The sequence below is a fragment of the Sporosarcina sp. QA0331 genome (assembly GCF_055808055.1).
Genome location: NZ_CM147850.1, coordinates 2,957,672 through 3,015,342, shown reverse-complemented (window position 1 = coordinate 3,015,342; position 57,671 = coordinate 2,957,672). Strand labels below are relative to the sequence as shown.

The window sequence follows — 57,671 nt, the reverse complement described above, 5'->3', positions numbered from 1 at the left end:
CGGGAAGTCAACTTTTCTACGCACACTCAACCGGATGAATGATCTGATCGATGGAGTGAAAATTAACGGAGATATTGTCATTGATAACGAAGATATTTATAAATCAAGCGATGTCATTAAGCTTCGTACAAAAGTCGGCATGGTATTCCAAAAGCCGAATTTATTCCCAATGAGCATTTATGATAATGTAGCGTACGGACCTCGGGCGCAAGGCATTAAAAATAAGAAAGAATTGAACCAAATTGTTGAGGAAAGCCTACGTGGTGCTGCGATTTGGGATGAAGTGAAAGACCGTCTTAAGTCATCGGCACTCGGTCTATCAGGCGGCCAGCAGCAAAGGGTTTGTATTGCACGTGCGATTGCAATGAAGCCGGACGTTATCCTCATGGACGAGCCTACTTCGGCATTAGATCCAATATCGACGTTGAAAGTTGAAGAATTGATTGCACAATTGAAAAAAGAATATACAATTGTAATTGTAACCCATAACATGCAACAGGCTGCCAGGGTATCAGATAAAACAGCTTTCTTCTTAAATGGAGAAATCATTGAATATGATGTCACGAATACCGTCTTTTCAAATCCGAAAGACCAAAGAACAGAAGATTATGTAACGGGTCGGTTTGGTTAATAAAATCAAGGGGTGACTGTAATGATGAATGTTAGAAAAAACTTTGACAAGAATTTGCAAGAACTGCAAAACAAAATGTTGGAGATGAACAAACTTACCGTATCTGCATTTGAGAAAGCCTTCACTGCTTTTAAAACACAAGATGTTGAATTAGCATTGCGAGTCATTGATGAAGATACAGCCATTGATAATCTTGACCACGAAATCAACCAATTCGCTGTGTGGTTGATTGCAAAGGAACAACCATTTGCAACGGATCTCCGAAGAATCATTGCGTCATTAAAGATCACTTCAGATATCGAAAGGATCGCTGATTTTGCAGTTAACATCGCGAAGGCGACTGCTAAAATCGGAAAAACCGATTCGCTGATCAATATTACTAATCTTGAGCAAATGAATGAAACGTCCCTTAAGATGCTGAATATGGCCGTAACTGCATTTATCGATGGAAATATGGCATTTGCCAAAGAAGTTGCGGGCTTAGACGATCTAGTCGACAACAACTATGCAGAAAACTACAAAATCATCACTGAATATTTACGTACTCATCCAGAGCAGACTACACAGCTTGTCCAATTACTATTCATCAACCGTTATCTTGAACGAACAGCGGACCACATTACAAATATCGCTGAAAGCGCTGCTTATCTGATCAAAGGCCAGATTTATGATTTGAATCAATAATATCTCAAAAGAGGTGAAATCCATTCGACAGTGAATGATTTCACCTCATTTTTAAATCCTGAAACGCTTCTATTTGCACTCTATTTCCTATTTTGAGAAAATTAAATGGCGAAGGGGAGGAATTCATATGGTAGAAGGTAAAGTTTTATTTATAACAGGCGCTGCACAAGGGATTGGCTTTGAAATTGCCCAAGAATTTTCTGAAGCGGGCGCTAAAGTAGTGCTTTCGGATATTAATGAGGAAAAAGTGAAAGCTGCAGTCCGAAACCTAAGTGGGGACGCTATTGGAATTAAGTGCGATGTCACATCCGAAGCAGATTTAGAAAAGGCAATCAATGAAGCGATAACTCATTTTGGTAAAATTGATATTCTTATTAATAATGCAGGGATGCAGCATGTTGCGATGCTTGAAGATTTTCCAACAGAGCGTTTCGAATTGCTTATCAAAATTATGCTCACAGCACCATTCATTGCAACTAAATTCGTATTGCCTCACATGAAGAAAAATGGATTTGGACGGATCCTGAATATGGCTTCGATCAATGGCCTTGTAGGATTCGCGGGGAAAGCTGCGTATAATTCAGCTAAGCATGGTGTAATTGGGTTGACGAAAGTAGCGGCTTTAGAAACGGCTGCGGATGGAATAACGGTGAATGCAATTTGTCCTGGGTATGTTGACACGCCGTTAGTGCGGAATCAGCTGCAAGACTTAGCGACAACACGAGATGTTCCGCTCGAATCCGTATTGGAGGAAGTCATATATCCATTAGTTCCTCAGAAACGACTATTAGATGTTAAGGAAGTCGCCGATTTGGCACTGTTCCTTGCAAGTGATGGAGCGAAAGGCATGACCGGTCAAGCGGTAGTGCTTGATGGTGGATATACAGTACAGTAATGAAGTGCCGCTTGAATGGCTAAGAAAAAAGACGATAGGCAAACACCAAAATGTTTGGAGTTTGCCTACAGTCTGCTCCCGATTAACGGGGAGTTGAAATTTCTTCTACGGCAACACCGAGCCGATCAAGGATGAATGCATAGCATTCTGCGGCTTCTTTCAAGTGATTGAAACGGCCTGATTTGCCGAAGTGACCAGCACCCATATTCGTTTTCATTACAAGTGTGTTGTCATCGGTTTTCAACGCTCGAAGACGCGCAACCCACTTGGCAGGCTCCCAATAACCGACACGCGGATCGTTGATGCCGGTTGTAATATACAAATGCGGATAATCTTTCGCTTCCACATTATCATAAGGGCTATAGGACTTCATATAGAAATAGTCTTCTTTTTCTTGAGGATTGCCCCATTCATCCCACTCCAAAGTAGTCAAAGGAATTGTCGTGTCCAGCATCGTCGTGACGACATCGACGAATGGCACTGCTGGAACGATGACCTTGAACAGCTCGCCTGCCATATTGGCGACAGCTCCAACTAGTAACCCTCCTGCACTTCCTCCGCGGGCAGCCATTTGACTCGATGTAGTGTAACCTTCCTCAATTAGATGTTTCGCCGCTGCGATAAAGTCGGTAAATGTGTTTCGTTTGTGCTGCATCTTGCCATCCTCATACCAGCTCCGTCCCATTTCGGAACCGCCTCGTACTTGTGCAGTGACAAAGACAATCCCTTTTTCCAATAACGGCAAGCGATACGGATCAAAACGTGGATCGCTGTTCGCTCCATACGATCCATAGGCATATAAAATTAGCGGGGCAGGTCCATTGTCAAGAGCACCTTCCTGATAGACGACCGTCATCGGCACGTTAACGCCGTCCTCTGCAGTCGCCCATAATTGCTCTTGACGGAAGCGGGAACGGTCATATTCGCCGCTTACCAGTGCGACTTGTAAGCATTGATTCTCGCCAGTTGCAGGATTTAGTCCATACGTTGTTTTTGGTGTCAGAAGCGATTCGTATTGTAGTAATACTTCAGTAGCTTCGTAGCTTTGATTGGATAAAACCGCAACATTGTAAATCGGCTCTTCCCAGCTGATTTGCTCCAGCTCACCGTCGCGCAGCATCCAAATTTGCGTCAATCCATTCTCCCGGCCGGCAATTAGAAGGACGTCGCGAAACGGATACACTTCTTGTAGATAACGGTCCTCATTATACTCAATGACGTTTGTACGTGCTTCAAGATCATCTAGCGGACAACGGAGCAGCTGGAAATTCAACGCATTCTCGTTCGTCAAAATGAGCAAGTCATTGCCCCAATGCTCGACATCATATAGGATTCCATCACGCCGCGCATCCACTAGTTGCATAGGAGATAACGGAGCATCCGCATCCAGCATACGAATTTCGCTAGTCGTTTTCGATCCCGAATGTGCAAAGATAAATTTCCCGCTTTGCGATTTTGTTACGTAAAGCGTAAATGTCTCGTCCTTTTCTTCATAGACAAGCTCATCACTCTCCACGTCAGTTCCTAAACGATGTCTCCAGAGCTTGCAAGGGCGTTGATTGTCATCAACGGTAATGTAAAAAATATAGTCGCCGCAACGGCTCCATTCCATACTGCCATACAAAAACACATTCGGAATCCGATCCGGCAGTAATTCGCCTGTATCCATGTCCTTGACATGAATGGTGTACCGATCTGTGCCATCCCGGTTCTCCAAATAGGCAAGACGGTTATGATCAGTGCTCCTCCTCTGAACTGTCACACTTAAATAGTCGCCATCCTCGGCTAATTCATTCAGATCAAGCACTACTTCTTCTGATGCTTCCGAAAGAAGTTCGCGGCTTGCCGCCCGCTTGCGTGCATAAATTGGATATTGCTTGCTCTTATCCAATCGGGAATAGTAGAAATAAGGTCCATGCTGCACGGGAACGTTCACTTCCGAATCAGGAACACGGTCTACCATGCTTTGATAAATTTGCTCGGTTCGTTCCTCAAGCGGTCGCATAATGTCTTCGAAATACCGATTTTCTCCCTCTAAATAATGGATGACTTCCGGATTTTCACGATCCTTCAGCCAATAATAGTCATCTTCGCGCACATCGCCATGCAGTTCGTGTGGATGTGGAATACGTTTTGCTACAGGTGGCTTCATAAAAAGCCCCTCCTTTCCTTATATATAGAAGTTTCGAGACATGCGCCTTGAATTCCTCTTTTTATTTCAAAGTTCAAAAATTGCAGGGGGAAGGAGTATACTATGGAAAGAAGCTTGTTTGCAGATAAGCCGAGCGACAATACGTAAAAAAGGTGGAATTTACTATGACGACGGATAAAAATGAATTAACGACTGAACAACGTGACGACCTACTTCAAACATTGAAAACTCGCTTTGAGAACAACATGAACCGGCACGAGGGTCTTGAGTGGATTAAAATCGAGGATAAGCTAGAAGCTAATTCAGAAAAACTGTGGTCACTCCATGAAATGGAGAAGACCGAAGGCGAACCGGACGTTGTCGGTTATGATGTGGAGAAGGATGAATATGTTTTTTACGATTGTTCAGCGGAAAGTCCGAAAGGCCGCAGGAGTGTTTGTTATGACAGGGAAGCGCTGGAATCAAGAAAAAAACATAAACCAGAAAATAGTGCGATTGATATGGCAACTGACATGGGGATCGATTTATTATCAGAAGACGAATATCGGATGCTGCAGACACTTGGAAATTTTGATATGAAAACGTCGAGCTGGGTGAAAACGCCAGCTCCCATTCGAAAGCTTGGAGGGGCGATTTTTTGTGATCGGCGCTACGACACTGTATTCATGTACCATAATGGGGCGGATTCCTACTATGCTGCCAGAGGATTCCGCGGTTCACTGAAAGTCTGAATTTAGTATAACTAACCAAAAAGAAGAACATGTCCATTGAACGGACATCGTTCTTCCTTTTATTTTGCCTCACAAAGCATTAACCGCATTAAATCAGGCTTGTTGTCTATTGTGTACAATTGATTGTATAAAAATGATGTTGTGCAAAGTGAATAAACGATTGTCCAATAGGGCTGTGCTAGTGACAAATGTTATGCATTATACATAGCAATCTTTTGTGCATTTTGTTTAATCGACATAAAGACCTAACATGTAAATCTATGTATAATAATGATTGTTCACGACAAAGCTTTTTAGAAAGTCATTAGAAAGACGATCTAATGTTGTTCTACAGAAGAGGAAATCATTTGTGCTGTCGTAATAAATATAGCTTTAATTACAACGCCGAAAGGGGTATGGCAAATGTCTGCAGTTAATGAAAATTTTGATACACAAGCTGCTCAGATTCAACAAGCTTCGAAATTGGACGAATCACTTCATCCAAAAGCCGATAGCGAAAGAACCGTCAAGCCAAAGGACTATATTTTTATGTGGATTGGTGATGGGGTTAACTTAGGAAATATGACGCTAGGTGCCAGCGTAATTGTTGCGGGAATTGCAACATTGAACATCTGGCAGACACTTCTCGCAGCTCTAATTTCAATTGGGATCATTTCGACTGTTTTCGCGTTAAATGATCGCGCCGGCTATAGAGAAGGTATTCCATACGTTGTTCAGCTTAGAATGTCATTCGGAATTAAAGGAACAGTCATTTCGTCATTATTACGCGGAATACCTGCCATCGTCTGGTACGGGGTTCAAAGTTGGATTGGCGGAACTGCCTTGAATGAAATCGCGAAAATTGTTACGAATGGATCATTTGATAATATTGTTATATGCTTCATAGCACTTCAGTTAGTTCAGATTGTTCTTTCACTCTTCGGGTTCCATGCGGTTAAATGGGTAGAGACGGTTGCTTCTGTTGTGTTCATGATCGCGCTTGTTTATGTTTTCGGCCTTCTTATGACATCACATACAGCCGAGATTTCCCAAAACTGGGTACAAGCTAAAGGTTCATGGGGCTTACCGTTCTTCGGTCTTATCATGGTATTCTTAGGTAACTATGCAGGTATTTTCGTAAGTGCTGCGGATTATTCCAGAGAGCTTAAAACTGGTTTAAGCAATAAAAAGCGTGGAGCACTATACTTTGTTCCAATCACTATTTCATATGGCTTTGTTATTGTAATTGGAGCAATGCTTGCAGCTGCGACGGGCGTAACAAACCCGGCACAAGCGCTTCCAATCATTCTAGATAATGACTATGTTTCAGTCTTTGTTTCTATATTTATCGTCATTGCAGTAATTGCAACAAATATGGTGGCAAACATCATTCCTCCAGTATATGTCATTACAATGTTGACAAAATTAAAGTACAAAACTTCTGCAATCATTACAGGATTGCTTGCGCTATGCGCATTCCCTTGGTTGCTTGTACAAGAGTCTTCGGCAACTGGTTTGAATATGTTCATTCTCATTTATTCTGCATTTTTAGGACCGGTTATTTCAATACTAATCGTCGAGTATTACATCTTAAGAAAACAAAGAGTGAATACTGCAGAATTGTACAATGAGGAAGGATCTTTTAAAGGATATAACCCTGCAGGTTTGCTTGCTATGTTTATCGGTGCAGCTGCAGCGTTTATCGAGGTTGAGCTAGCTTGGATCATCGGAGTAGTAGTGGCAGGAACAGCTTACTATCTTCTATCGAAGTATGCGTTTAAAGGATCAAGTTTCAAAAAAGGAACTATCTTCGAGAAATAACAACTTTTTGAACTACCTCTTGGAGAACATATCTTCTAGGGGTAGTTTTGTTTGTTTAAAATGCACAACCGTTTATTTAAAGTGTATATAATACCAACATTCCTTATCCATTATACATAATATAAGTTACTTCTTTTGGTTAAGTAACCTAAAGAAGTACAGCTTTTTATTCTGTATAATGATGTTGTCCACTACTAATATTATAGTAATAAAATATATTGGGTTTACAACCTCTTGTTTAATCGAGTACGCAAAACATAGAAAAACTACTTCTTGGCGTATGGAGCAAAAGGTCTCAATAGTTTGTGGCAACAGTTAAGGAGGAGTTCTTTTGAGTCTTTTTGATAGAGAGAAAGCAATGTCAGCTGGATATAGTGCCGATGTTCTGCCGACAAAAGAAGAAGATCGTAAATGGGGCGTAGGGAATTTTTTCACTGTTTGGATGGGCTCCGTTCATAATATTCCAAACTATATCGCCATTGGCGGCCTTTTTGCTTTAGGAATGTCAGTCGGACAAGTTTTTGCTGCAATAATGGTTGCTTCTGTAGTCATCGCAGCGATGTTAGTTCTGAATGGACATGCGGGTTCAAAATATGGATTGCCGTTTGCGATGCTTCTTCGTTTATCCTACGGGCCGAAAGGGGCAATGATTCCAGGCGTTTTAAGGGGAGTCATTTCCGCAATTATGTGGTTCGGTTTCCAAACGTATGCAGGAAGCCAAGCGTTATCCATCTTAATCGGTAAGCTTTGGCCAGACTATTTAACATTAGGCGGAGATTGGAGCCTTTTAGGATTATCCTTGCCGGCTTTGATTTCGTTTTTAATCTTTTGGTTGTTTAATGTTGCTTTAATTTATGGAGGAATGGGCTTCTTAGGGAAGTTTACAAATATCCTATCACCACTTGTGTACATTGTTTTTGGAGGAATGGCTATTTGGGCCATTAACTTGGCAGGCGGAATCGGACCGATTTTAGCGTATACCGGTTCAGGAGTAGCAGGTAACAAAATCGTCATCTTTATCGCCGCAATCACAGCTGTTATTGCAGCGTGGGCAGCACCGATTGTAAACGTCTCAGATTTCACGAAGCTTGCGAAATCGACGAAGACGCAGGCGATTGGACAAACTGTCGGCCTTGTTGTGGCATATATATTGTTTGCAATTGCAAGTATCGCGATAATTGTTGGATCTGAAATAGCTTTCGGGACACCGATCTGGAACGTGCTTGATGTTGTAGCTCGATTTGATGGAACATTCGCGATCGCGATTTCTGTTCTTACACTGTGCTTAACAACTTTATCTGTTAACGTTACAGGAAATATTGTGCCTGCTGGTTATCAATTAGCATCTCTATTTCCAAAAAAACTTACTTTCAAATCAGGTGCAATCATTGCAGCGATCATCGGTATTCTCGTAATGCCATGGAAGTTGATGGAGAGCGCAACGAGTGTTTTCACTTTCTTAAATATTGTCGGCGGGATATTAGCTCCGGTTACCGGAATCATGTTAGCCCAATATTTCATCATATCTAAAAAGAATATTGATTTGAATGCATTATATGATGCGAAAAAGGGAAGATACCATTATAAAAAGGGTTTCAATGTCAATGCGATTTTAACGACAATCATTGCCGGTGTTATTTGTTTGATTGGCAATTTCGTTCCCTTTTTAAAACCGCTTTATGATATGTCCTGGTTTGTCGGAATCATCGTTGCTTTTATCCTTTACACATTGCTTGAATTGCCACATAGTAAAGGAACTTTATTTGCAAAATCGCCAACATTGAATGAAGAGAATAGTTAATGCGAAAGAGGCAAAACTAATATTTGGCGAAAAAATGGTACGTTAAAACATGATAGTTGGAAGGGGAATTCAAATGGCTTTTGATGTAGTTATTAAAGGTGGAAATGTTGTATTGCGTGATGGTGTTTACAAAGTTGATATTGGTATTAAAGATGAAAAGATTTCTTGCATAGCTGAAAACATTACAGATGATGCAAAAGAGGTCATCGATGCAACTGGTCAATACGTTATGCCAGGAATGATTGATACACATGTACACATAAGTGAACCCGGACGTACAGAGTGGGAAGGTTTCGAAACAGGATCGAAATCGTTAGCTGCTGGCGGGACAACGAGCTATGTTGAAATGCCGTTGAATGCCCTTCCTGCAACAACTAACAAAGCTGCGTTAGACCTGAAATTGGAAGCGGCTGTTGACCAAAACTACGTAGACTACGCATTTTACGGCGGACTTGTCCCTGGCAATGTAGATAAGCTAAAGGAAATGTCTGACGCTGGCGTTCTTGCTTTCAAATGTTTCTTGTCTGATATTACAAGTGATATACCGGATGACTTCGTAAATGTGGATGATTTCACATTGTACAAAGGTATGCAAAAGCTGGCTGAATTGGATCAAATCCTATGCATCCATGCTGAAAACTCAGCAATCCCATCTGGCCTTGCCAAAGAATTTGCAAGAGAAGGCAAAAACTCCGGGGTGGAATATGCGGAATCTCGTCCTATCTTCACAGAAGTGGAAGCTGTTCAACGTGCAATCCTTATCGCGAAAGAGACTGGCTGTAAATTGCATCTTGTTCATATTAGTACGTCGGAAGCAATCCAAGTGATCTTGCAAGCGCGCAGAGAAGGCGTAGATGTAACAGTTGAATCATGCCCACATTATTTTGCATTTACTGCTGAGCAAGTTGACGAAATCGGCCCTCGTGCAAAATGTCAGCCGCCGATCAGAAAAGCAGAAGACCAAGCAAGACTATGGGACGAACTTCTCGCTGGAAACATCGACTGGCTAACTTCCGACCATTCACCATGTACGGAAGATTTGAAGCAAGGAAATCTTTGGGAAGCTTGGGGTGGAATTAGTGGTGCTCAAAACAACGTAGACCTTATGTTTGATTTGGCAGTTAAACAACGCGGACTTCCGGTTCATAAATTTGTTGACTTGATTGCAACGCATCCTGCAGAACGTTTCAATATTTCCCATAAAGGTGAAATCGCAGTTACGAAAGATGCGGATATCATTTTGGTGGATCCTAATCAATCATATACAGTGAAAAGAGAAGACCTTTACTACAAAAACAAACATAGTGCGTATGAAGGCAGAAAAATTGACTGCCGCGTGACCAAAACAATCGTCCGCGGAAATGTTGTATTCGATTTAGAAAAAGGAATTGTCGGAGAACCAGTTGGAAAATTGATCTCTGCTAACCGTTAATTGAAAGTCGAATAAGATAGATGATCCCTTTGTCATTGTCTGAGACGACAATGGCAAAGGGAAAATTGTGATGGGGGAATGAAAAATGACTACATACGATTTGATCATTAGAAACGGAAAGATTGTCACAGCAGATTCCATTGTCCAAGGAGACATTGCGATTACAGATGGCAAAATTAAAGAAGTTGGCCAATCGTTACAAGGTTCAGCTAATCGAGAGATCGACGCAGAAGGGCTTCACGTATTGCCTGGATTAATTGATACGCATGTTCACTTCAATGAGCCAGGAAGAACAGAATGGGAAGGGATTGCTACAGGTAGCCGAAGCTTAGCTGCCGGAGGAGCAACTTCTTTCTTTGATATGCCATTGAACAGTACGCCTCCGACGATCAATAAAGAAAACCTTGATTTGAAAAAGGCATGCGCTGACGAAAAATCAGTTGTCAATCCGTATTTCTGGGGCGGCCTCGTACCGGAAAATATTGCGGATCTGAAAGAACTTCATGAAAATGGCGTTATCGGATTCAAAGCATTCATGTCGCCAAGCGGTATTGCTGATTTCAATCATGTTGATGATGAAACGATCTTCAAAGGCATGAAAGAAATCGCTTCTCTTGGATCTCTACTTGCAGTTCACGCTGAAAGCACAGTTATTTGTGATCAGCTTGCTGCAGATAAACAGAAACAAGGGAAAACAACTGCAAGAGATTTTGTTGAATCTAGACCGATCATTTCTGAAATTGAAGCTGTCAGAAGAATTATCTCTTATGCAGAAGCGACTGGCTGTAAAGTACATGTCGTACATGCGAGCAGTAAAAAAGTCGTTGACGTCATTCAAGCAGCGAAAGAAAGAGGGGTCGATATTACAGTTGAAACATGCGGGCATTATTTAGCGTTAACTGTAAAAGACCTTGAAGAAAAAGGCGGTTTGGCGAAGTGCTGCCCTCCATTGCGCGACGAAGACGAAGTCGAAGATCTATGGACTGCAGTCGCTAACGGTGAAATTAACGTTATCGCATCTGACCATTCACCAGCGCCGGCATCTATGAAAACAATTACAGATAACTATTTTGAAGGCTGGGGCGGCATCTCAGGTGCACAATCAACACTCAACATCATGTTGACTGAAGGATATTTCAAACGGAATCTTACTTTAGAGAAAATCGTTGCGCTAACTGCAACAAACCCAGCGAAATTATTCGGACTTGAAAACAAAGGAACAATTGCAGAAGGCTATGATGCTGATATCACAATCGTAAACTTGGACGAAAGCTTCGAACTGAAAAACGAAGATCTTTTCTATCGCCACCAGCACTCACCATATGTTGGCATGACGTTCAACGGAAAAGTGAAAACGACTATTGTCAATGGGGAAGTTGTCTTTGAAAACGGTGTTATCACTACTGAAAAAACAACAATTTCTCAATAAAATGAATAAAAACCAAAACCCGGCTCGCACCGGGTTTTGGTTTTTTTATTCTTTTTCTTTCAGAATAGATCCGATCAATAATGCAACGCGAATACGCAATGAATGGGCCGGGTCGCGGAATGAGCAATTTAGTATTTCTTCCGCTTTCTCGATACGGTATTTCACTGTGTTTCGGTGGATGTACAAGCGGCGAGATGTCTCAGAAATCTCACATTGCGAATCCAAATACACTTGAATTGTTTTGATCAATTCTTGATTTTCTTTTGTCTTCGGATAGGCGAGGGACTTTAATGTATTTTCATACAATGCTTTTAAATCTTTTTTCGGGATCGTATTTAATAAATCTTCAAGTTCCTTCATTTTATAGAAGTTGATGAACCCGAGCATGTTCATATCATACCCGCTCATAATTGCTTCACAAGCTTCGGAATAAGCGGTTGTAATATCTTTAATGGAATGAACTGTATTGCTGACGCCGAAAGAAATTGAATAATCGCCTTGCAAGCTCTCCTGGCATTTATTGACGAATTCGGTTACTTCATAGGGATCTGCTTCGTTGCCATCGGCATATTGCAATATCATAACGAAGTATTTTTCCTTCGTGAATAAAATCCCTTCCATATCGCTTTGAACGATTTCATCTTCAAGCTGATCATAAATACTATTGTACAATTCCCCTGCTTTTTTCTCGTACAATTGAAGATCCTCGTAATTCTGTCCTTTTTGATCGACCGTACAAACGATACAAATATTATTCAAATCCTCGTTCAAACCATAATAATTGGCACGGCTCAATATTTCTTCATCAGAGTGAATTCTATTTTCAATTAAATCATCAAAGAAATTGTTTTTTAACAGCCGAGAATTTTCCTCGATAGCCTGTTCTTTAATAATTGTAAACGTAATAACGTTGCCTGCCTGTTCAATCGCCATCTGTGAAGATGGGTAAGGCAAAGTCATAGAATCGACGATGACGAGCATGCTTGGATGCTGTCGTTTTGTTTGCACAGGAAAAGTGGAGATCGACTGATGCTCTCTAGACGGAATATTGAATGTTAAACCATCTCTCGCTGAAGGCAAATCTTCCTTCACTTTTGTAACGATTTCTTGTTCGACGATTTTCATGGAATCCATTCGAAAATCATGGCTATGGGCAATTTTTTCTCCGCGATGATTGAGTAAAAGAGTCGGACGCGATAGGAAATGGCCTAATTGCTCAATGAGCGCTGTTAAGCTATAGCCTTTAATCATCATATCAGAGAATTCTTTTTGAACGTGTAATGCATAGTAAAGCTGCTCAGATTCAGCATCATTCAAGTAATTCAAGATGTGGCGAGAAACTTCACCCAATGTATGTTTTGTCGGCAAGTCGATAATCGGAAATGCAAGATCGTCCGCTAATAATTTAACTTCTGGCGGCAATTCCTTAAAGAAACGATTAATTTTAATGACAAGGCCTGAACAATTTAATTCATGCATTTGTCTAATTAACTCACAGAACATTTCCGGGTCATCTTTAAACGCATAACCGGTTGAGAGAAGCAAGTGGTTTTCGGATAAAAAATTGATGACATCAGGCGTATCGGATATATTTACGAACTGTACGTTTCTTGTCAAACCGCGATGGCCTGCAAGTACGATGCTATCTTTCATACCTTCCAATATGAATAAATCGTTGATTGTTTTCATAAGAATAACCTCATTTATTAAATCCCTATAGGAAATTTCTATTCCTTCACTTCTTCATTTTACGTGAAAAGTATACAAAAATCAAGCTGTAATTTGTTCATAGTAAACAATGAAATTTCCGATTGATAGCTGTAAAATAGAGTAGATATGAGTAGAAAAGGGAATGCTATTTTTGTGGATATACTCTAGATTTGGGGTGAAAAAATGTTTTATTCAACGGATATGAATTCAGAGCGTCATAATGGAGCGTTTGTACTGAATGCTTTTTCAGCGAGCGATGAAGTTGCCCGTATCGTTAAAACAAACCCAAAAGGTCATGTCCATAGTGTTTTCAATACTAGTTTCAATTTAGCTTTTGGCGAACAGCTTGTCCACATTGGCGCATTGGATAATGGGCTCGCTCCATTCGGAATTGGCATGGAGCAAGCAAATGCGCATGTACTTACGAAGCTCCTTGCAAGCAATTTGGAAGTTTCTTGGGATGAAAAATCGATGTCCCTACTATTTCCGAAAGGGATCATTCTTTCATTAGGACAGGTAATTTGGAAGAATCACGAACTGCGGCCATATGAATATCAATTAGAAAGTCTTCAAGATAATTTTGAGTTTCTAGCAGACAAGCTTCTTCAACCTAATTGGCAAACTGGGTTAGCGGAGACGGAGGAAGAAAAAAAGCAAATCATTCATTATATACTAGATCCTTCATCGGCCACTAACAATATTCCCGTCTTAGAACGACTGGATAGTTTGAAGAATCTTGTCTATGAGCATGAGTCTAATTCGCAAACTGTCTTTGATTATTGGATTGGTAGAGGATTGGGGCTTACGCCTAGCGGAGACGATTGTATAACTGGTATTTGTGCGGTCCTTTCAGCTTTGGATGGAGCAGACCAAACTTTTCTGCAAAAGCTAGAACCTTATTTGGCTGAACACGGCCAAAAACGGACGACGCATATCGCTCTGGAATATCTTCTCTATGCAACCGAAAACAAATTCCATTCCCATCTTCTAAAGTTATGTTATGTTTTAGATAAACCGCGTGGGCCTGAATTTTTGAAGGCTGTCGAAGAGATGAAGGAAATTGGGCATACGTCTGGCACAGATACATTAGTAGGTGTCTTAATCGGTATGAAAGCTGCCGTTATGCATAAAAGGAAAGGTGATTGTTATTAACGGGTTATTAAAATCAAGTAACTGGATCTCGGGCTTACAATGGCTCTTTTTTATTTTCACGAATATCGTTGTCATCCCGATCACTATCGGAGCGGCTTTTCAACTTTCTCCGGAAACGATTGTCAATATGCTACAACTGTCATTTATCGTGACAGGCCTTGCATGTATTATTCAGGCGTTTTTAGGGCATAAGCGGGCCATTATGGAAGGGCAGTCCGGACTGTGGTGGGGAGTTATTTTAACGCTTTGCACAACAGCTGCGGCTCAAGGGATGCCTTTGCCTGTTCTAGGGGGCAGCTTGACAGTCGGCATTCTCATTACTGCGGTTATTACATTTTTAATTGGTGTAACTGGACTTGGGCCGCATCTCGCTAAGTTGTTCACCCCAGCGGTAATGGGTGTATTTATGTTCTTGTTCGGATGTCAATTGATCGGCATCTTTTTAAAAGGGATGCTCGGTATTCCTTTTGGCAACCAGACTGAAGGTGCGCATATCGATCTATCCATTTCATTATTGTCGATCATTATTGCAATTCTTGTCATCGTCATTAGCGTAAAGGCGCCTTCAAGCGTCCGCCGCTACGGCTTGCTAATCGGGATCATCGTCGGTTGGATCGTGTACGCACTCATCTTTAAACCGGAAAGCCCAATTAGCGAAAATACAAAGTTTGCTCTTGAATTATTCCCATTAGGAAAGCCTGCATGGGATATGGGAATTATCATTACGACTATTTTAGCTGGATTGTTAAACACAGCGAACACGTTTGGCGCATTAAAAGGAACGGAAAGTATGTACGAGGTGGAAACGACAAAGTCTGAGTACAGAGCATCGTTTACGATTACAGGTGTTTTCACGTTGATCGCAGGTATTTTTGGCCTCGTTCCAAACTCACCTTACGTTTCGTCGATCGGTTTCTTAAGTCAAACAGGTATTATTAAAAGACTACCGTTTATTCTTGGTGGATTCATGTTCCTCATCATGGGACTTATTCCGCCGCTTGGCCACTTTTTCTCACAGCTGCCGTTAAGCATCGGTAGCGCAGCGTTATTTGTTTCTTATTTGCTACTATTAAATTCTTCGTTGAATTTCCTTAAGCAAGTTCGATTCAATACGGTCAATGTGTATCGTTCTGCAGTTCCATTGTTCGTCGGAATTATCATCATGACCCTTCCCGCTTCTTATTTCATTACGATTCCAAGTGTTATCCGTCCGTTGCTTAGCAGTGGATTGCTAGTAGGGATCATTTTAGCCCTACTACTTGAAAACCTATTCAATTGGGATAAATACGGAGTAGAGGATAACGCTGAGCAAAAGAAAAAAGAAAGTGCGCTTTCAGACGAGACTGTTATGAAAACAAAATGATTGGAACAAAAGCGCAGAGCGCCTGCCTAGTAAAGGTTCGCAGTCTAAGAACGCCGCGTCCTGAGGCAACGACTGCATGACCGGCATCCTGCCGGCCTCTGGCATAAGGCGAAGATGCGGCGTGGCGCTTTTTGCCACAGAGCAGATTTGACTTATGACCCGAGCCAATCGAACTGCGAAGGGTTCGATTTGCCGTATTTCTGCGTTCTTGGCAGAAATTAAGGCATCTTTTTGGCGCTCGGAGTCTAGACGTAAAGAAAAAAAGGGCTTGAGAATTTTCTCTAAGCCCTTTTGACGTACTATAAGTTGTTCGTTAAGAAGGCGATGACTTCTTTAAAAGCATCTTGGACGATCGGACTTTCCCAATCTTCATCGAATTGATGCTTGCCTTCTGGGATTGTTATGAGTTTATTGGCAACGCCGTTTTCCGTTAACTTCTCTGCCATTAAGACGGATTGCTCGTACGGAACGTCATCATCTTTCGTACCGTGAAGGAGAAGTGTAGGCGGATAATCCGCTTCGACATGGAATAGTGGGCAGTATTTCGAAATTTCGTCTTTCCATACAACGGGAATCAGTCCAGTCAATTCTTCAATCCAGACGCCGCTTTGTCTTGCATACATGTAAAGGGCATACCGCTTTTCAATCGGGCCGACTGAAATGATATCATTCGTGACAAGCGATTTGGCAAGTTCCCTTGGTACATTTGTCATATTTGAATAATGAGGGCTAGGCTTTATTGCCCAATCGCCTGTAATATCGCCATACCCGTAGAAAGAGACGATCGCTTTCGGCTTATTCGTGAATGTTCCGGTTAACAATGCTAGGTATCCGCCTGCGGAGCTTCCGATAACAGCCACTTTTTCTGGATCATAATCAAACTGTTTTGTGCCTTCATTTTCAACCCAATGAAGGGCGTCGATAAGATCCTGTTGAATGGCTGGAAGTTTAGTTTCCGGCGCTAAACGATAATCAATCGAAAAGACGTTGAAGCCGGCTTGCGTAAATAAATCAATCTGTTCAGTTTTCATATCTTCACGCGATCCCCATAGAAGGCCGCCGCCATGGATAAAGACAATTAATGGACGAGACTTGTCTGAGGCAGGGTAATAATCCCCTTTCAGCTCGAAATTAGGTTCCTGTTTATAGATGATTGTTGTTTTAGACAATGATGTCACACTTCTTTCTTCTTTTAGATATGCTTTATTTTTATATTGTATAATAAGATGAATATGATTTCGAGAAATGGACTTTTTAGTTACACGGAAAGGACTGGGCAAATGGAGTTTAAAGTTAAAGACTTACTAGCGATGGAGCCCATGAAGAATGCTGAAGTTTTAGGCGGACAAAACTATATTCATAATGTAATTGAAGGCGTAACCATTATGGAAGGACCTGATATTGCAAAATGGCTTAAAGGTGGGGAAGTAATCTTAACAAGCCTTTATTCGATTCGTAACTTTAATGACAATGAAATAAAAGAGTTTATTTCAAAATTAGCCGAAAAGAGAGTTAGCGCCCTTGTTATTAAGAAGCATAGCGAGACAATTTCCGATCGATTGCTTGAAGTGGGCAAAGTGTTTAAAATGCCGATCATCCAGCTTCCGCAAGAGGTTCCATTTGTCGATGTCATGTATCCGATCATGGGTGAGCTTTTCAATAATCAAGTTACAAAGTTGCAATACTATAAAGAGATTCATGACCGGTTTACAGCACTATCTCTTGCCGATAAAGGCCTTGAGAAAATTATTCATACGCTTGAAGAGCTTATTGGAAATCCAGTTGCCTTGTTTGATAGGAAATTTACTTGCATCGTTTCGACATATCCTGAGCTGGAAAACTTCGAAATGGTCGAGAAAGTTCACTTTTACGAACAAACATCAGGGATAAAATTTCCGCATTACCGGCAAATAGTAAAATATCCTGAATTGGATAATATAAAAGGGCATCAAATTGTTGTTCCAATTGAGACGTTAAACCATAACAAAATGTATTTGTTAATCGGTGAAATTAATAAATCACTAGGAGAGCTTGACTTAATAGCTGTTGAAAATGCGGCGACTTCATTATCTCTTGAATTAGTGAAACAGTTTGCGGTTGCTGAGGTTGAAAAGAAATATAAAAATGATTTAATTGAAGAGCTCATTAGCGGGAAAATCCAATCTATCGATGCCGTGTACGAAAAGGCGAACGTGATCGGATGGGATTTCACCGGGTCTTTTGCGGCGGTACTCTTCAAAATCAATCGTTATCCAGAAAATATACCAAATCAAAAGAGCGGCTTTTCGGATCGTAGCCATTTCCTGGTGCACGAGGCAATTCATCATTATTTGCCAAACGGCATTATTTCAAATAAGAGCAATCTGTTCATCGTCCTTTGGAAAGTCGAGAAGTCTAGCAAAACCGAGTCTTCGTGGATGAACGAGATCAAGAAAACTTCTTGTGCGATTCAAACGGTCATTAACGAACAAGTGAAAGATATTGGCGTTCAAGTTGGGATCGGTAGTGCAGTAAGTGATATTACTGAAATTCCGAAAAGTTATAGAGAAGCACATGATGCGCTAGACTTAGGCGAAACGTTGAACGGCTTAGCATCGATTACCGCTTTTTCGGAATTAGGGATTTTTAGACTACTCCGCTATGTTAAAGATTCCACTGCATTAACTCAATTCATTCCACATTCTTTGAAGGAATTGCTTGATTACCAGCAAGCGAATCAAGCAGATCTATTGGAGACATTACAGACCTTTTTGGAATGCAATCAAAACGCAGCCCAAACGGCTAAGCATCTTTTCGTTCACTATAAGACTGTTGTTTATCGTTTAGAAAGAATCAAAGAAATAACAGGAATGGATTTTGATGATTCAGAAGAAATGCTGTCTGTGAGAGTCGGACTTAAGATTTACGAACTTCTTCAACGTGAAAACCAAGAATATTAAAAGAGGCGGCCAAATGTGTAACGGGTTCGGTTGATGGGGAGAAAATACGAAAACGTAACCCAGTTAACAACCCATTTAGCGTGCAATTTGAAACCGAATTAACAGTAGAAAAAGTAAGAAAAAATGCTCAAGCATAGAAGCCTGAGCATTTTTTTATTCAACAATCACACCCGTTAACGGAATAGTATATGACACGTTGATTTCCGCTTCAGGCGGACGCGTTCCGGGGGGCGGACGGTGAGCCTCCTCGGTCCGCTTCGCTCCCCTGCGGGGTCTCACCTGTCCCGCTTATTCCCCCAGGAGTCGCCGCCTTCCGCTCCAATCAACTAAGAATCTACTTTTTAATTTTGAACCTTAAACAGCGCTCCTTTATACAGGAAAAGCGTCCGATACAGTATTGAATTAGGCTCCCCTTTAAGGAAGACAAGGATATTCAACTGAATATCTGTAGTATGTCGATTCACCATTCTACATTTTTTTGCATTGCTTACTGCTACAATGGAATATGAAGGTTTACCTATCAGTACGGACAGCACTGACGAATGGCGAGATATTGGAATTAGATTTATTTTATTACCGGCAGACTCACTTGGCTTACCCAATCTTGAATGAATGGCTCTTGGATTGGAAGCAAATGTGGTAAGTTATTACGTGAAAAGAATCGGTGTTCTTGACTTTCATCATTGTTATGAATTAACTCTCCTGAAAAACTAATTGAATGGAAAATAACTTGGACGCTGAATATTTTATCTCCATTTGGATATTCTGAAAATCCTTCTTCACCTGAATAGAGTCCAAACAATTGTAATCGTTCAGCTATCAATCCAGTTTCCTCGAATGTTTCACGCACAGCAGTTTCAAGAAATGTTTCCCCAGGCTCCATGACTCCCCCTGGTATTCCCCAGATATCCCTATCTTTCCTATGTTGAAGTAAAATCTGGTTCTCTTTTTCAATAATAATCCCACAACCCACAGTCATTAGCATTTCATTTCCAATTAATTTACGCATTGTTTGAATATAACTCATGACTTCCCCCTTATCAGGTCTCTTACTTCATTCTTTCTTATTTAACAATCTGGATAGTTTGTTGAACAAGCCTACTTCTTATATCTCTATTTTACCATATATAACTTGTTACCTTCAGTGTTTTCAGTTATTTCCAAAACAATCTCCCTCTTCCAACTCACATGCTTATTAGCAGTACAATTAGCACGGTCATTCGTAACGGCACATAATTTTATGTGATGTTGCGAATTGCTACGCTAATAGCTATGTCAATTCATCCGAATTATAAGACATAACGATGATATATCGACAAAAACAGGGACACCAATTCATATGAGAATTGCCCCCAATCGGTGTGTTATTTACTATTTTCTCCCCTTGTTCCGAACCCGTTACCAAATGGACTGCCTCTTTTCATTGTTCATTATCCAATTTAGATAATTATAAGATGAATCTTTATCTAACTATGCTAAAGACTATTTTGTTTAGAACGTTTACAATGAGTGATGGAGCTAAAAGGCCATCAGTAGATGAAAAATAATTCATTGCATACTATCCGCATGAATTACAAACAATAATTAGCGTTTATAAAGAAATTTACATAGCTCGGAAAAGGGTGGTGAAATAGGTGAACGATATTAAAACTACTATACAAAAGCTTGAACGTCTTGACGAAGAAACAGCTGGCAAGCTCGAATGGCTAGCTGAATTCGGAAAAGATCCTGAAGGTGGAGTTTCTCGTTTACTCTATACAAAAGAGTGGGTTGAAGGTCAACACGCGTTGAAAGAATGGATGGAGAACGAAGGCCTGGAAGCTCGATTTGATGAAATCGGTAACTTATTCGGAACATTAAAAGGGACAAAGACAGATGAAACAATCTTGACTGGTTCCCATGTCGATACTGTGAAGAACGGCGGCCGTTTCGACGGAGCATATGGAATTGTAGCCGGAATCATAGCGTTGAAATATTTGAAAAAACATTTCGGCCAACCTTTACGCAACATTGAAGTCGTTTCGATGGCTGAAGAAGAAGGAAGCCGTTTCCCATACTCGTTCTGGGGATCGAAAAACATTGTTGGATTAGCGAAACGTGAAGACGTTGAAACAATAAAAGATTTTGAAGGTGTCCCGTTTGTAGAAGCAATGACAAAGGCTGGTTTTGCCTTCGGAGACGCTTCAAAAGGTCCACGTGAAGATTTAAAAGCGTTTGTTGAAGTTCACGTTGAACAAGGAAGCGTTTTAGAAATTGAAAAAACGGATATTGGTGTAGTGAACAATATTGTTGGGCAAAGACGGTATACGGTTGAAATAACAGGTCAAGCTAACCATGCTGGAACAACACCAATGGGTTATCGGAAAGATGCTGTATTTGCAGCGAGTCATATGATTCATGAAATCATTTCGATGGCTAGAAAAATCGGTGATCCGCTCGTAACGACAGTCGGAAAAATCGAAGCTTATCCAAACATCGTAAACGTTGTACCTGGAAAAGCGATTTTCACAATTGATGTCCGTCACACTAATAAAGAAGCAATTGTTTCATTTACAGAGCAAATGACGGCTAGAATGCAGGAAATTTCAACTGAACACGAAGTTGAAATGAATATCGATCTATGGATGGATGAAGATCCAGTTCCGATGGATGAAAGAATCGTTGAACTTATTGAGAAACAATGTAAAGAAAACGGTTTGAACTACAAAGTAATGCACAGCGGCGCAGGACATGATTCACAAATCTTTGCTCCTGTCGTACCGACAGCTATGCTGTTTGTGCCTAGCTTAAAAGGGATTAGCCATAATCCTGCTGAATTTACAGAGCCTGCCGATTTGGCAGAAGGCGTCAAAGCACTTATCGGTGCTCTTTACGAATTAGGTTATAAAGAATAACAAGTTTTTCGATAGTCAGGTGTACACCTGAAATTATATACAAATAGAGGAGAATGTAACGATGGGTTATCCAAAAGATTTACTTTCAAGCAGATCTATTATTAAGCCTGGTCAATATGCTCTAATCGCACCAGAGGGATTAGTAAATAATGTGATTCCAGGATTTGAAAATTGCAGAATCTCCATCTTAGGTTCACCAAAACTTGGTGCAAGCTTTGTCGACTATATCGTCACTATGCACGAAGGCGGAAAGAACACAAAAGGTTACTGCGGTGAAGAAGATGTACAAAGCTTTGTTTACGTTATTAGCGGTAAAGTGAAAGCGAAAGCGGACGATGAAGAATTCATTCTTGAAGAAAGCGGCTACCTATATTGCCCTCCAGGCGTAACAATGTATTTGGAGAACTTGGAAGCTGGTGATTCACGTCTATTCCTTTACAAGCAAAAGCACAACCCGCTAGAAGGGAAAAAACCTTGGGTTGTTTCCGGTCATGCAAACGACATCGAGTACATGGACTACGATGATATGACAAACGTTCATCTTAAAGATCTATTGCCATTAGATCTTGCATTTGATATGAACTTCCATATTCTTTCATTTGACCCTGCAGCAAGCCATCCATTCGTTGAAACACATTACCAAGGCCATGGTGCATACTTACTATCAGGTGAGGGTATGTACAATCTAGACAATGAATGGATTCCAGTTAAAAAAGGCGATTACATTTTCATGGCGCCATATGTGCATCAAGCAGCTTATGCAGTTGGTAGAGAGCCATTGACATACGTTTATTCTAAAGATTGTAATCGGGATGCATCACTATAATAATCCCTAAAAAGAGGTGTCATGATGAGAGTAAGTAGAGAAGACTTAAAAGGTCTAATCAAGACGAAGCTTCATAAAGCGGGTCTTAAAGAAGAACATGCTGACGTCGCGGCGGATGTACTAACGTTTGCCGACGAAAGAGGCATCCACTCCCACGGCGCAATGCGTGTGGAATATTATGCTGAACGTATCGCGAAGGGCGGCATGAATACAAACCCGGACTTTAAGTTTGAAAAAACTGGCCCAGCGACAGGCGTATTCCACGGAGATGGCGGAAATGGCCATACAGCAGCGAAATTAGCTATGGACGAGGCCATTAAAATGGCTAAAGAAAGTGGAGTTGCCATTGTTGGCGTTCGAGATATCTCTCACAGCGGAGCAATTTCTTACTTTACAAACCAAGCAGCAAGTGCTGATCTAATCGGTTTCTCCGTTTGCCAATCTGACCCGATGGTCGTACCATTTGGCGGTGCTGAACCTTATTATGGTACAAATCCAATCGCTTTTGCTGCACCAAGCAGCGATGGCAGAATGATTACATTGGATATGGCGACGACTGTACAAGCTTGGGGTAAAATTCTTCATGCTCGTTCTAAGAATGAATCAATCCCTAATACATGGGCAGTTGATGCCAACGGTGAACCAACGACTGATCCGATGAATGTAAATGCATTATTGCCGATTTCAGGACCAAAAGGTTACGGACTAGCAATGATGGTTGATGTTCTATCAGGGATTCTTCTTGGACTTCCGTTCGGTAACAAAGTTTCCTCAATGTATGAAGACTTATCTGAGTACCGTAAATTAGGTCAACTTCATATTGTCATCAACCCAGCGTTCTTTACAGGATTAGTTGATTTCAAAAATGATATTACTCAAACAATGAGTGATCTAAACGGAATCAAGCCTGCACCTGGCTTCTCGAAAGTCCTTTATCCTGGACAAAACAACGACGTTGTTATCGAGGAGTATAAGGAAAACGGCATCGAGATTGTTGACGACATTTACGAGTATTTAAAATCAGATGTCATCCATAATAATCAATATGATCATAAGAACCCGTTCGCTGAGTAATATTCTTTATTCGAATATAGATATACCGGTTGAAAAACTTAATAGGGGTGTGTGGAATGAGATTAAGTAGTGAGCAATTGAATGAGTTAATTACAACAAAACTGCATAAAGCAGGATTAACTGAAGATCATGCACGTGGCGTTGCAGACGTTCTTGTTCATGCGGATGCCAGGGGAGTTCACTCTCATGGAGCAATGAGAGTAGAATATTATGCAGAACGAATCGCTAAAGGCGGACTTAATGCAAATCCTAATTTCACATTTGAAAAGACAGGTCCAGCTACAGCTGTTTTTGACGGTGACAACGGAGTAGGACATGTCGCTGCAAAGTTAGCGATGGACGAAGCGATTCAAATGGCTAAAGAAAATGGAGTAGCAGTTGTCGGCGTAAAAAGAATCGGACATAGCGGTGCCCTTTCTTACTTCGTACAACAAGCCGCAAATGAAAACTTGGTTGGCATTTCAGTATGTCAATCGGACCCTATGGTTGTTCCGTTCGGCGGGTCAGAGCCTTATTATGGAACAAATCCAATTGCTTTTGCAGCACCAGGCAAAGACGGCAAACATATTACATTTGATATGGCAACAACTGTTCAAGCTTGGGGCAAAATACTTCATGCTCGATCAAAAAATGAAACCATTCCTGATACATGGGCGGTTGATAGCGAAGGACATCCTACAACCGATCCATTCAAAGTAAATGCTCTCGTTCCGATTGCAGGTCCTAAAGGATATGGACTTATGATGATGGTTGACGTTCTATCTGGAATTTTGCTAGGACTTCCATTTGGAAACAAAGTTTCTTCCATGTACCATGATTTAACCGAATATCGAAATCTTGGACAGCTTCATATCGTAATTAATCCAGAATTCTTCGCAGGGTTGACTACATTCCAAGAAAGCATTGCGACGACTATGCAAGATCTCAATAACATTAAACCGGCTCCTGGTTTTGACCATGTTTCTTATCCTGGACAACGAAGTGCTGAAAGGGAGAAACAGTACGAGGAGAACGGAATTGAAATTGTAGACCATATTTATGAATATTTAATTTCAGACGTAGTGCATAACAATTCGTATGATAATAAAAGCCCTTTTGCTAAGTAAACCTTTATAAAGGGTGGTCAATTTGCGGCCACCCCCTTTTCTATGCCGATTTTCCGTTGGCGTCTTTGATATTACGTAAAGAATGTAGTGAAAAAATAACATTAAGAGGTGCGTGAAAACATGCTTTATACGATCGTAAAACAGAACTCCTACCAGGATTCAGTTAACCTAATGCTTCTCACAAACAAAATTTCTACAATGGAAGGCATCATCAAAGTTCAAATCATGATGGGAACACCTGCCAACAAGGATATCCTCAAGGCTGCAGGCCTTTTCACTGAAGAACTTGAAAGTGCTGCGTCCAACGATATGTGTATCGTTGTCGATACAGAACAAGAAGAGAAAATTCAAGAAGTACTCGATGAAGTGGATAACTATCTAAGCAACCAAGCAATTAGTGCTGGTAAAGAAGCTTTCGAAACAGTTAACTCATGGGATAAAGCTGTAAATGCACTTCCAGATGCGAATATTGCGATCATCTCTACACCAGGCCAATATGCTGCAGAAGAAGCAGAAAAAGCGCTTGACCGAGATATGCACGTTATGATCTTCAGTGACAACGTAACAACTGAAGATGAGCGCCGCATTAAAGAAAAAGCACATGAAAAAGGTCTTCTTGTTATGGGACCAGATGCTGGTACAGTAATCGTTTCCGGTGTTCCTCTTGCATTCGCAAACGTTGTAAAAACAGGGAAAATTGGCGTTATCGGTGCTTCCGGAACAGGTATCCAAGAAGTTACGACTGAAATTGACCGTCTAGGCGCAGGTGTGAGCCATGCAATCGGTACTGGTGGACGCGACCTTTCTGACAAGATCGGTGCAATCACAATGTTGGATGGCCTTAAAGCATTGGCGCAACATAATCAAACAGAAGTGATCACACTTGTTTCTAAGCCACCTGCAAAAGAAGTTCGTGATGAAGTTGTACAATTGCTACACAGCATTTCTAAACCGGTTGTTGCGATTTTCCTTGGAGAAGAGCCACATAACCATGAAGGAAATGTGTACTATGCAAACACACTTGAAGAAACAGCAGCAATTGCTGTCGATCTTGTAAAAGGCAATCCAATTAAACCAAATTACAACACGCTACATTCAGATGTACCTGCAGTTGACTTGAAGCCAGAACAAAAAACGATCAAAGGTCTATATTCAGGCGGTACGCTTGGGTATGAAGCAGCTACGTTGATCAGCAGAGGCTTGAACCTTGGAGAAACTGACCATGGCCAAGCTGGTTACCTTCTAAATGCGGACGGTTTTGAAGTAATTGACCTTGGTGATGATATTTACACACAAGGAAAACCACATCCAATGATTGATCCGGATACGAGAATCCAATTCTTCCAAAAAGCTGCTCAAGACGAATCAACAGCAGTCATCCTATTTGACCTTGTTCTTGGCTATGGCGCACACGAAGATATGGCTGGCGCATTGCTTCCAGGCATCGAAAAAATTCAACAAGAAACAAAAGCAAATGGCAAAAACATTTACTTCGTTGCAACTGTTTGCGGTACGGATCAAGACCCACAAGGCATCGATGAGCAAAAGGCGAAACTAGAAAAAGCTGGAGTTATCATTCGTGATAGCAACAACCAAGCTACTCTTACTGCTTTAGCAATGCTAGGCATTCAAGTTGAAGAAGGAACAAAAGAAGTAGTTCCTGCAACAGTAGAAGCTGGAAATGTTGACTTTACAGTTTCAGAAGCAATCCAGAAACTATTGTCTGAAAAACCGAGCGTTGTTAACGTTGGTTTGAAGAGCTTCACTAATTCGGTTACTGCAAACGGTGGCAGAGTTGTTCAATATGACTGGCGTCCAGTTGCTGGCGGAAACCCAAGACTTCGCAAAATCTTGAGCCTTCTAAAATAAGCATAAGCAGAAGCTTTAAATAGGTAATCTTTATAGAAATATTGATTTTTCAGGAGGAAACCACAATGTACGGACAATTTAAAACAATTGATGAAGCAAACCGAGCGGTTATCGATAAAATTGTATCAAGCGCACCATTTTTAAATGATGTAGTTCCAGCGAAATCAGTTATTGAAGAATTAAACGGGAAAGTATTACTTCATGCTGGACCGCCTATCAAATGGGAAAACATGACAAGCCCAATGCAAGGATCATGTATTGGTGCTACATTATTTGAAGGCTGGGCAACGAATGCTGATGATGCACGTACTATGCTTGAAAACGGTGAAATCGAATTTATTCCATGTCACCACGTAAACGCAGTAGGTCCAATGGGAGGAATTACATCCGGAAGCATGCCTGTTCTCGTTGCGGAAAATCGTGACGGCGGAAACCGTGCATACTGCACAATGAATGAAGGAATTGGTGCAGTACTTCGTTTCGGTGCTTACTCAGAGGAAGTAATTAACCGTCTAAACTGGTTCAGAGATGTTCTTGGACCAACACTATCTAAAGCTCTTCAAATTAAAGGTGACGGCCTAAACGTCAACGTTATGATGGCGAAAGCAATTACAATGGGTGACGAATTCCACCAACGTAACATTGCAGGATCACTTATCTTCTTAAAAGAAATCGTTCCATACATCCTACAAACAGATGTAGATGAAAAAGACCAGCAAGACGTTATTCAATTCCTTGCTGACACAGATCAATACTTCTTGAACATTGCTATGGCTTCTACAAAAGCTGTAATGGATTCAGCAAGACAAATCCAACATGGTACAGTAGTAACAGCAATGTGCCGTAACGGATATGAGTTCGGAATCCGTATCGCAGGTATGGGTGACCAATGGTTTACGGCACCAGTTAACACGCCACAAGGTCTATTCTTCACAGGATATGATCAAGATATGGCTTGTAAAGACATGGGTGACAGTGCAATCACTGAAACATTTGGTGTTGGTGGATTTGCAATGATCGCTGCTCCTGGTGTTACACGTTTCGTAGGTGCTGGTGGTATGGACGACGCAGTAACTACAAGTAATGACATGATGGATATTTGTATCGATCACAACCCGAACTTCTCTATTCCTACTTGGGACTTCAAAGGTTCTTGCCTAGGAATCGACGCTAGAAAAGTTGTCGAAACAGGAATCGAACCGATTATCAACACGGGTATCGCTCACAAAGAAGCTGGCGTTGGGCAAATCGGTGCGGGTACTGTTCGTGCTCCATTGGCTGCCTTTGAAAAAGCGATCGATGCTTACGCAGTGAAGCTTGGTCTAATCGAAGCGGAATAATGGATTTAAGTGGAGAGGGATGGATGTAGGCTTGTTCCTCTCCTCTTTTCTCTTGAAAATGAAGTTTATTTTTTCTTACTTAAAGGAGAGTTAGCGATGAGCAAAAAAATCGTTCTTGCCATTGGCGGAAATGCAATTATTAAAGAAGGTCAAAAAGGAACACTTGAAGAGCAACTTCAAAACATCAATGAAAGCAGCGGCCCAGTACTTGATTTGATCGAACAAGGAAACACAGTTGTTATCACGCATGGTAACGGTCCGCAAGTCGGCAATACATTAATTAAAAACCAAATGGCTGAATCAGTAGTTCCAGCGTACCCATTAGATGTATTGGACGCTGAAACACAAGGGAACTTAGGTTATCTGATTCAACAAACATTCAGAAACAAAATGATCGAGCGCAATATTAACAGACCTATTGCGACAATCGTTACACAATCAGTCGTTTCCCAAGATGATCCAGCTTTTGCAAATCCGACGAAACCAATCGGACCTTTCTACACGCAAGAAGAATTGGACAAAATCCTCGAAACGGAAAAAATCTCTTACATCGAGGATAGCGGACGTGGATATCGTCGTGTTGTAGCTTCTCCAAAACCGGTAACAATCGTTGAAAAAGACGCAATTCAAGCGCTACTTGACAAAGAAATCACTGTCATTACTGCTGGTGGTGGCGGGATCCCTGTCACTGAGGAAAACGGCGTGCTGAAAGGTACAGACGCAGTTATCGATAAAGACTTCGCAAGTGCATTGCTTGCTGCGGAAGTAAATGCAGATTACCTATTCATCTTAACAGGCGTTGAGCAAGTGGCAATCCACTTTGGTACTCCACAACAACAAAACCTGCTTGAAATGACAGTTGAAGAAGCACTTCGTTATATGGAAGAAGGCCACTTCCCGAAAGGAAGTATGGGTCCAAAAATCGAAGCAGCAATCATGTTCTTGGAAAAAGGCGGCAAAAACGTTGTCATCACATCGATCGACAAACTCCAAGACGCACTCGAAGGAAAAACAGGTACTCGTGTAACTCTATAATATAAACAGAATGGCAGCTCTAGTAGCTGTCTTTTTGTGCATATTAATATGACATGGACATTCAAAAAGGGGGTGTTTTCGATGTCAGGCAATATTGATGATTATATTCAACAAGGAATGTATGGCACTAGACAAACAAAGCCAGACGAACGTCGGAAATTCCTTGGAACAATTCGCGAGCGGATCGTCATTGCGCTTACACAAGAACAAGTGAAAGAACAAGGCATTTATAAACAAGTCGAAGATGCCATAAAAGAAAATAAAAAAGCTCGTCTATATTTAAACGGAAATATTAATTATGGCGTGCTATCAAAATATACGAAAATCGCATCCAAATATGATGTGAATTACACTTTTGTCACTAACCAAAAACACAATTCCGAAATAGGACTTCTCCTCGCATATGACAATGCCATTAACAAAGAGGAGATTTACGTTAAAAAGGAAATTCCTGCTCCAAATCCACAAAATAGCAAAAGTGAAAAGAAAGGGCTCTTCTCCGCACTCTCAAAACTTTTCAAGCAGCAAAGTTAGACTCAGCGGTGCCTCTTATTCGGTGCCTGTGCAAGGCGCATTAATGACAATTCAAACTTTCGTATAAAAATTAGTGAGTAAACCAATTGATCATTGAATCGATTGGTTTTCTTTTGTTATGCAATGGTATTGAGTAAACTCAATAGTTAGCTACACAGGTACCTGAAATAAGGGAGTATAATATCCTCTTCGAATGACAAATTAATAATGAGTGGGTTGACGTTATGAATTCCTGAGAAGAGGTAAAGTTGATGACAAAAAAAAGTGCTAAAGAAGTCAGGAAGGGAATAGGCTTAGGGGCCACTTCCGCTATTGCATGGGGTGTCGATACAGTAATCATTGGCATTATTATAGCGAGCACGCCATTTAAAGAGGCCGTAATGCTTGCTCCGATTATAGCCGCATTCATGCATGACTTTTTCTCTTCAATTTGGATTTCGTTATTTATGATAATTAAGGGTGAATTTATTAATGTCTTAAAGGTTTTTCCGACGAAGAGCGGTGCTATTTTAGTATTAGGTGCATTGTCGGGGGGACCACTGGCAATGAGTTTTTATTTTCTTGGAATCCAAAATGCCGGAGTAACGTACGCAGCAAGTATTGCATCTATATTTCCTGGCATAGGAGCCGTGCTCGCATACTTCTTTTTAAAGGAAAAAATGAACAAAAAAACGTGGTCCGGTGTTGTTCTGAGTATTATCGGGGTCATTATACTAGCATATGTGCCTACAAAGTTTGATGCCGAAAGCAATTTCTTCATAGGAATTTTGTTTTCTTTAGGAGCAGCCATCTTTTGGGGACTTGAAGGTGTCATTGGTGCATGGGGAATGAGAGGCAAAGAAGTCATCCCTCTATATGCAATTAATATTAGACAAATTACTTCAGCTCTCAGTTATGGAATCATACTCGTACCATTGCTGCATGGCTATCCTTTAGTATTCGAGGCGGCGACCTCCAGTATTGTATGGGTCATCATTATCGCGGGGCTATTAGGAACCGCCAACTATTCCTTATACTACTCTTCAATTGATTTGATCGGAGCTGCAAGGGGACAATCATTAAACAATACGTATGTATTTTGGGCGATCGCAACTGAAATTGTATTTATCGGTACGCCCGTCAATTTACAATTTATCGTAGGAGCCATCATCGTAATTTTAGGATCCATCCTCGTATCTGGCAGCGTCAAAAGGTAAAGGCTTTGATATTGACTTAACGGGTTCAATTAGCAACTGAATTAGCGTATGATTCGCATCCAAATTAACAGTATAAAAAGCAAGAAAAAATGCTCAGGTTATTATGCCTGTGCATTTTTTCTTGTCCTATCCTTTATTCCGCAAACGCGCCCGATTGTTGGGGGAGGATTACACTAAACATTACCCTTTCCCAGCCACTAATGCTGACTGTCTTCTAAAACCCGAAGATTATCTCCTTTTTTTGAATACATGGCGAAGGAAGTTGATACCCCTCACAAGAGGCAAGTATTAATGTGAAAAGGATAATGAATAACCCAAAAGTTTTTTCATAAATATAAAAAACACCTCCACAAAAAACTTATTCAATATGCTCTAAGATTTGCAGCAAATACAGTTCAATCCTATTTGCATGGCGAACAGAACCTAATTCGTTCAGGATGTGAATGGCCTGTTGAATTTTGGCAACTCCATTCTCTTTATTGCCTACTTTTAAATCGAACGCTCCATGTAAATGAAGTAAATTCACCCGCTCGAATAAATGATTTTCAGACAGGGTAATGGTTTCTAGATAAGAGAAAAATTCATTTATTTCTGCTTGGAATTTTATTTGTTTATCATAATGGTTAACAGGTCCCAATAAATAACTAATAGTATTCATCAAGATTGAAATAATGACGTCGTTCGCCTTTTTATAGTTATGGTAACGGAAGCTTTTTTCATATGCTGTTCGAGAAAGCTGCACGACCAATTCAGACGGAAGAAGTAGCATCGTTGAATTATAAAGCATGAATTCATAATGGCCCCACACTTCAATGTGAAACAAATAATCGGATAAGAGAGCAATATCCTTTTGATTCACATCCTCATCAATGGCCCTCTTCTCAACGATCTTTTCATAAACTTGAATCAACAAGACGTTATAGTAATACGTTTTCACCTCTACTTGCTGCCATTTTTTCATTTCCCGATCTTTTAATGACTTTAATGTGTCGGAATCTCGATCATAGTAAGCTGTACGTACATTTATAAAAAACTGTTCGAGTCTGTCAAGTTGATAATCATTATGTATGTATAAAAACTCATCGGCACTTACCATTAATTTATCCAAAATCCCAGTGAAAAGATTGAGGGTGATGTCCGAATCGCCACGTTCAAATTTTGATAGAAATGAAACTGAGCAAACTCCTTCAGCGAGCTCCTTTAAAGTTAACCCCTTTTGCTTTCGAATTCGTCGCATTGTTTCACCATAATTTTCCATATAATCTACCCCAGTCTCCACTAATTCCACTATATGATAATTAATAAAAGGCTTTTCAATATTCACTATACAATAAAGGCAGTTAAAGTAAAACGCACTGAGGGGGATAAAGTTATGGTTGATGCAACCAATTATATCATTGCAAACGGAACAATTATCGATGTCGAAAATGGGACGTCATTTATGGGTTCAATTGAAATTAATAAAAGCATTATTAGTAGAATTTTCAAGTCGAATGAAGCTTGGTCGAAAGATATTCCTGTAATTGACGCGAAAGGAAAATATATTATCCCAGGGTTATTAGATATGCATTGTCATATTCAGGAGAAGTATGCACCACATTTTTTGGCGTCGGGAGTTACGACGGTACGGAATACAGCAGGGAACATATATATGATTGAAAACTTGGTAAATGCACCAATCGATGCCCCAACGCCTACTGTATATTCTGCAGATCGAATGATTGACGGAAAACCGGGACAATGGGGGCCGACAAGCTTTGGAAATCTTGTAACCGATGATCCGGAGGAAGCAAGAAAGGAAGTTAGAAGACAGATTAACGTTGGAGCAAAATTCATTAAAGTTTATGGGTGGGCGAGCAGGGAAGTGATGCAAGCGGCAGTTGACGAGGCAAAAAAATTCGGAGTGGAAGTCAGCTGCGATTTGATCCATTCAAAAGACGTGAATGCATTAGATGCTGCCCAGATGGGCGTCACTTGGTTTGAACACGCATCTGGATTTGCACAGACTCTATATCCGGGATGGTATCCAGCGGTCGATCAAACGGAATGGAGCCACATTAATTGGGATAGACCTGATGAGAAGAAGATTAAAGAGCTTTGTGAACAAATGCTTCACTATAATGTGAAGCTGTGTCCAACACTCATTATCAATGATCAAGTGGATCTATACCCTGATTTTTGGGATCCGAAAAACAGGATAACGGAATCCCTTGAAAAGAATAATGGCCTCTTGGATCAATGGAAGAATATATCCGAGCTTTCAGAAGATCTTAAGCAGCAATTTGGCAAGCTTAACAAGTTTGCAAAAATGGTGGCTAAAACGTATTTGGATCTGGGGGGAACCGTAGTGACAGGAACGGATTCACCGGCGCTTATTTGGACCTTCCCTGGTATGGCGCTGCATAGGGAACTGGAATTGTTCGTAGAAATGGGATTGTCCGAAATGGAAACATTGCAGGCGGCAACAATAAATGCTGCGCGATCGATTGACATGAAGGAGATCGGTGCAATAAAAGAGGAAAATACCGCCGACCTTGTCATCTTAAATAAGAACCCACTCGAGGATATTAAACATACAAAAGAAATTCATCGTATTATCAAAGGTGGCAAAATATATCGGCAAGAGGAAATTCTGCAGCATGTGCCGAGTGAGGAATATATGGAACGACTACTGCGTGAATTTCAAGAGAAATGGGATTCGGTGAAGTGAGTCGGTACAAGACATACCCATGACGATTCAGGAAGTCTACTCATAAAAACAATTGATCTTAAAGAAAAGTTAACACAAGTGGCAAGTCTGAATAATTGGCTGTATATACACCTGTTTGCTATCATTACATTGTATCGCACGAATATTTTCTTAAGAGGTGAATCGGTTATGTACCGTAAAGTAGAGGATTTTATAGAAGAATGGACGATTGCATCCGAAGGGACCGCCAATGTGATCAAAGCAATTACGGATGAGAAGCTTAATCAATCCATCATAGCAGGTCATAGCACGCTTGGCTGGTTAGCGTGGCATTTAGTCGGAGCGGCAGGTGCATTTGGCCACTTTGCAGGATTTAACGTTCAGGGACCTGGCCCGAATGATCGGCAGCCAACAATTGCAAAAGAAATTTCTGATGCGTACGAGGCAATTGCAGAAGCTATTAAGGAAGAAGCAGCGAAGCTTACCGACGAAGACTTGCTTGGTGATGTAACGAGCTTTACAGGGCAAACGCAACGTGGAAAGCTATTGCGTGGATTAATTGATCACCAAACGCACCACCGCGGACAAATGACGGTTCTTCTTCGTCAAGCAGGCTTGACTGTCCCTCCGGTCATGGGTCCAACAAAGGAAATGAGCATGTAAGATGAAAGAAACAAACGAAACCGATTCTCTAATAATAGGGAATCGGTTTTTGGTAATATGGGGGATACACATACTCATTAGTCTTTCGAAAGTAAATAATTGCTTCCTACTAATTGCTTGCATTGTTTTTTTACTTTACTGCCTTCCTTCGCTAACTCATATGTAGATTGAAAATACTGATTAAAAATCACGGCGATTGAAACTGTCAATAATGGAAACAATTCATCTTTACCATGTCTATTTTTAGAAGCAATCCACCCAGTCTTTACATCATTCTCCGTGTAAAAATGAGTTATCGATGCATCGAACCGATCAATAATTTGTTCACTATATGTAACACATTTTTCTGACGCTGCGACTACTATAAAATCATCGCCGCCAATATGTCCAATAAAATCATTCGGAGACACGACTTCTTTTAAAATATGGGCAAGCTGCAGAAGCACTTGATCACCTTTTTCAAAACCTATACATCATTATAAGGCTTGAAATTATCAAGATCTAAATAGAGAATCCCGTAACTTTCCGTTGAATCGATACAATGCTGCAGCTGTTGTTCAATTAATACATTCCCAGGCAACTCGGTTAACGGGTTCATATGTTTCGCAACATTTATCTCGATTTCCATCGTCTTTTCCAATAATTCCTTAACCGTCACTATTCCATAATACTGTCCATCCTTCGTAATCGTAATGAAATCATATAAGCGGTTTGGATCCCTCATCATAGCAAGTTTAGCAACCATATGAATCGGTGTATTCATATCCACTTGCAAGAAATTTGTATCCATGATTTCATGTATTTTTCTTTCACTATATAAACTGTATCCATAAGGACCGCTAATTTTAAAATGCAATTGATTTCGGGTAATGACACCAACCAATCGATTCTGTTCAACAATACAACGGCCAGGTAAGGAATTATCCTGATCCATCATTGACTTCACGTCACCTATTAACGCAGAAACATCAAGAGTAGGCAAGGGTGTAGAAATATTCCCGACAAATGTATCAGTTGTTCGATTCAATGAGTTATTACGTTTACGCATGTTTTCAATCATAATTAATTCAATTACATCGCCTCTTATTGGCAATAGAGTAGGTTTAGGCTTTTGAATAAAATAACCTTGCCCATAACGAACTCCTAACTCAATAAGCTTACATAATTCCTCTTTCGTTTCGATTCCCTCTGCAATAATACTTATTTGGGAAAGAGCCGCAAATTCACATAAGCTTTTCACGAGAGACTGCTTCGTTGTGTCGCTGTCAATTTCTCTTATTAGCTTCATATCAAGCTTCAGAAAGTGAGGATGAATATCGGTTACAATATTCAAGCCGGAATATCCTGATCCTACATCGTCAATTGCAATTTGATAAAGTTGCTCTTTATAATGATTCACTGTCTTTTTAAAATGCGATAACTTTGAAATCGCTTCTCTTTCAGTGATTTCGAAAACAATTTTTTCAGAATCGATCTTGAACCTGCTTAAATACTCTTTTGTAAACCCATGTCTGAAAAGCGGGTCATTCATTATATTTGGGTTTACGTTTAAAAAAAGTTTTCCTTCCGATTGAAGTATATGAGCAGATTCTAATGCTTTTGTACGGCATAGATACTCTAGTTCCCAAAGTTGGTCATGTTCCATCGCGTAGGAAAATAGTTTCTCCGGATTTTGTAGAGGTGTATTCGACGGCCCTCGACTAAGCGCTTCATATCCTAGAAGATCCCCATCTTGCAAAGAAATAATTGGTTGGAATACTGTTTGAATCTCTTCGTTTTTTATAGTGCGGTAAAATAATTCTCTCAAATGAACTTCCTTTAGCTTAATCAACAGCCCTCTCTCCATTCGATAGGTCATTACTATCATTATAGTGGAAGTGAATAGGCCTATTGTCAGAGGGAGGTAAATTATCCGTAAAGAGTTTGTAAATTAATTAAGACGTCTAGTAGATTTCAACTAGACAATACTGTTTTCAATTCGATCAAATTATTTATTACAACATCAGCATGGGCAAGTTCCTCTTCTTGGGCAAAATCAAAATTACATCCAATCGCTAGGAAACCGTTGTCTTTCGCGGCATTTATGTCGGATAGTCGATCGCCTACAACCGCGCCCTTTTGAATATTATATTTCTTTTTTATTGTTTTGACTAAATCACTCTTATTAAGCGTATTAATTTGCTGGATACTAAACGTTTCAGTAACCCAATGATCCAAATGATAGTGGTCTACAATCGCTTGTAAATATGCTGTTAGCCCATTACTCGCTATGTAAATCGAATAATCATTTGCGGTAAGATACTCGAAAGTCTCTTTTACATTTGGATATAATGCTCCTTTTCCCAATTTGATGTTGTGAATCAATCTCTCCAAGAAGTAGGCGTCTGTTTGTTCTCTCACTTCCATAGAGTGCTCTGGCAATAAAGCCTCCCACACTTTTGGCAAAGGGACTCCCATAATTTCACGGTATGCATCAATAGGTGTCGCCTCGGTCCACTGATTCATAGCGCGCAAATTTTCGAAAGCATCATCAAGAGAAAGCTCTAAAATGTTATCTGTCTGAAATAATGTCCCATCCATATCAAAAATAATTGATTCCACACTATTCTCTCCTTTCATAACACCATCCACGTTTATTATACAGACAAGATAGGCGTGAGAGGATGAGGAAGTGGAAATAGATGAATACTAAGCGTGAATAGAATTGGAGGGGTAATGATGATCGTCACAATTGAATGGACGTACAAAACACCTAAAGGCCTGGAAACCGTCTTCCGTTCCGAGGAAATGAATGCGGCAGAGGCTGTCCTCGTTGCGGGTGATTTGGATAGGACCGGACGTGCGAAAAACGTGAAGTTCCTTGATAGATTCGACAGCTATTGGACCATTAAGGAAATGAAGGGCTACTTGAAAGGGATTGAAACAGAACCGCATAATATTACCGTTTATTTTGACGGGGGATTCGATTTGGCAACGAATGCGGCAGGTTTAGGCTGTGTCATTTATTATGATCAGAATGGAAAGTCATATCGCCTAAGAAGAAACGCATCTGTTGAAGAACTTATCTCGAATAACGAGGCGGAGTATGCAGCGTTACATTTTAGCTTGCAAGAATTGGAGCTATTAAATGTCCACGATTTATCAGTTCGGTTTGTTGGGGATTCGCGTGTCGTCATTAATCATTTGTGCGAGGAATGGCCGGTCATTGAAGAGAACTTGTTCAGTTGGGCAGATCGAATCGAAGCGAAAATGAAACAGCTTGGAATTCGCCCGGAATATGAGCTGGTGTCACGAAAAGCGAATGCCGAGGCGGATCGGCTTGCTGGCCAGGCATTGAATGGCGTTGAAATTACAGCGACGATTGAAAAAGAGTAGGAATAAAAAAAGTCCCCAATAGGGAACGAAGGCATTTCATATTCATCTATGCCAAACGGTCAATTACATTTTTTGCAATTTTTACATTTAGAATTATCCGCACCACATTTTTTGCATTTCGCCACTCCATCACTCCTTTGCAAGCATATATTCAAACTTATTCTATTGCATTCGAAGTTATGCATGAATTCATTTGGATAAGTAAATAAAGAGCTGGATACTTCTAAACAGCCGTAAAATCATAGTTAGTATACAATGAATTCGAAGCATATAAGATTGTTCGAATAGGAGGAAATATAATGGAAATCGGTGTAACAACTTTCGTGGAAACGACGCCCGATGTGGAAACAGGTCAAGTCGTCAGCCATGCACAACGAATAAGAGAAGTCGTGGAAGAAATCGTATTAGCAGATAAAGTCGGGTTGGACGTTTTTGGCGTAGGAGAACACCATCGGAAGGACTATGCGTGCTCGTCGCCTACAGTCCTGCTTGCAGCCGCAGCCGCTCGGACAAGCCGAATTAAACTGACGAGCGCCGTTTCCGTTTTATCTTCAGATGATCCGGTACGCCTTTATCAGCAGTTCGCAACGGTAGACGCTATTTCAAACGGCCGCGCGGAGATTATGGCGGGACGGGGATCGTTCATTGAGTCGTTTCCTTTATTCGGTTACGACTTGCAAGATTATAATGAGTTATTCGATGAAAAGCTTGAGCTATTAATGAAAATTAATGAGTCTGAGAAGGTTACATGGAATGGGAAACACCGACCGTCGATTCCTAATTTAGGTGTTTATCCAAGACCTGAGCAGGTCAAATTACCGATTTGGATTGCAAGTGGCGGTACTCCGCAATCAGCGGTGCGCGCAGGCGTTCTCGGGTTGCCACTCGTTCTTGCGATCATTGGAGGCAGTCCGTTGCAATTTGCGCCGATTGTCGATCTGTATAAGCGGGCGGCAAAGCAAGCGGGGCATGACGTTTCGAAGCTGAAGATCGCTTCCCACTCTCATGGGTTTGTAGGGGAAACGACTGCTGAGGCGAAAGATAAATTCTTCCCTTCAACTTCGCAGGCGATGAATGTGTTAGGGAAGGAACGTGGATGGGGACCGTATACGCGGGAGACATTTGAGGCGGCAAGCAGTTTGGAAGGTGCTTTGTATGTTGGAGACGCTGAAACAGTTGCGGAAAAGATCATCTTCCTCCGTAAAAATGTCGGAGTTGAACGGTTCATGCTCCACGTACCTGTCGGCTCCATGCCGCATGAAGATGTTATGAGGGCGATTGAATTATTGGGAACTGAAGTGGCGCCACTCGTCAGAGCTGAGATTGATCGATGGGAGAAAGAAACGCAGCAATAAGAGATATATCGATGTAGTAAGGAGAAGGAAAATGCAAAAGTTAACGAAAGTATCAGAACGCGTCTATTATTTGCCGCCTGTCCAAGAAACGGACCGACCGATATTAGGGGCGGTTGTTGGAGAAGAAAAGACGATCCTTATTGATGCAGGAAACTCATCAAACAACGCCAAGCTGTTTTTACAGCAGCTTAAGGAAATTGGGGTGGAAGCAGATCTGCTCGTCCTTACCCATTGGCATTGGGACCATGTCTTTGGCATGCGTGACATTACCATTCCAAGCATTTCATATAAAGAAACGTACGGAAAAATAAAGGAAATGCAGTTGTTATCTTGGGAAGACGAAGATTTAGATGAGCGTGTTCGGGTAGGAACGGAAATCCCGTTTTGTGCGGATGCGATAAAGAAAGAGTTTGGAAATGAGCGGGATATCCAAGTCCAACTTCCTACGATTGTCTTCGAAAATCGAATGACTGTTCATTTAGGTGGAGTGACTTGCGAAATTGAACACGTCGGCGGCGACCACTCAAGCGATTCATGCGTCATTTACATTCCTGAGGAAAAGGCATTATTCGTAGGGGATTGCCTCTACGCGAACTTGTACGCCGAAAAATGGAATTATACCGTTGAAAAAACGCTGAAGCTTATTGAGCGATTGGAAAAATATGAAGCGGACATTTATTTCCTCTCTCATCATCCAGCTCCTTTAACGAAAGAGGCATTCCATTCATTTTTACAACTTCTGAAAAACTGCGCATTGCTAACCAAGAAACACGCAGGGAACGAGGACGCAATCCGTCAAGAAATGGCTGAAAACCTAGAACACGAGCTGAACGAAGAAGAACTCGAAACAATTACCTTCTTCGTCAATGGCTACTAATTTTCACCTTCACCGGTGCCTGTGCAAGGTGATTTATGACAATTCGGTTTATAGTTTGCTACACAGGAACCGCTTTTAGGCACCGCCTTTACCGCATTTATCTATCTGTTTCTTCAAAATCGATTTTTTGGAGTTGGCCGGTTCTTGTTGTGAAGGTTATGGTGACGAAGACGCCGAATTCATGATCGTTGTCTTTTAACCATAGCTTGAACTTTTCGACTGTTGTATCGCCTTGGATTTCGCTCCCGATATGCAAGTAGTCAATGATATTTGCATCGGGATATTTTTGTTTTGTCTCTTTTACTGCAAGCAATCCCCATTTGGCATATATAGGGACTTCTTGTTGGACTAGAATGATGTCGGGTGAATGTGTCGTGGAAGTATAGACCGACATCAAAAGCCCAAGCGCTATAAGAAAATACTTCATTTGATTTCAACTCCTTTGCAAGCCTCGGTTCTTATAGGATGAGTCATTTATTCAGTTTCATTCTGAAGATATAGGAATGAGAAAGGGGCGTATAGTAAACTGATTCGTAGATTGTATGAATAGGAGCTGCACTCATGAAAAGGTTAGTCGTTATTACAGTTGGCAAGACGCATAGCGGAAAAACCACATTTGCACGGGCTTTAGAGCAAAAGCTCGAGAATTCCATTGTGATGGATCAAGACAACCACGGAGCATTCATCAACACATACTACAGTAACTTGCAGCCGAAGATAGGGCCAAATACGCTCAAGCACGCTATCTCCCAGCTCGTTGTCGATTATGCGAAGGAGCATAGTGATTGCCATCTAATTATTTGCAATTCAAATCGAAGTCGCCAAGGTCGAGCATATTTACTGGAGGAATTGTTTCCGAAAAATAAATTTATCCGCATCCTCGTACACTTTGATTTGCCGGATCATGTCCTTCATTCGCGCGTTACGAATAGTGATCGCGACACGAATATATTTAGGAGTGCCTCCAATTTTGTACAAGTGCTTGACCGGCAAAATGCGGACTCATTAAAGAAGGACGTTGTAGATCCTTCTGAAGGCGAAGCGGATCATTTATTCGTCATAAAAGGCAGCAGCGAAGTGGAAAGCGTTATTCATAGAATTATATTGATCGAGAAAGATTTGCATTTGAAGTTGACCCGTATAGTTCCTTAAAGAACGGGAATCTTAAAGCCAATATACTCTATCGGAGGACTGGCAGACATGAAAAATCTAGTGCTTATTGGCACGCTCATTCTAGCATTCGGAGGCTTTTTGATCCCAATTAATGCTATGGTCATTGATTCCAACGTGAAAAGCACCGTTAAAAACGAAGCGCTTTATGAGGAAATAAAATTCTACAGTAAGCAGCATGAAATTGAACCGGTAGACGCAAAAGTGGACAGGGTCTGGAAGGCTATACCTGGGTACAATGGATTGCGTGTCGATGTTCAAGCGAGTTATAAAAAAATGAAAACAGCAGGAAAATTTGATGAGACGAAGCTCGTATTCGAAGAAGTACCGCCTTCTGTACATTTGGACGACTTGGATCCCCAGCCAATCTTTAGAGGGAACCCGGAGAAGCCAATGATATCTTTAAACATTAATGTTGCTTGGGGAAATGAATTTATTCCTCCAATCCTTAAAACTCTCAATGATCATCAAGTGAAGGCAACATTTTTCTTCGACGGCAGTTGGACGACAAAGAATCCGGCTCTCGCACAGATGATCTACAATGAAGGTCATGAAATCGGCAACCATGCATACAGTCATCCCGATCTTCAGAAACGCTCCAGAGCCGACACGATGGAAGAAATCTCAAAAACGAATGCAGTCATCGAGGAAACAATCGGTTTCAAGCCGAAATGGTTTGCACCGCCAAGCGGAAGCTTCAATCAGCAAACTGTCGACGTCGCACACGAACTGAATATGAAAACAGTGTTATGGACGGTCGATACAGTTGATTGGAAAAAACCTGCACCATCCGAAATGGTGAGGCGTGTCGTGTCGCAAGTTGAAAACGGCACCATGATCCTCATGCATCCTACCGAGCCTGTGGCACAAGGATTGGGAAATATGATCGCTGACATCAAAGCGAAAGGTTATCAGCTCGGAACGGTCAGCGAATTGTTGAGTGAGAAACGGGTTGATTGAATAAACCGAAAGAAACGGAAATATTCGCTTCAAGCCATCACTTTGTAATGAACTTGCATACTATGTATCGAACGTTCTAATCGTGATGGAGGTATGCAATTGACGAACTTTTTATCTTTTACTGGCAGAGTGATGTGGATCGATGACTTTCCAATAGCGCCAAACGATCCGCAATTAGGTTGCTATAAGTTATTTTCGCTGTCTGACAGGGACGGTTCGATTGTGAATTTTGTTATCGAGCCTGCCACTTATTTTGTGGATCATGTCAAGGTAAAGGTTGGAGATGTTGTAACGGGGTTTTATGATGCAGATGCGCCGGTACCATTAATTTACCCTCCTCAATATCGGGCAGATGTAATGGCAAAGGATCAACCAAATACTTTTGTGAAAGTGAGTTTCTTCAACAACCAATTAATAAGCAGCGACGGCAATTTAAAATTGAATATATCGAGGCAAACAGAAATTGTACTCGAAAACGGGCAAGACTTTAATGGCAATCCCGCAAACAGAGATTTGATCGTCATCTACAGTACTACAACAAGAAGTATACCAGCCCAAACAACACCTCATAAAATTATCGTTCTTTGTTAAGGTCCCCCACGATGAAAGAGCCAAACGCTAGGCGATTGGTTCTTTTTATTATGCTAAAATTAAGCTACAACCGGCCTAAAGGTCCAATAACTACATCAAAACAAGAAATTGGAACCGTTTCGAAAACGCCATATAAATGGTAAAATAGAAGAGTTGTAAATTTTTTAAGGGAAGTGTTATACATGATTGGTCGTAATGATCCTTGTCCTTGTGGCAGTGGAAAGAAATATAAAAAATGTTGTCAGTCGAAAGAGACTGTTACCGTTGAGACGGTTCAAATGGAAGAATTGGAAGGGATACTGCAAACATTTTATGATGTGTATCCGGAGCGGAAAGACATCCCGGACTACTTGGAATTAGCGAATGAATGGAAACGTTCATTAGATACATATTTGCCCGAAGAAGAGATGATTGAAGCGATTGTGTTGGATGAATTCTTTTTCCATCATCGACTGGACATTTGGACTGGATACTTGGACAAACAGAAGAAAAAGCAGTTACGTCCTTCCGTTTTGCGGGTGATCGACACATGGCGGCAACCGCAAGCAATCATTGGGGAAGTGATCGATGTTGAAGATAGTTACATTTCCGTGAAATCGATCTTTACAGACGAAGTCATCCGGTTGCGTCGGGAAAGTGAGAAGCCGGTACCAGTCGGCGTCCACTTATTCTGCTTCATGCTGCCTGACGGTACAGGAGAAGAAGGACAATACTTGGCCGTATCGAGCTTAATCTTCTTCCCGACAGATCACGCGGATGTATTCAAGGAATTTGCGAAGCAATTTGCAGATTATGAAGTACAGGATGTCGGCGATTTCTTAAAAGAAAATGCGATGAATTTCTGGAAGTTGCTTGGTCAAAACGGATATCAAGGCGGCGAGTTCACTGAGTTCGAAGCAGGCGTATTGCTCGATGCAATGGATTTTCTCGAAAAACATGACCGCATGTCTAGAAAGTTTTTAGACGTAGTCGAAGACTTTTTAGTGGAACAACAACCGAACGCTCGTAAAGAAACAGCGATTGCGGCTGGGGCGATCCGATTCGGCCAAGAGCATTCGTTTTTCGAGCCGCTATCTATGACGTTGAAAGAAATCGCTGAGTGGTTCGATGTTTCCGCTTCTTCCATGAATAAATATTATAAGGAACTGGATGCCTATTATAGCTCCAAAGTTATGAATTAATACAATTAAGGTCCACCTATTGCCTTTAGAAGCGATAGGTGGATTTTTAGAATCTTTCATTATTAATAGAAGATTGATAGTATTGAGTAGTGAGATAATTTATCAGAGAAAAGGGGATGGGAAAAATGGCAATGCCAACGCATATTGTTGCTTGCGGTGCACTCGTCGAAGATGATAATGGGAATTTACTAATCGTAAAAACGCATCACGGCGGATGGGTGTTTCCAGGCGGACAAGTCGAAGTGGGGGAGAACTTGATGGATGGCGTCATCCGGGAAGTGAAAGAGGAAAGCGGCATTGATGTGGAAGTTTCCCATTTGATTGGCGTGTATACGAATTCTGCAATTTATAAATGGTATGACGGAGTGACGGACGTACCGACAAAAGTGATGTTCGACTTCGCTTGCAAGCCGGTCGGCGGGGAGCTTTGCACATCGGAGGAGACGTCTGATTGCAAGTGGGTTCCTAAGGATGAAGTGCTGGATTATATTACACAACCGGCGATACGAGCACGCATTGAAGAGTATTTCAAATTTGACGGAAATGTGGAGTACCAAGAATATGTTACACATCCGGAATTTGAAGTGAAATTGAGTAGAAAAGTGTAGCGTTTTCGGCTCCATTCTGGTGGAGTTATGCGTGAAAAAAATGCTTTATGCGTCTTTCTTGCGATTTATGCGCACTTAATTACGTTTATGCGCTATTTCAAGGGTTTATGCGCAAAATAGAGAGTTTATGCGTGAATTAACGAATTTATACGTATCTGCAAGAAAGATAAGTTACAATACAGACGAAAGTACGAGTTTGCTAGTTTTCATTTACAATAAATAAATCTTCGTCTATACTGATGGCAACATAACTAATAACTACATACCGTTTTCTGCACTAGGGGTGCCCAATACTGGCTGAGATGCGAGCAACAGCTCCGATCCCTTATAACCCGATCAGGATAATTCCTGCGTGGGGAAGTGTAGTGGCTTTCCGATGTTTTCATATTGGAGAAGTGCTACATCTTCCGGGATGTAGTTTTTTTTATGAAAATTTTTCAGGAGGTTGAAGGAAATGGAATGTGGATTAAGTCCCATCGTCGGATTTCGTTTTTCGTTATATCCGATGGCAGATGATTTTGTAAGTGTAATTAAAGGAGCACTGGAAAAGACAGATACGTCGAATGTATGGATGCATACGGATGATGTATCGACCGTCATTCGAGGAAAACAAATCCACGTCTTCAACGTTGCAAAGGCAATCGCGCTGCATGCTGCGAAAACGGGTAAGCATATCGCTTTATCTGGAACTTTTTCAGCAGGATGCCCAGGGGATACGTCAGGCGATGTGTATTTGGATAAAGGGGAGAAGATCGCGAATACGGATGAGACGAAGCAATATGTGTCTTCCCAATTTGCGCTTTATCCGATGAATAATCCAGAGTATATGGAGATTATTTATCGCGAAGTGGACCGAGCGAAGGAGCAAGGCGTGTTCAATGAATCAATGCATTATGCGAGCGGCATCCATGGGGATATCCATAATGTGTTTGCATTTTATGAAGAGGCTTTCAGCAATGCACGTTCTGAAGAATATAAGCATTTGGTCATGACGGTTTCGATGAGCATTAACAGTCCATCGCACGGAGGACTGTAACATGTTGAAGTCATGGAAGCTGAAAGAGGTAGTCCTCATGTCGCTATTTTCAGTTGTGTTCGGAATCGTCTATTTGCTGTTTTTGCATGTCGGGAATATTTGGGCGGGGTTTATTGGTCCAATCGCCTATGAATGGATTTTCGGCATTTGGTTCATCGTGTCGATCATTTGCATGTATATTATTCGGAAACCTGGCGCGGCTGTCATTTCGGAAACGATCGCCGCTGCTGTCGAGGTGCTGTTAGGGAATGCAGTCGGTCCACGATTGATTCTTGCAGGTGTCATCCAAGGATTAGGCGCAGAGGCGGCATTTGCAGCAACGCGCTATCGTCGATTTGATGTATGGGTACTGATGTTGGCGGGTGTCGGTGCATCAGTGTTCAGTTTCACATATGGTTATTTCTTAGGCGGTTTTACGGTTTTCAGTACAGGTTATGTGCTGCTCATGCTTGGCATCCGGATTCTCAGCGGAGCGATGATTGCAGGGATTGGCGGCAAGGCGGTCGTCGATGGATTGCTTGCTACAGGTTCGCTCCGCGGATATGCCATTACACGTGCGAAAAAAGGTGAGGCCCGTGCGTGAAGTGATCCAGTTTGAGAAGGTAAGTTTTCGCTATCCCGATGACGAGGATTGGATTTTTGAAGATCTATCATTCTCTGTTGGAAGCGGGGAAAAGGTTGTCATTACGGGGCCGAGTGGAAGCGGTAAAACGACGATGCTCTATCTTTGCAACCGGCTGTATCCAGAAAACTGTGATGGAATCGTAAAGGGTTCTGTTACGTTATTTGATAAAGAAAGCAAGTCTTATTCTCCTGGTGAAGTGAATCGCCGGATTGCGACTGTTTTCCAAGATCCTGACGCACAGTTCTGCATGCTAACTGTCGAAGAAGAGCTGGCGTTCACGCTTGAAAACTTGAAAGTAGATCGCGAAGAAATGGATAGGCGGATTCAGGACGTTTTGGAGCTGACAGGGTTGATCGAGTTCCGTCATTCCGTCATTCAACAGTTATCCGGCGGGGAAAAACAGCGGATTGCGACTGCATGCGCATTAATTATGGAGCCGGAAGTCCTTCTTCTCGATGAACCGATTTCCCATTTAGATCCGTATACCGCAAAACAGTTCATTAGCTGGCTAGATGAACTGCAACGGAAACGGTCTTTGACGGTGTTGGCAATCGAGCATCGGCTTGACTTATGGGGCGATTTTTTCGATCGTGAAATTCAGTTGGAGCAAATGGCAAATGCGGGTCCGATGATGAAAAGGACAAGCAGCAAACAGGAACACCGGTCATTGGAGGCAAATAATGTTAGTACTGATTTTTTGAAAGACGTTTCCTTCACATTAAACAAGGGGGAAGTGGCAGTCCTTGCAGGTCCAAATGGTAGTGGAAAATCAACGTTATTGAAAGCATTGTGCCGATTGATTCCTGCAAATGGAACTGTGCACCCTTCCCATGTCGGATATGTTCCTCAATCACCGGAATTTTTATTCGTGACGAAAACAGTGCGGGAAGAAATTGCTTTCGGGGGCGGTACTGCTGCAGACGAATTGCTTGAACGGTTGCAGTTGGCGGCAGTTGCGGATTTCCATCCTTTTGCTGTAAGCCATGGGCAGAAGAGGAGAGTGGCGATTGCTGCAATGCTATGTGATGGCAGGGAAATCATTTTAATGGATGAGCCGACATCGGGACAAGATGCCGCTTCTATGGAGGAGCTGTTTCGGTTGATCGACGAGCGGGCGAGGGAAGGGGCGACCTTTTTGATCGTCACCCATGATATGGAGTTTGCTTTTTTAATGGCGGATTCGATTTTATTAATGAAGAATGGAGCTTTGACAGGGAAGTTTAATGCCGCTGAAGTTTGGCAGGACGAAAAGTTAGTCGCTGCGCATCATTTGCTTCAGCCGAAAGGGTGGGTCGAACGTGAACTCTGCTTTGCATAATATGAATCCTGCTGCAAAGTTCATCGTTGTCACGATTTGCATGTTGACGATGGCGTTCTTTTTCAATCCGTGGACGCCGCTGCTCATGTGGGTAGGCGTGATAATTGTTCAACTTCTGTTCAGCCGAATCGACTGGAAACTATGGATCCTGTTCATGATTCCGTTTTTTATTATGGCGTTCGGTTACTTTTGGACGACGCTCGTGTTTGCCGAAGATAAGTCAGGACCAGTCGTCTTGTCAATTTGGTCAATTAACATTACAGAAGTCCAGTTGAATCATGCATTGGCTTTAAGTTTTCGAGTACTCGCATTTTCCGGATTGTCATTGTTATTCGCGTTGACGACAAATCCAGTTTCATTCATTTTAAGCTTAATGCAGCAAATGAAGCTGTCACCGAAAATCGCGTACAGCATATTGGTCGGGTACCAGTTCCTGCCTGTCCTAAAGGATGAGTTTGTTCAAATCCAGCAAGCCCATCGTCTCCGAGGCGCGGAACAAGAAAGAAATGTCTTCCGCCGACTGCTACATATGCGGAAGATTCTCTTCCCGATGCTTGCGGGGGCTGTCCGGAAAGCAGAACGGGCGGCATTTGCGATGGAAGCAAGGGGGTTCACGGGAGAAAAAAGAAAAGACTTTTATAAGGTTATTCGTGTCGGCAAGGTGGATGGTTACATGGTTAGTCTTTTCATGTTACTGCTCGTAGTAAGCTGTACAAGTACTTTGTATATAAAATAATTTGCGAGGGTCCCGCTTGGAGTGGGGCCCTTTTGCCGTTCATTTCCATATGGTATAGTCATTCTTATAGAAATTCTGAAAATCGTTCAGAAAAGGGGAAATCGCATTATGATTGATGTAAGGGAATTGAAGTTGGAAAAAGGTAGAAGAGTCATCATTACGTCGGATGTTCATGCAAATCTTCCGTTGTTTCAGGAATTACTTGCGAAGGTAAATTATACGATGGAAGATTACTTATTCATCAACGGCGACCTTTGTGAAAAAGGACCGGACAGCCTGTCGACAGTTGAATTTGCGAGGAAGCTCAGCACGGAATCGGACAGGGTTTTCATTACGAAAGGGAATTGCGACGTCGTCCATGATTACGTATTCAATCATGTCGAAGGAATCAAAAACTATATGCAGCAGCGAAAGAACTCGATTTTGAATGAAATGATGAATCGCCACGGGGCGACACTTAATGATTTTGTGACGCTGCAGGAACTTGGGGAGTTTTATCGAATTCATTTCGGAGAGCTGCTTGACTGGCTAGATCAACTGCCGATAGCTTATGAAACAGACGATTTCATCATCATCCATGCAGGTGTGGAGGACATTCCTGATTGGAAGGAGACGAGCCGTGAATTTGCTTTGTACACTCCTGCTTTTTATGAAAAAGACCATCAGGCGGATAAGGCGGTTATCGTCGGTCATTGGCCAGTCGTTAATTACCGGGCAAATGCAGTGAGCTCGAACTGTCCGCTGATCGATTTGGAGAAAAAGGTAATTGCAATCGATGGTGGGAATCAAATTAAAAAAGACGGGCAATTAAACGCGCTCGTTATCGAAGAGGAAAACATTACATATACATATGTCGATGATTTGGATGAAAAAACAATTACACGAGATCATATAGACGAACTGGGGCGGGTCGGAACGGTCACTTACCCGAACTATGAATTGCGAGTACTTCAAAAAGATGACTATTTTACACTATGTGAGAATGTAAATCTTGGTATTAAGCAGTGGATAAAAAATGAATTTATTCATGAAGGTAATTGCAAAAATGACTTGAGCACGACATTTTTATCTGTTGAAAAAGGAGAAACCGTCTCCATCGTCGATGATCGTCATGAAGGATATACATTAGTGAAATCAAGCGATGGTGAAGTTGGATGGATTCCAAAGGATTGCTTAGTATAATACGAAAGCTTCGAAGGCGGATGCCTATCGAAGCTTTTTCTTATGGGTCAAAGGTCATAAAATGACAATAAAGTTGTGAAATTGATCGATAGCTTTCGGGAAATGAACGATAACTCGTCTAAATTGATCGATAACTTTCGGGGAATGACCGATAACTTTCTGCATTCCATGGGGAACAACTCCATGATCGAAAACGTCAAGCTCTATAAGAAGTAATTGGAGTCAAAAGGAGAAGTTATGTGGTTAATTAGTATGTATGTCATCGAAATGCTAGGATATATGATCGTTGCGTTACCAATCTATGTAGTCGTGCGAATGATTATCGTTAAAAGAAGAAATCGGCCGGTTAACAAATTGCATGAAGTGCTGCTCGCCTTATTCATCCTCTATATAGTCGGACTAGCCTCCCAGACAATTTTTCCGAAGTGGAGTATGGGCGTGGATGGAAGTACGGGAAAGTTCTTTTTTGATGTTTACATTTTTGATCGTCTATCGAGCGTCAATATGACTCCGTTCCGAACAATCATAAGTTACTTTCAAGCTAATGAGCATGTGAGCGGTTGGAACAGCGTTTCGCTTGTGAATCTTCTTGGAAACATGTTCGTGTTTTCCCCGATCGGCTTTTTCATTCCTTTGTTATGGAGAAGGATGGATTCATTTAAAGCAATCTTTTTCATCGGTTTTGGCGTCACTTGCTTCATCGAAGGCACCCAATACTTCATCGGTCGCAGTACGGATATTGATGATATCATCCTGAACACAATCGGCGTAATGATTGGATATTGGGTCTATCTCGTTTGGAAAGTCTTAGCTAAGCGTGAAAAAAATGTTGACCGCAAATAATCATTTTGTTATGATAAAAACAACTTTCAGAAAGTAGGTGATGTTTTATGGCGAAAATCAATATGGCTATTGCAAAATTGATCGGCACCATAATTTCACCTGCCATGCCTTCGTAATAGGCATGTTTCTTCTGTTATGCGCGTGAAAGCATGGTGTCCGATCCGGAACCATGCTTTTTTATATTTACTGACGCTTTGCGCTAATTGTGAAACGCACATAATAGGAGGATTTAACTTTGATTAAATTAAACGAATACGGATGGAATCAATTCCATCAAGAAAATATGGATACGATAGTAGAAGAACTAAAAGCGGAAAATTACGTTCCAGGACGTGTCACGCTTGAACATAAAAGAATGTTCCGCGTCATGACAGCTGAAGGGGAATGGCTCTCAGTCTGCTCGGGCGCATTCCAACATGCTGCCTATGAAAGAAGAGATTACCCTGCTGTCGGCGATTGGGTAGTTGTTGAAAAAATGCCTGGTGAAGAACGCGGCATTATCCATGCTATCCTTCCACGGACGTCACTTTTTTCTAGGAAGTCGGCGGGGACAACAATTGCTGAGCAAATCATTGCGGTGAACGTCGACATCGTTTTCCTCGTCATGTCAATGAATCATGATTTCAACGCTAGACGATTGGAACGTTACCTAGTTGCTGCCTATGATTCCGGGGCGACGCCTATTGTTGTCCTGACGAAAATGGATGTTAGCGATGATCCGGATCATTATTTGGAATTGGCGAGGGCAATCGCACTTGGCACAGATGTTTTCCCGGTGAGCAATACGACCGGGGAAGGAATCGAACGGATTACGGATTTATTGAAAAATGGCAAGACGGCGGCTTTACTCGGTTCGTCCGGCGTCGGAAAATCTTCGCTCGTCAACTCGATTTGCGGCGAAGGGAGGATGGCGGTGCAAGGCATCCGTGAAGATGACGCGAAGGGGAGGCATACGACGACCCACCGGGAACTTATCAAAATTCCTACTGGGGGCGTGCTCATCGATACACCGGGAATGCGGGAGTTCCAGTTGTGGAATGAAAGCGAGAGCCTCGATTCTGGATTCAAAGATATCGAAGAACTCGCAACGACTTGTAAATTCGGCGATTGCCGCCATGAAAGCGAACCGGGCTGTGCAATCCGAAATGCGCTCGAAACCGGAGAACTGGCGAAGGAGCGTTACGGAAACTACGTCAAACTCCAAAAAGAGCTTGCTTTCCTAGACAGGAAAATGGACCGCCAAGCACAAGCCGCTGAACGGGATAAATGGAAGAAGATAACGAAAGGCATGCGAAAGCATCCTTCGAAGAAAAAATGAATGATATAGATGCGGAAGCAGGGATAGCATAATTACCTGCTTCCGCTTTTTTGCATTTACTACCCACTTTACTTCGATTTCCGAAATCATACTCTTGTTTTAATATAGTAAATAAAATATACTATATTAAAAGTCAGTTAAAGGAGGTGGGAGAATGAAAGTATTCGATTTGCATTCGGATCTTTTTACCGATATAGCGTATCGGCGGAAAAATGGAGAAACCAATGTTTTTGACCGGATCCACTATCCGAAATTAAAAAGCGGCTATGTCGATTCTGTCATATGTGTGTTTTGGGTGGAACCAGCATTCCGGAATAATCCCTTGGCAAGGTTTGAGGAACTCTATCGCTATGTAATGGAAGACTTGCATGAGTCGTTGCATGTGAATTTATGTGTATCCACGGAAGATATGGTTGATTCGAATGAAACGAAAAAGATCAATGTTTTCCTTGGACTGGAAGGATTGACCTTTCTCGAGCGATGGGGCAAAAGTGATTTTCACGAGAATATTGAGAGCGCTTTCCCTGAACTGCATGAGAAAGATTTCAGGCACGCAATTTACGCTTGGAATGAAACGAATTTCCTCGCTAGCGGTACAGGTTCTTATAATGAAGGAATACATAAAGGGTTAACGGTGCATGGAAAGGAAGTTACCCGACTGGCGAATGCGCAGAATTGGATAGTGGATGCTTCTCATACAGATGATAAATCCTTTTGGGATCTCTATCATACGAGCGATCAGCCAATCATTGCGTCACACAGCAATGTCCGGGCACTTTGTCCACAATATCGGAACCTCACAGATGAACAAATCAAAGCGATTGCAAACGGGGGAGGCATTATCGGCCTGAATGCATACTTCGAATTCATTGACGAAAAAAATCCGACCGTCGATCGTTTCATCGACCATGCTGTTTATATTGCGGAACTGGTCGGACCGGAATATGTCGCTTTTGGCTTTGATTTTGTAGATTTCTTGGATAATCATGAAGTAGGGGCGTCATTTGATGGAACTACGGTTGGGCTTGAAACTGTCGAGCAAGTACCCGAGCTTTTATTGAAAATGGAGAAAAGGGGCTTTTCCAAGGAAGAGTTGAAGGGAATCAGTTTTGACAATGCCTTCAAATTTTTAAGCAAGCAATTAAAGGGATGAAAATGGGGGAATAAAAATGGAGAAAACACTTATTCAGCCAGATGATATGATCACCCTATGGGGGATTATCGTCGTTTGGGCAGCAGTCAGTATCTTTTTAGAGCAACGGTTTAGTTGGGCAAGTAAAATTTCTGGGGCAATCATCGCCCTCGTTGGTGCCATTATTTTATCGAATACGGGTGTCATACCGACGGAATCACCTGTCTATGACGCTGTGTGGGCATTTATTATTCCGCTCGCCATTCCGTTGTTGTTGTTCCACGTAAATTTCAAAAAGATTTGGCAGGAAAGTGGACGGATGCTCATCATTTTCTTGCTTAGCTCCATAGGGACGGTCGCAGGGACGATCATTAGCTTTTTCTTATTGAAAGATCATATCCCATATTTAGATAAAATCGGCGCGATGATGAGTGCTTCTTACGTTGGAGGCGGAGTGAACTTTGCGGCGATGGCAGGGAAGTTCGAGACGCCTGGTGAAATGGTTTCTGCGACAATTGTTGCTGATAATCTAATGATGGCGATGTATTTTGTTGTCCTGATGATTATACCTACGATGGCATTTTTCCGGAAACGTTATTCCCATCCACATGTGCTGGAAGTCGAAGCTGGGAAAGGGAAGAACGACGGAAAAACACTTGCAGAAAGTTTTTGGGCACGTAAAGATATTTCATTGAAGGATATGGCGTTGTCAGTTGGAACAGCTTTCTTCCTCGTCATTATCTCCTTTAAAATTGCAGCCTTCTTAGACGGGATCATTCCTTCTGGTGAAGATGTGTCCTTCTTCATGAATTTATTGAATGGTTTATTCGGGGACAAGTATTTAATATTGACGACATTGACCTTTTTAGCGCTTGCGCTTTTCCCGAAATACTTTGAAGGAATCAACGGTAGCCAAGAAATCGGGACGTTTTTAATTTACTTATTCTTCGTAGTAATTGGGGTGCCGGCGTCGATTCCATTAATTATTCAAAACGCGCCGCTTTTATTAATCTTCGTTGCAATTATCGTCATCGTCAATATGATCATTTCCCTCGTTGCAGGGAAGCTGCTCAAATATGACCTTGAAGACATTCTTCTTGTAAGTAATGCAAATATTGGCGGACCGACAACGGCAGCGGCAATGGCAATTGCAAAAGGATGGAAAAACTTAATAGGTCCGATTTTAGTCGTCGGCACTATTGGTTATATTATCGGAAACTATATCGGTACGACATTAGGGTTATGGTTTGCAACACTTCTATAAAAGGGAAGCCTGGCACTGTAAGACTGCCAGGCTTTTTATATGGTAAAATGAATAAAAGAAGTTAAATGAGGCGGGTAATATGTTTGATGGTCAAAAAATTAGAAAACTGCGTTCGGAACAAAATCTTTCATTGAAGGACCTTTCGGACAAATCGGGTGTCAGTGTGAGCATGATCAGTCAAATTGAACGGAGGAATACGGATCCGACGCTCACGACGCTTTATAAATTATGCAAAGGGCTCGATGTTTCGATTTCTACATTATTAGGTGCAGATGAACAAGCGTTGCAGCTTGTTCGGAAAAATGATCGAAAGTCTGTCAATTTCCCTAAGTCTAATTCGAAATACGAACTTCTCACCCCAATTAATGAAGGGACCATTGAAATGATCATGATCCATTTGGAGCCTGGTCAAGAGGATCAGCAGCTTGTCGAGCATTCAGGTGAGGAGTGCGGGTATGTCGTAAAAGGGGAAATGACAATCGTACTTGGGGATGAAGAGTATATATTGTACGAAGGCGACAGTATTCGCTTCAAAAGTACAACACCCCATCGTTTTTTCAACCACTCACAGGAAACGGCCATATCCGTATGGGCAATGACGGGGAGAGTGCTATGATATTTTGTGGAAATAGGGATTTCTTCAGCCTGAATGAAAACGCTTGTCAGCCTAGGCGAGCAACAACGGATGCGAGCGTTTGTCAACAGGCTGAGCGGGAGGACATCATTGGATGCCTCCCGTTTTTCATTTCAATCAATATATTCATGACAAATGTCATCTCAACGTATGACAGAGCATACTGAAAAAAGCTGCGCATACCTCCTATGATATTTATAAGAGGAGTGTGAGCGCATGGAAACAATTGTTGAGATCAAAAATCTATCAAAGGAATTCAAAGGGAAAAAAGCGGTGGAGGATGTCTCGTTCTCCATTCAACCCGGTGAAGTCGTTGCAATTCTTGGGCCAAATGGGGCGGGGAAGAGCACGTCAATTCTTATGATGCTCGGTTTGCTGCACCCGACGTCGGGCAACGTCTCGCTTTTCCATAAACAGCCGCAAGATCAAAAAGTACGTGAACGGATAGGAGTCATGCTCCAGCAAGTAAGCCTGATGGATGCATTGAAGGTGAAAGAGGTTCTCGCATTGTTTAGAAGCTATTATCCAAACCCGTTGTCGATGGATGAACTGATCCGATTGACCGGGTTGCAGAAAAGTGATTTGAACAAACGGACGGAGAAGTTATCAGGCGGGCAAAAGCGTCGCGTCAGCTTCGCGCTTGCGATGGCAGGAAACCCCGATCTCGTATTTTTTGATGAACCGACTGTTGGAATGGACAGCACAGCAAGGAAGGAGTTTTGGGCGAAAGTCCGGCAACTTGCCAGTGAGGGGAAGACCGTATTATTTTCCACCCATTATTTGCAGGAAGCAGATGATGTGGCGACGCGCATCCTTTTATTCAATGATGGGAAATTGGTTGCAGACGGTTGTCCGTCAACGATTAAACAAAGTTTGCTGAAGAAGACGGTTTCGTTTAAGGCTGAGGGGAATTTCCCGAAAGAACAATTTCTCGCAATGAATCATATATCAGACGTCTACGAGGAAAAGGGAAGAATCGTCATTCAAACTGAGGATACCGATCATGTACTTTCATTGCTCTTCACTGGAGAATTGGCAGTTTCGGATATTTCCATTGATAAAGGACGACTAGAAGACGCATTTGAACAATTGACGGTCGAACAGGGGGTATCGTGAATGAAAATGCTATTGAATAAATGCAAAATAGAAATGATCCGGATTTTCCGCAATCCATATTTCGTCTTCTGGTCATTGTTCATGCCAATTGTATTCTACTTTATTTTCACGAAAGTCGTTAACACAGGTGTGGATGATCAAGATTTATGGAATAAACATTTCCTTATGTCCATTGCAGTTTTCAGTGTAATGGGAAGCGCCATCATGACGCTCGGCATCCGGATGGTACAGGAGAGAAATGAAGGTTGGACGACATGGATCAAAGTGACGCCGTTGCCTAGTTCGAGCTATTTCATTTCAAAGATGGTTGGTCAATCTGCAGTACATCTTTTTTCGATAGTCGTCATTTTCATGGCAGGGATTATCGTGAACGGCGTTTCGATGTCGCTAGTGGAATGGTTGTCTTGCGCCGCTTGGATATTGATCGCATCTTTCCCATTCCTCGCGTTGGGCGTTCTCGTTGGCACGATGAAACGGGTCGATACCGCTTCAGGTGTGAGTAATATTATATATTTAGCTTTGGCGATCACGGGCGGATTATGGATGCCGATGGAAATTTTGCCGAAGACGATTCAGCAGATCGGCTCTTGGCTACCGGCGTACCATTATGGAAATGGTGCTTGGGGAATTATCCGAGGACATTTTCCGGAATTTAAGAGTATTGTAATTTTGGCGTCCTACCTGCTTATATTCATGGTATTATCGATATATATAAGAAGGAAACAGGAAGCGGTGTGAGCGTGAAGAACTTTAGGTTGTTTCCAAAAAGATTTGGCTACATCCCTCATATATTTTTAGTCTATTTGATACTGCCGCTCTATCAAGTGAACAAGGAAGTAGGAATGAAAGCGGTAATTGGCTATGGCCTGTTACTGCTTTTTTTCATCTCTTACCGGCAATGTTATCAGCCAATTGCACTAAAGAAATTTTACGCTTGGTTGTCAGTTCAAGTAGCTATTACTGTCATCTTCGTCGTCTTTTACGATCCATATAGCATATTTTTAGGGTTTTACACTTCAAACTTCATTGGGTGGATAGAAGATAAAAAAAGATTTCGTAATGCCTTGAAAGTTTTTGTTAGTGTCATTGGAGTGTGTTCCGGATGGATTTGGTTCCAAACTGGATTTGTAGGTTTTGTCTCCCTCTTACCATTTTTAGTTGTTATCATTCTATCCCCATACGGCATTCGGCATATGAATGAACGGATGGAATTGGAGAGCCAATTGAATGATGCGAATGAACAGATTAAAACGCTCATCAAACAAGAGGAAAGGGTAAGGATAGCCCGAGACTTGCATGATACATTGGGGCATACGTTGTCGCTCATCACATTGCAAAGTCAAGTTATCCAAAGAATTGCGAGTGATCCTGAAAAGGTGAAGACGGAGGCGAAGGAAATCGAAAAAACGTCACGTTCCGCTCTTCAACAAGTACGGGAACTTGTATCAGACATGCGGGTTAGCACAATCGAAGAGGAGCTCGCACATATGGAACAAATTTTAGCCGCTGGCAATATCGAATTTCAGTGCAATGTTCTGGGGAGAGAAGCAACTGAACTCTCGCCTCTCCAGCAAAATATTGCGGGAATGTGCTTACGTGAAGCTTCTACAAATATCGTGAAGCATAGCAAAGCGACGCAATGCTCGGTAACTGTGCAGCAAGATTCGCATGAGTTTTTAATACGCATACATGATAATGGAACTGGAATTGGAGCTCGTCCGTGGGGGAATGGGTTGAAAGGGATGTCCGAACGCCTTTCATTGCTAGAAGGGGAAATGAAAGTGGATTCTGTAATGGGGACGGTTATTGAAATTTCAATTCCAATTGTTGTGAAGGCAAAGGAAGGGGCTGTTGCCTTATGATCCGAATTGTCATCGCTGAAGACCAGCGGATTTTACGAGGGGCATTAGGGACTCTCCTCGATTTTGAAGAAGATATGGAAGTGATCGGCCAAGCTGAAAATGGGGAACAGGCATTGCGGCTCGTCCGAGAATTGCGTCCTGACGTTTGTATATTAGATATTGAAATGCCGCTGAAAAGCGGTCTCGAAGTTGCTGATGAATTAAGAGATTGCGGCTCTCCGTGTAAAGTGATCATATTAACGACGTTTGCGCGGCCCGGCTTTTTCGAGAGAGCGATCAAAGCGAAGGTTCATGGCTATATGTTAAAGGATGGCTCAATCGATGATTTGGCAGCTGCTATTAGAAACGTCATGCAAGGGAAGAGGGAGTTTGCAGCTGAACTGATCATGAATTCTTATCATGAAGATAATCCGTTGACGGAGCGGGAGCGGGAAGTGTTGCAGCTGTCGGCGGATGGGATGACGGCTAAAGAGATTGGCGCAGCGCTTTATTTATCTCCGGGTACGGTTCGTAATTATATGTCTGAAATTCTGCAGAAAGTGG

The 57,671-nt window shown here is 41.7% G+C and carries 54 protein-coding genes and 1 riboswitch (2 of these 55 running past the window's edge); of the genes, 44 read left to right on the top strand and 10 right to left on the bottom strand.

Annotated elements, in window-relative coordinates; translation table 11 throughout:
* From pstB to AC0L13_RS15325, 3 genes are all read left to right on the top strand, one after another.
* A protein-coding gene (gene pstB / locus AC0L13_RS15335) for a phosphate ABC transporter ATP-binding protein PstB (RefSeq protein WP_473641077.1) crosses the window boundary here: on the top strand, nucleotides 1-631 show its 3' portion. Its footprint begins 137 nt before the window's first position; 631 of the gene's 768 nt are visible here — the last part of the coding sequence; the start codon falls outside the window, past its left edge; its stop codon occupies nucleotides 629-631.
* Nucleotides 632-652: 21 nt separating this feature from the next.
* The gene (phoU, locus tag AC0L13_RS15330; RefSeq protein ID WP_473641075.1) at nucleotides 653-1,315 is read left to right on the top strand and encodes a phosphate signaling complex protein PhoU; all 663 of its coding nucleotides are present in this window, start codon (nucleotides 653-655) and stop codon (nucleotides 1,313-1,315) included.
* A gap of 127 nt (nucleotides 1,316-1,442) precedes the next feature.
* Nucleotides 1,443-2,210, top strand: coding sequence for a 3-hydroxybutyrate dehydrogenase (locus AC0L13_RS15325; protein ID WP_473641073.1), 768 nt, complete (start codon nucleotides 1,443-1,445; stop codon nucleotides 2,208-2,210).
* A gap of 82 nt (nucleotides 2,211-2,292) precedes the next feature.
* On the opposite strand, the gene AC0L13_RS15320 is transcribed toward AC0L13_RS15325, so the two are convergent.
* Complete coding sequence (locus tag AC0L13_RS15320) at nucleotides 2,293-4,362, bottom strand: S9 family peptidase (RefSeq protein ID WP_473641071.1); 2,070 nt, start codon at nucleotides 4,360-4,362, stop codon at nucleotides 2,293-2,295.
* A 164-nt stretch (nucleotides 4,363-4,526) separates the two neighbouring features.
* On the opposite strand from AC0L13_RS15320, the gene AC0L13_RS15315 reads away from it, so the two are divergent.
* The 5 genes from AC0L13_RS15315 to AC0L13_RS15295 all read left to right on the top strand — a co-directional run bounded on the left by AC0L13_RS15315 (nucleotide 4,527) and on the right by AC0L13_RS15295 (nucleotide 11,555).
* Nucleotides 4,527-5,093 (top strand): DUF4256 domain-containing protein, encoded by a 567-nt coding sequence (locus tag AC0L13_RS15315; protein WP_473641069.1) that lies wholly within the window; start codon nucleotides 4,527-4,529, stop codon nucleotides 5,091-5,093.
* Between the two features lie 402 nt (nucleotides 5,094-5,495).
* Complete coding sequence (locus AC0L13_RS15310; protein WP_473641068.1) at nucleotides 5,496-6,893, top strand: NCS1 family transporter; 1,398 nt, start codon at nucleotides 5,496-5,498, stop codon at nucleotides 6,891-6,893.
* 331 nt (nucleotides 6,894-7,224) lie between these two features.
* Complete coding sequence (gene allW / locus AC0L13_RS15305) at nucleotides 7,225-8,694, top strand: allantoin permease (protein WP_473641066.1); 1,470 nt, start codon at nucleotides 7,225-7,227, stop codon at nucleotides 8,692-8,694.
* Between the two features lie 73 nt (nucleotides 8,695-8,767).
* Nucleotides 8,768-10,126 (top strand): allantoinase AllB, encoded by a 1,359-nt coding sequence (gene allB / locus AC0L13_RS15300; RefSeq protein ID WP_473641064.1) that lies wholly within the window; start codon nucleotides 8,768-8,770, stop codon nucleotides 10,124-10,126.
* Nucleotides 10,127-10,211: 85 nt separating this feature from the next.
* Nucleotides 10,212-11,555, top strand: coding sequence for an allantoinase (locus AC0L13_RS15295; RefSeq protein WP_473641062.1), 1,344 nt, complete (start codon nucleotides 10,212-10,214; stop codon nucleotides 11,553-11,555).
* 45 nt (nucleotides 11,556-11,600) lie between these two features.
* On the opposite strand, the gene AC0L13_RS15290 is transcribed toward AC0L13_RS15295, so the two are convergent.
* On the bottom strand, nucleotides 11,601-13,244 hold the full coding sequence (locus AC0L13_RS15290; protein WP_473641061.1) for a PucR family transcriptional regulator: 1,644 nt from the start codon (nucleotides 13,242-13,244) through the stop codon (nucleotides 11,601-11,603).
* Nucleotides 13,245-13,448: 204 nt separating this feature from the next.
* On the opposite strand from AC0L13_RS15290, the gene AC0L13_RS15285 reads away from it, so the two are divergent.
* Both AC0L13_RS15285 and AC0L13_RS15280 read left to right on the top strand, forming a co-directional pair.
* On the top strand, nucleotides 13,449-14,417 hold the full coding sequence (locus tag AC0L13_RS15285; protein WP_473641058.1) for an oxamate carbamoyltransferase subunit AllH family protein: 969 nt from the start codon (nucleotides 13,449-13,451) through the stop codon (nucleotides 14,415-14,417).
* Nucleotides 14,404-15,780 carry a uracil/xanthine transporter gene (locus AC0L13_RS15280; protein WP_473641056.1) on the top strand — a complete coding sequence of 459 codons (1,377 nt, stop codon included), beginning with the start codon at nucleotides 14,404-14,406 and terminating at the stop codon, nucleotides 15,778-15,780. The genes AC0L13_RS15285 and AC0L13_RS15280 overlap by 14 nt, the downstream gene beginning before the upstream one ends.
* 299 nt (nucleotides 15,781-16,079) lie before the next feature.
* Here the strand turns inward: AC0L13_RS15280 and AC0L13_RS15275 are convergent, their stop codons facing one another.
* On the bottom strand, nucleotides 16,080-16,949 hold the full coding sequence (locus AC0L13_RS15275; RefSeq protein WP_473641053.1) for an alpha/beta hydrolase: 870 nt from the start codon (nucleotides 16,947-16,949) through the stop codon (nucleotides 16,080-16,082).
* 111 nt (nucleotides 16,950-17,060) lie between these two features.
* Here AC0L13_RS15275 and AC0L13_RS15270 point away from each other — a divergent pair, with 111 nt between their 5' ends.
* A complete protein-coding gene (locus AC0L13_RS15270) occupies nucleotides 17,061-18,719 on the top strand; it encodes a PucR family transcriptional regulator (protein ID WP_473641051.1) in 1,659 nt (552 codons plus the stop codon).
* A 565-nt stretch (nucleotides 18,720-19,284) separates the two neighbouring features.
* Here AC0L13_RS15270 and AC0L13_RS15265 read toward each other — a convergent pair.
* On the bottom strand, nucleotides 19,285-19,746 hold the full coding sequence (locus tag AC0L13_RS15265; protein WP_473641047.1) for an NUDIX hydrolase: 462 nt from the start codon (nucleotides 19,744-19,746) through the stop codon (nucleotides 19,285-19,287).
* Between the two features lie 616 nt (nucleotides 19,747-20,362).
* On the opposite strand from AC0L13_RS15265, the gene allC reads away from it, so the two are divergent.
* From allC to AC0L13_RS15220, 9 genes are all read left to right on the top strand, one after another.
* Entirely contained in the window at nucleotides 20,363-21,613 is a 1,251-nt protein-coding gene (allC, locus tag AC0L13_RS15260) for an allantoate deiminase (RefSeq protein ID WP_473647046.1), read from the top strand.
* A 61-nt stretch (nucleotides 21,614-21,674) separates the two neighbouring features.
* On the top strand, nucleotides 21,675-22,439 hold the full coding sequence (allE, locus tag AC0L13_RS15255; RefSeq protein ID WP_473641045.1) for a (S)-ureidoglycine aminohydrolase: 765 nt from the start codon (nucleotides 21,675-21,677) through the stop codon (nucleotides 22,437-22,439).
* 24 nt (nucleotides 22,440-22,463) lie between these two features.
* Nucleotides 22,464-23,513 carry an ureidoglycolate dehydrogenase gene (allD, locus tag AC0L13_RS15250; RefSeq protein WP_473641043.1) on the top strand — a complete coding sequence of 350 codons (1,050 nt, stop codon included), beginning with the start codon at nucleotides 22,464-22,466 and terminating at the stop codon, nucleotides 23,511-23,513.
* A gap of 56 nt (nucleotides 23,514-23,569) precedes the next feature.
* A complete protein-coding gene (gene allD / locus AC0L13_RS15245) occupies nucleotides 23,570-24,619 on the top strand; it encodes an ureidoglycolate dehydrogenase (RefSeq protein WP_473641041.1) in 1,050 nt (349 codons plus the stop codon).
* Between the two features lie 120 nt (nucleotides 24,620-24,739).
* Nucleotides 24,740-26,488 carry an acyl-CoA synthetase FdrA gene (gene fdrA, locus AC0L13_RS15240; RefSeq protein WP_473641039.1) on the top strand — a complete coding sequence of 583 codons (1,749 nt, stop codon included), beginning with the start codon at nucleotides 24,740-24,742 and terminating at the stop codon, nucleotides 26,486-26,488.
* A gap of 65 nt (nucleotides 26,489-26,553) precedes the next feature.
* Complete coding sequence (locus AC0L13_RS15235) at nucleotides 26,554-27,828, top strand: YlbE family protein (protein WP_473641037.1); 1,275 nt, start codon at nucleotides 26,554-26,556, stop codon at nucleotides 27,826-27,828.
* A gap of 96 nt (nucleotides 27,829-27,924) precedes the next feature.
* Entirely contained in the window at nucleotides 27,925-28,863 is a 939-nt protein-coding gene (arcC, locus tag AC0L13_RS15230) for a carbamate kinase (RefSeq protein ID WP_473641035.1), read from the top strand.
* Between the two features lie 81 nt (nucleotides 28,864-28,944).
* Nucleotides 28,945-29,397, top strand: coding sequence for a YueI family protein (locus AC0L13_RS15225; RefSeq protein WP_473641033.1), 453 nt, complete (start codon nucleotides 28,945-28,947; stop codon nucleotides 29,395-29,397).
* Between the two features lie 251 nt (nucleotides 29,398-29,648).
* A complete protein-coding gene (locus AC0L13_RS15220) occupies nucleotides 29,649-30,593 on the top strand; it encodes a DMT family transporter (protein ID WP_473641030.1) in 945 nt (314 codons plus the stop codon).
* 358 nt (nucleotides 30,594-30,951) lie between these two features.
* Here AC0L13_RS15220 and AC0L13_RS15215 read toward each other — a convergent pair whose 3' ends face one another.
* Complete coding sequence (locus AC0L13_RS15215; RefSeq protein ID WP_473641028.1) at nucleotides 30,952-31,851, bottom strand: helix-turn-helix domain-containing protein; 900 nt, start codon at nucleotides 31,849-31,851, stop codon at nucleotides 30,952-30,954.
* Nucleotides 31,852-31,965: 114 nt separating this feature from the next.
* On the opposite strand from AC0L13_RS15215, the gene AC0L13_RS15210 reads away from it, so the two are divergent.
* Complete coding sequence (locus tag AC0L13_RS15210) at nucleotides 31,966-33,303, top strand: amidohydrolase family protein (protein ID WP_473641025.1); 1,338 nt, start codon at nucleotides 31,966-31,968, stop codon at nucleotides 33,301-33,303.
* Between the two features lie 168 nt (nucleotides 33,304-33,471).
* Nucleotides 33,472-33,945, top strand: coding sequence for a DinB family protein (locus AC0L13_RS15205; protein WP_473641023.1), 474 nt, complete (start codon nucleotides 33,472-33,474; stop codon nucleotides 33,943-33,945).
* A gap of 77 nt (nucleotides 33,946-34,022) precedes the next feature.
* On the opposite strand, the gene AC0L13_RS15200 is transcribed toward AC0L13_RS15205, so the two are convergent.
* The 3 genes from AC0L13_RS15200 to AC0L13_RS15190 all read right to left on the bottom strand — a co-directional run bounded on the left by AC0L13_RS15200 (nucleotide 34,023) and on the right by AC0L13_RS15190 (nucleotide 36,564).
* Nucleotides 34,023-34,415: a diguanylate cyclase domain-containing protein gene (locus AC0L13_RS15200; protein WP_473647043.1), complete on the bottom strand. Its 393-nt coding sequence runs from the start codon at nucleotides 34,413-34,415 to the stop codon at nucleotides 34,023-34,025.
* Nucleotides 34,412-35,776, bottom strand: coding sequence for an EAL domain-containing protein (locus tag AC0L13_RS15195; protein ID WP_473641020.1), 1,365 nt, complete (start codon nucleotides 35,774-35,776; stop codon nucleotides 34,412-34,414). The genes AC0L13_RS15200 and AC0L13_RS15195 overlap by 4 nt, the downstream gene beginning before the upstream one ends.
* Before the next feature lie 122 nt (nucleotides 35,777-35,898).
* Nucleotides 35,899-36,564: an HAD family hydrolase gene (locus AC0L13_RS15190; protein ID WP_473641018.1), complete on the bottom strand. Its 666-nt coding sequence runs from the start codon at nucleotides 36,562-36,564 to the stop codon at nucleotides 35,899-35,901.
* 99 nt (nucleotides 36,565-36,663) lie between these two features.
* On the opposite strand from AC0L13_RS15190, the gene AC0L13_RS15185 reads away from it, so the two are divergent.
* The 3 genes from AC0L13_RS15185 to AC0L13_RS15175 all read left to right on the top strand — a co-directional run bounded on the left by AC0L13_RS15185 (nucleotide 36,664) and on the right by AC0L13_RS15175 (nucleotide 39,552).
* Nucleotides 36,664-37,320, top strand: coding sequence for a reverse transcriptase-like protein (locus tag AC0L13_RS15185; RefSeq protein WP_473641015.1), 657 nt, complete (start codon nucleotides 36,664-36,666; stop codon nucleotides 37,318-37,320).
* Nucleotides 37,321-37,619: 299 nt separating this feature from the next.
* Nucleotides 37,620-38,675, top strand: coding sequence for an LLM class flavin-dependent oxidoreductase (locus AC0L13_RS15180; RefSeq protein WP_473641013.1), 1,056 nt, complete (start codon nucleotides 37,620-37,622; stop codon nucleotides 38,673-38,675).
* Nucleotides 38,676-38,706: 31 nt separating this feature from the next.
* Entirely contained in the window at nucleotides 38,707-39,552 is an 846-nt protein-coding gene (locus AC0L13_RS15175; protein WP_473641011.1) for an MBL fold metallo-hydrolase, read from the top strand.
* Between the two features lie 97 nt (nucleotides 39,553-39,649).
* Here the strand turns inward: AC0L13_RS15175 and AC0L13_RS15170 are convergent, their stop codons facing one another.
* Nucleotides 39,650-39,979: a DUF3889 domain-containing protein gene (locus AC0L13_RS15170; RefSeq protein WP_473641009.1), complete on the bottom strand. Its 330-nt coding sequence runs from the start codon at nucleotides 39,977-39,979 to the stop codon at nucleotides 39,650-39,652.
* A 134-nt stretch (nucleotides 39,980-40,113) separates the two neighbouring features.
* On the opposite strand from AC0L13_RS15170, the gene AC0L13_RS15165 reads away from it, so the two are divergent.
* The 10 genes from AC0L13_RS15165 to AC0L13_RS15120 all read left to right on the top strand — a co-directional run bounded on the left by AC0L13_RS15165 (nucleotide 40,114) and on the right by AC0L13_RS15120 (nucleotide 48,959).
* Entirely contained in the window at nucleotides 40,114-40,704 is a 591-nt protein-coding gene (locus tag AC0L13_RS15165; protein WP_473641007.1) for an ATP-binding protein, read from the top strand.
* A 48-nt stretch (nucleotides 40,705-40,752) separates the two neighbouring features.
* Entirely contained in the window at nucleotides 40,753-41,682 is a 930-nt protein-coding gene (locus AC0L13_RS15160) for a polysaccharide deacetylase family protein (protein ID WP_473641005.1), read from the top strand.
* A gap of 99 nt (nucleotides 41,683-41,781) precedes the next feature.
* Nucleotides 41,782-42,273 carry a hypothetical protein gene (locus AC0L13_RS15155; RefSeq protein ID WP_473641004.1) on the top strand — a complete coding sequence of 164 codons (492 nt, stop codon included), beginning with the start codon at nucleotides 41,782-41,784 and terminating at the stop codon, nucleotides 42,271-42,273.
* Between the two features lie 182 nt (nucleotides 42,274-42,455).
* On the top strand, nucleotides 42,456-43,454 hold the full coding sequence (locus AC0L13_RS15150) for a YecA family protein (protein ID WP_473641002.1): 999 nt from the start codon (nucleotides 42,456-42,458) through the stop codon (nucleotides 43,452-43,454).
* 125 nt (nucleotides 43,455-43,579) lie between these two features.
* On the top strand, nucleotides 43,580-44,062 hold the full coding sequence (locus AC0L13_RS15145) for an NUDIX hydrolase (protein WP_473641000.1): 483 nt from the start codon (nucleotides 43,580-43,582) through the stop codon (nucleotides 44,060-44,062).
* Between the two features lie 269 nt (nucleotides 44,063-44,331).
* Nucleotides 44,332-44,438, top strand: a riboswitch (TPP riboswitch).
* A gap of 78 nt (nucleotides 44,439-44,516) precedes the next feature.
* On the top strand, nucleotides 44,517-45,098 hold the full coding sequence (locus tag AC0L13_RS15140; protein WP_473640997.1) for a YkoF family thiamine/hydroxymethylpyrimidine-binding protein: 582 nt from the start codon (nucleotides 44,517-44,519) through the stop codon (nucleotides 45,096-45,098).
* Between the two features lies 1 nt (nucleotide 45,099).
* Nucleotides 45,100-45,681, top strand: a complete 582-nt coding sequence (locus AC0L13_RS15135; RefSeq protein ID WP_473640996.1) for an ECF transporter S component — start codon at nucleotides 45,100-45,102, stop codon at nucleotides 45,679-45,681.
* Nucleotides 45,674-47,041: an ABC transporter ATP-binding protein gene (locus AC0L13_RS15130; protein WP_473640994.1), complete on the top strand. Its 1,368-nt coding sequence runs from the start codon at nucleotides 45,674-45,676 to the stop codon at nucleotides 47,039-47,041. Before AC0L13_RS15135 ends, AC0L13_RS15130 begins: the two co-directional genes overlap by 8 nt.
* Nucleotides 47,022-47,777, top strand: coding sequence for an energy-coupling factor transporter transmembrane component T family protein (locus tag AC0L13_RS15125; protein ID WP_473640992.1), 756 nt, complete (start codon nucleotides 47,022-47,024; stop codon nucleotides 47,775-47,777). Before AC0L13_RS15130 ends, AC0L13_RS15125 begins: the two co-directional genes overlap by 20 nt.
* A 108-nt stretch (nucleotides 47,778-47,885) precedes the next feature.
* Entirely contained in the window at nucleotides 47,886-48,959 is a 1,074-nt protein-coding gene (locus tag AC0L13_RS15120) for a metallophosphoesterase (RefSeq protein WP_473640989.1), read from the top strand.
* 47 nt (nucleotides 48,960-49,006) lie between these two features.
* On the opposite strand, the gene AC0L13_RS15115 is transcribed toward AC0L13_RS15120, so the two are convergent.
* Complete coding sequence (locus AC0L13_RS15115; RefSeq protein WP_473640987.1) at nucleotides 49,007-49,129, bottom strand: hypothetical protein; 123 nt, start codon at nucleotides 49,127-49,129, stop codon at nucleotides 49,007-49,009.
* Between the two features lie 67 nt (nucleotides 49,130-49,196).
* On the opposite strand from AC0L13_RS15115, the gene AC0L13_RS15110 reads away from it, so the two are divergent.
* From AC0L13_RS15110 to AC0L13_RS15070, 9 genes are all read left to right on the top strand, one after another.
* Nucleotides 49,197-49,802, top strand: coding sequence for a VanZ family protein (locus tag AC0L13_RS15110; RefSeq protein ID WP_473640985.1), 606 nt, complete (start codon nucleotides 49,197-49,199; stop codon nucleotides 49,800-49,802).
* Nucleotides 49,803-50,040: 238 nt separating this feature from the next.
* Nucleotides 50,041-51,120 carry a ribosome small subunit-dependent GTPase A gene (rsgA, locus tag AC0L13_RS15105; RefSeq protein ID WP_473647040.1) on the top strand — a complete coding sequence of 360 codons (1,080 nt, stop codon included), beginning with the start codon at nucleotides 50,041-50,043 and terminating at the stop codon, nucleotides 51,118-51,120.
* Nucleotides 51,121-51,274: 154 nt separating this feature from the next.
* Nucleotides 51,275-52,273 carry a dipeptidase gene (locus AC0L13_RS15100; protein WP_473640983.1) on the top strand — a complete coding sequence of 333 codons (999 nt, stop codon included), beginning with the start codon at nucleotides 51,275-51,277 and terminating at the stop codon, nucleotides 52,271-52,273.
* Nucleotides 52,274-52,289: 16 nt separating this feature from the next.
* Nucleotides 52,290-53,516, top strand: a complete 1,227-nt coding sequence (locus AC0L13_RS15095) for a DUF819 family protein (RefSeq protein ID WP_473640981.1) — start codon at nucleotides 52,290-52,292, stop codon at nucleotides 53,514-53,516.
* Between the two features lie 79 nt (nucleotides 53,517-53,595).
* Nucleotides 53,596-54,132, top strand: a complete 537-nt coding sequence (locus AC0L13_RS15090) for a helix-turn-helix domain-containing protein (RefSeq protein WP_473640978.1) — start codon at nucleotides 53,596-53,598, stop codon at nucleotides 54,130-54,132.
* A gap of 234 nt (nucleotides 54,133-54,366) precedes the next feature.
* Nucleotides 54,367-55,266: an ABC transporter ATP-binding protein gene (locus AC0L13_RS15085; protein WP_473640975.1), complete on the top strand. Its 900-nt coding sequence runs from the start codon at nucleotides 54,367-54,369 to the stop codon at nucleotides 55,264-55,266.
* Entirely contained in the window at nucleotides 55,267-56,004 is a 738-nt protein-coding gene (locus AC0L13_RS15080; RefSeq protein WP_473640972.1) for an ABC transporter permease, read from the top strand.
* 2 nt (nucleotides 56,005-56,006) lie between these two features.
* Nucleotides 56,007-57,128 carry a sensor histidine kinase gene (locus tag AC0L13_RS15075; protein ID WP_473640970.1) on the top strand — a complete coding sequence of 374 codons (1,122 nt, stop codon included), beginning with the start codon at nucleotides 56,007-56,009 and terminating at the stop codon, nucleotides 57,126-57,128.
* Nucleotides 57,125-57,671, top strand: the 5' portion of a protein-coding gene (locus tag AC0L13_RS15070) for a response regulator (RefSeq protein ID WP_473640968.1). Its footprint extends 56 nt past the window's final position; the window shows 547 of its 603 coding nt (coding positions 1-547); its start codon is at nucleotides 57,125-57,127; the stop codon falls past the right edge of the window. The genes AC0L13_RS15075 and AC0L13_RS15070 overlap by 4 nt, the downstream gene beginning before the upstream one ends.

Excerpts from the sequence above, each read along its gene's own strand:
- AC0L13_RS15160 (WP_473641005.1), top strand. The coding sequence starts at position 40,753 with ATGAAAAATCTAGTGCTTATTGGCACGCTCATTCTAGCATTCGGAGGC.
- AC0L13_RS15190 (WP_473641018.1), bottom strand. The coding sequence starts at position 36,564 with ATGAAAGGAGAGAATAGTGTGGAATCAATTATTTTTGATATGGATGGG.
- AC0L13_RS15095 (WP_473640981.1), top strand. The coding sequence starts at position 52,290 with ATGGAGAAAACACTTATTCAGCCAGATGATATGATCACCCTATGGGGG.
- AC0L13_RS15310 (WP_473641068.1), top strand. The coding sequence starts at position 5,496 with ATGTCTGCAGTTAATGAAAATTTTGATACACAAGCTGCTCAGATTCAA.
- allE (WP_473641045.1), top strand. The coding sequence starts at position 21,675 with ATGGGTTATCCAAAAGATTTACTTTCAAGCAGATCTATTATTAAGCCT.
- phoU (WP_473641075.1), top strand. The coding sequence starts at position 653 with ATGATGAATGTTAGAAAAAACTTTGACAAGAATTTGCAAGAACTGCAA.
- AC0L13_RS15085 (WP_473640975.1), top strand. The coding sequence starts at position 54,367 with ATGGAAACAATTGTTGAGATCAAAAATCTATCAAAGGAATTCAAAGGG.
- AC0L13_RS15135 (WP_473640996.1), top strand. The coding sequence starts at position 45,100 with ATGTTGAAGTCATGGAAGCTGAAAGAGGTAGTCCTCATGTCGCTATTT.
- AC0L13_RS15180 (WP_473641013.1), top strand. The coding sequence starts at position 37,620 with ATGGAAATCGGTGTAACAACTTTCGTGGAAACGACGCCCGATGTGGAA.
- allB (WP_473641064.1), top strand. The coding sequence starts at position 8,768 with ATGGCTTTTGATGTAGTTATTAAAGGTGGAAATGTTGTATTGCGTGAT.
- AC0L13_RS15295 (WP_473641062.1), top strand. The coding sequence starts at position 10,212 with ATGACTACATACGATTTGATCATTAGAAACGGAAAGATTGTCACAGCA.
- AC0L13_RS15165 (WP_473641007.1), top strand. The coding sequence starts at position 40,114 with ATGAAAAGGTTAGTCGTTATTACAGTTGGCAAGACGCATAGCGGAAAA.
- AC0L13_RS15090 (WP_473640978.1), top strand. The coding sequence starts at position 53,596 with ATGTTTGATGGTCAAAAAATTAGAAAACTGCGTTCGGAACAAAATCTT.
- AC0L13_RS15220 (WP_473641030.1), top strand. The coding sequence starts at position 29,649 with ATGACAAAAAAAAGTGCTAAAGAAGTCAGGAAGGGAATAGGCTTAGGG.
- AC0L13_RS15185 (WP_473641015.1), top strand. The coding sequence starts at position 36,664 with ATGATCGTCACAATTGAATGGACGTACAAAACACCTAAAGGCCTGGAA.
- AC0L13_RS15225 (WP_473641033.1), top strand. The coding sequence starts at position 28,945 with ATGTCAGGCAATATTGATGATTATATTCAACAAGGAATGTATGGCACT.
- AC0L13_RS15205 (WP_473641023.1), top strand. The coding sequence starts at position 33,472 with ATGTACCGTAAAGTAGAGGATTTTATAGAAGAATGGACGATTGCATCC.
- AC0L13_RS15115 (WP_473640987.1), bottom strand. The coding sequence starts at position 49,129 with ATGGAATGCAGAAAGTTATCGGTCATTCCCCGAAAGTTATCGATCAAT.
- AC0L13_RS15210 (WP_473641025.1), top strand. The coding sequence starts at position 31,966 with ATGGTTGATGCAACCAATTATATCATTGCAAACGGAACAATTATCGAT.
- allD (WP_473641043.1), top strand. The coding sequence starts at position 22,464 with ATGAGAGTAAGTAGAGAAGACTTAAAAGGTCTAATCAAGACGAAGCTT.
- AC0L13_RS15325 (WP_473641073.1), top strand. The coding sequence starts at position 1,443 with ATGGTAGAAGGTAAAGTTTTATTTATAACAGGCGCTGCACAAGGGATT.
- AC0L13_RS15170 (WP_473641009.1), bottom strand. The coding sequence starts at position 39,979 with ATGAAGTATTTTCTTATAGCGCTTGGGCTTTTGATGTCGGTCTATACT.
- AC0L13_RS15175 (WP_473641011.1), top strand. The coding sequence starts at position 38,707 with ATGCAAAAGTTAACGAAAGTATCAGAACGCGTCTATTATTTGCCGCCT.
- AC0L13_RS15265 (WP_473641047.1), bottom strand. The coding sequence starts at position 19,746 with ATGAGTTATATTCAAACAATGCGTAAATTAATTGGAAATGAAATGCTA.
- arcC (WP_473641035.1), top strand. The coding sequence starts at position 27,925 with ATGAGCAAAAAAATCGTTCTTGCCATTGGCGGAAATGCAATTATTAAA.
- AC0L13_RS15285 (WP_473641058.1), top strand. The coding sequence starts at position 13,449 with ATGTTTTATTCAACGGATATGAATTCAGAGCGTCATAATGGAGCGTTT.
- fdrA (WP_473641039.1), top strand. The coding sequence starts at position 24,740 with ATGCTTTATACGATCGTAAAACAGAACTCCTACCAGGATTCAGTTAAC.
- AC0L13_RS15110 (WP_473640985.1), top strand. The coding sequence starts at position 49,197 with ATGTGGTTAATTAGTATGTATGTCATCGAAATGCTAGGATATATGATC.
- AC0L13_RS15315 (WP_473641069.1), top strand. The coding sequence starts at position 4,527 with ATGACGACGGATAAAAATGAATTAACGACTGAACAACGTGACGACCTA.
- AC0L13_RS15270 (WP_473641051.1), top strand. The coding sequence starts at position 17,061 with ATGGAGTTTAAAGTTAAAGACTTACTAGCGATGGAGCCCATGAAGAAT.
- AC0L13_RS15145 (WP_473641000.1), top strand. The coding sequence starts at position 43,580 with ATGGCAATGCCAACGCATATTGTTGCTTGCGGTGCACTCGTCGAAGAT.
- AC0L13_RS15290 (WP_473641061.1), bottom strand. The coding sequence starts at position 13,244 with ATGAAAACAATCAACGATTTATTCATATTGGAAGGTATGAAAGATAGC.
- allD (WP_473641041.1), top strand. The coding sequence starts at position 23,570 with ATGAGATTAAGTAGTGAGCAATTGAATGAGTTAATTACAACAAAACTG.
- AC0L13_RS15235 (WP_473641037.1), top strand. The coding sequence starts at position 26,554 with ATGTACGGACAATTTAAAACAATTGATGAAGCAAACCGAGCGGTTATC.
- AC0L13_RS15150 (WP_473641002.1), top strand. The coding sequence starts at position 42,456 with ATGATTGGTCGTAATGATCCTTGTCCTTGTGGCAGTGGAAAGAAATAT.
- AC0L13_RS15320 (WP_473641071.1), bottom strand. The coding sequence starts at position 4,362 with ATGAAGCCACCTGTAGCAAAACGTATTCCACATCCACACGAACTGCAT.
- AC0L13_RS15100 (WP_473640983.1), top strand. The coding sequence starts at position 51,275 with ATGAAAGTATTCGATTTGCATTCGGATCTTTTTACCGATATAGCGTAT.
- AC0L13_RS15120 (WP_473640989.1), top strand. The coding sequence starts at position 47,886 with ATGATTGATGTAAGGGAATTGAAGTTGGAAAAAGGTAGAAGAGTCATC.
- AC0L13_RS15215 (WP_473641028.1), bottom strand. The coding sequence starts at position 31,851 with ATGGAAAATTATGGTGAAACAATGCGACGAATTCGAAAGCAAAAGGGG.
- AC0L13_RS15140 (WP_473640997.1), top strand. The coding sequence starts at position 44,517 with ATGGAATGTGGATTAAGTCCCATCGTCGGATTTCGTTTTTCGTTATAT.
- AC0L13_RS15080 (WP_473640972.1), top strand. The coding sequence starts at position 55,267 with ATGAAAATGCTATTGAATAAATGCAAAATAGAAATGATCCGGATTTTC.